Annotated in this window: 46 protein-coding genes, 1 other RNA gene and 1 pseudogene (2 of these 48 running past the window's edge); 29 read left to right on the top strand and 19 right to left on the bottom strand. The window is 47.9% G+C overall.

The genetic code is table 11. The features are described 5' to 3' along the window. Both ACTHTY_RS03190 and ACTHTY_RS03185 read left to right on the top strand, forming a co-directional pair. A protein-coding gene (locus ACTHTY_RS03190; protein WP_070712923.1) for a hypothetical protein crosses the window boundary here: on the top strand, positions 1-256 show its 3' portion. 56 nt of this gene lie to the left of the window's left edge; 256 of the gene's 312 nt are visible here — the last part of the coding sequence; its start codon lies beyond the left edge, outside the window; its stop codon occupies positions 254-256. Between the two features lie 167 nt (positions 257-423). Further along, the gene (locus ACTHTY_RS03185) at positions 424-1641 is read left to right on the top strand and encodes a uracil-xanthine permease family protein (RefSeq protein ID WP_003679234.1); all 1218 of its coding nucleotides are present in this window, start codon (positions 424-426) and stop codon (positions 1639-1641) included. Between the two features lie 117 nt (positions 1642-1758). On the opposite strand, the gene ffs is transcribed toward ACTHTY_RS03185, so the two are convergent. Continuing rightward, positions 1759-1855, bottom strand: an RNA gene (ffs, locus tag ACTHTY_RS03180) — signal recognition particle sRNA small type. A 260-nt stretch (positions 1856-2115) separates the two neighbouring features. On the opposite strand from ffs, the gene ACTHTY_RS03175 reads away from it, so the two are divergent. Continuing rightward, positions 2116-5949, top strand: coding sequence for a DUF3683 domain-containing protein (locus tag ACTHTY_RS03175; RefSeq protein ID WP_440366441.1), 3834 nt, complete (start codon positions 2116-2118; stop codon positions 5947-5949). A gap of 187 nt (positions 5950-6136) precedes the next feature. Here the strand turns inward: ACTHTY_RS03175 and ACTHTY_RS03170 are convergent, their stop codons facing one another. The 3 genes from ACTHTY_RS03170 to ACTHTY_RS03160 are packed head-to-tail and all read right to left on the bottom strand — an operon-like array spanning position 6137 to position 9065. Next, entirely contained in the window at positions 6137-7591 is a 1455-nt protein-coding gene (locus tag ACTHTY_RS03170) for a LutB/LldF family L-lactate oxidation iron-sulfur protein (RefSeq protein ID WP_049344815.1), read from the bottom strand. Next, complete coding sequence (locus ACTHTY_RS03165) at positions 7588-8289, bottom strand: LutC/YkgG family protein (protein WP_101755456.1); 702 nt, start codon at positions 8287-8289, stop codon at positions 7588-7590. The genes ACTHTY_RS03170 and ACTHTY_RS03165 overlap by 4 nt, the downstream gene beginning before the upstream one ends. Next, a complete protein-coding gene (locus ACTHTY_RS03160) occupies positions 8286-9065 on the bottom strand; it encodes a (Fe-S)-binding protein (protein WP_049323225.1) in 780 nt (259 codons plus the stop codon). The genes ACTHTY_RS03165 and ACTHTY_RS03160 overlap by 4 nt, the downstream gene beginning before the upstream one ends. A 667-nt stretch (positions 9066-9732) precedes the next feature. Here ACTHTY_RS03160 and ACTHTY_RS03155 point away from each other — a divergent pair. The 10 genes and pseudogenes from ACTHTY_RS03155 (at position 9733) to clpP (ending at position 22029) form a co-directional block, all read left to right on the top strand. Continuing rightward, complete coding sequence (locus ACTHTY_RS03155) at positions 9733-11643, top strand: alpha-amylase family protein (RefSeq protein ID WP_440366440.1); 1911 nt, start codon at positions 9733-9735, stop codon at positions 11641-11643. A 154-nt stretch (positions 11644-11797) separates the two neighbouring features. Further along, positions 11798-12622: an amino acid ABC transporter substrate-binding protein gene (locus tag ACTHTY_RS03150; RefSeq protein WP_070625304.1), complete on the top strand. Its 825-nt coding sequence runs from the start codon at positions 11798-11800 to the stop codon at positions 12620-12622. Continuing rightward, on the top strand, positions 12612-13328 hold the full coding sequence (locus ACTHTY_RS03145) for an amino acid ABC transporter permease (protein WP_083307460.1): 717 nt from the start codon (positions 12612-12614) through the stop codon (positions 13326-13328). Before ACTHTY_RS03150 ends, ACTHTY_RS03145 begins: the two co-directional genes overlap by 11 nt. 9 nt (positions 13329-13337) lie before the next feature. Then, positions 13338-14105 (top strand): amino acid ABC transporter ATP-binding protein, encoded by a 768-nt coding sequence (locus tag ACTHTY_RS03140; RefSeq protein ID WP_440366439.1) that lies wholly within the window; start codon positions 13338-13340, stop codon positions 14103-14105. 171 nt (positions 14106-14276) lie between these two features. Beyond that, on the top strand, positions 14277-16196 hold the full coding sequence (locus tag ACTHTY_RS03135; protein ID WP_440366438.1) for an ATP-binding cassette domain-containing protein: 1920 nt from the start codon (positions 14277-14279) through the stop codon (positions 16194-16196). 47 nt (positions 16197-16243) lie between these two features. Beyond that, entirely contained in the window at positions 16244-16597 is a 354-nt protein-coding gene (locus tag ACTHTY_RS03130; RefSeq protein ID WP_440366437.1) for a nucleolar protein, read from the top strand. 36 nt (positions 16598-16633) lie between these two features. Beyond that, a complete protein-coding gene (locus ACTHTY_RS03125) occupies positions 16634-17182 on the top strand; it encodes a hypothetical protein (RefSeq protein WP_440366436.1) in 549 nt (182 codons plus the stop codon). Between the two features lie 293 nt (positions 17183-17475). After that, positions 17476-19815, top strand: a pseudogene (locus ACTHTY_RS03120) (DNA translocase FtsK); the annotation flags it as partial. Between the two features lie 192 nt (positions 19816-20007). Next, on the top strand, positions 20008-21318 hold the full coding sequence (gene tig, locus ACTHTY_RS03115; protein WP_440366435.1) for a trigger factor: 1311 nt from the start codon (positions 20008-20010) through the stop codon (positions 21316-21318). 90 nt (positions 21319-21408) lie between these two features. Beyond that, the gene (gene clpP / locus ACTHTY_RS03110; RefSeq protein ID WP_003683589.1) at positions 21409-22029 is read left to right on the top strand and encodes an ATP-dependent Clp endopeptidase proteolytic subunit ClpP; all 621 of its coding nucleotides are present in this window, start codon (positions 21409-21411) and stop codon (positions 22027-22029) included. A 65-nt stretch (positions 22030-22094) separates the two neighbouring features. Here the strand turns inward: clpP and ACTHTY_RS03105 are convergent, their stop codons facing one another. Together ACTHTY_RS03105 and clpB are read right to left on the bottom strand one after the other, a co-directional pair. Continuing rightward, a complete protein-coding gene (locus ACTHTY_RS03105; protein WP_440366434.1) occupies positions 22095-24083 on the bottom strand; it encodes a site-specific recombinase in 1989 nt (662 codons plus the stop codon). A 227-nt stretch (positions 24084-24310) separates the two neighbouring features. Further along, the gene (gene clpB, locus ACTHTY_RS03100) at positions 24311-26884 is read right to left on the bottom strand and encodes an ATP-dependent chaperone ClpB (RefSeq protein WP_440366433.1); all 2574 of its coding nucleotides are present in this window, start codon (positions 26882-26884) and stop codon (positions 24311-24313) included. 258 nt (positions 26885-27142) lie between these two features. Here clpB and trpS point away from each other — a divergent pair, with 258 nt between their 5' ends. The 3 genes from trpS (at position 27143) to tpx (ending at position 29314) form a co-directional block, all read left to right on the top strand. Beyond that, positions 27143-28153, top strand: a complete 1011-nt coding sequence (trpS, locus tag ACTHTY_RS03095; RefSeq protein ID WP_004520609.1) for a tryptophan--tRNA ligase — start codon at positions 27143-27145, stop codon at positions 28151-28153. 84 nt (positions 28154-28237) lie between these two features. Further along, positions 28238-28777, top strand: coding sequence for a hypothetical protein (locus ACTHTY_RS03090; RefSeq protein ID WP_150537377.1), 540 nt, complete (start codon positions 28238-28240; stop codon positions 28775-28777). Between the two features lie 42 nt (positions 28778-28819). After that, positions 28820-29314, top strand: coding sequence for a thiol peroxidase (gene tpx / locus ACTHTY_RS03085; protein ID WP_296185892.1), 495 nt, complete (start codon positions 28820-28822; stop codon positions 29312-29314). A 102-nt stretch (positions 29315-29416) separates the two neighbouring features. Here tpx and ftsH read toward each other — a convergent pair whose 3' ends face one another. Both ftsH and rlmE read right to left on the bottom strand, forming a co-directional pair. Then, positions 29417-31378, bottom strand: a complete 1962-nt coding sequence (ftsH, locus tag ACTHTY_RS03080) for an ATP-dependent zinc metalloprotease FtsH (RefSeq protein WP_440366432.1) — start codon at positions 31376-31378, stop codon at positions 29417-29419. A gap of 70 nt (positions 31379-31448) precedes the next feature. After that, positions 31449-32069, bottom strand: coding sequence for a 23S rRNA (uridine(2552)-2'-O)-methyltransferase RlmE (gene rlmE, locus ACTHTY_RS03075; protein ID WP_150537380.1), 621 nt, complete (start codon positions 32067-32069; stop codon positions 31449-31451). Between the two features lie 111 nt (positions 32070-32180). Here rlmE and yhbY point away from each other — a divergent pair, with 111 nt between their 5' ends. The 8 genes from yhbY to ACTHTY_RS03035 all read left to right on the top strand — a co-directional run bounded on the left by yhbY (position 32181) and on the right by ACTHTY_RS03035 (position 44117). After that, entirely contained in the window at positions 32181-32468 is a 288-nt protein-coding gene (gene yhbY, locus ACTHTY_RS03070) for a ribosome assembly RNA-binding protein YhbY (protein WP_150537381.1), read from the top strand. Positions 32469-32692: 224 nt separating this feature from the next. Then, positions 32693-34120 carry a tetratricopeptide repeat protein gene (locus ACTHTY_RS03065; protein WP_150537382.1) on the top strand — a complete coding sequence of 476 codons (1428 nt, stop codon included), beginning with the start codon at positions 32693-32695 and terminating at the stop codon, positions 34118-34120. A gap of 617 nt (positions 34121-34737) precedes the next feature. Next, a complete protein-coding gene (aceE, locus tag ACTHTY_RS03060; RefSeq protein WP_440366431.1) occupies positions 34738-37401 on the top strand; it encodes a pyruvate dehydrogenase (acetyl-transferring), homodimeric type in 2664 nt (887 codons plus the stop codon). A 148-nt stretch (positions 37402-37549) separates the two neighbouring features. Further along, the gene (gene aceF, locus ACTHTY_RS03055; protein WP_440366430.1) at positions 37550-39160 is read left to right on the top strand and encodes a dihydrolipoyllysine-residue acetyltransferase; all 1611 of its coding nucleotides are present in this window, start codon (positions 37550-37552) and stop codon (positions 39158-39160) included. Positions 39161-39238: 78 nt separating this feature from the next. Beyond that, positions 39239-41023, top strand: coding sequence for a dihydrolipoyl dehydrogenase (lpdA, locus tag ACTHTY_RS03050; RefSeq protein ID WP_440366429.1), 1785 nt, complete (start codon positions 39239-39241; stop codon positions 41021-41023). A gap of 89 nt (positions 41024-41112) precedes the next feature. After that, positions 41113-41451, top strand: coding sequence for a P-II family nitrogen regulator (locus tag ACTHTY_RS03045; protein ID WP_003683576.1), 339 nt, complete (start codon positions 41113-41115; stop codon positions 41449-41451). Between the two features lie 411 nt (positions 41452-41862). Further along, a complete protein-coding gene (mpl, locus tag ACTHTY_RS03040; RefSeq protein ID WP_440366428.1) occupies positions 41863-43239 on the top strand; it encodes a UDP-N-acetylmuramate:L-alanyl-gamma-D-glutamyl-meso-diaminopimelate ligase in 1377 nt (458 codons plus the stop codon). Between the two features lie 224 nt (positions 43240-43463). After that, on the top strand, positions 43464-44117 hold the full coding sequence (locus ACTHTY_RS03035) for a DUF1287 domain-containing protein (protein WP_440366427.1): 654 nt from the start codon (positions 43464-43466) through the stop codon (positions 44115-44117). A 113-nt stretch (positions 44118-44230) separates the two neighbouring features. On the opposite strand, the gene ACTHTY_RS03030 is transcribed toward ACTHTY_RS03035, so the two are convergent. The 5 genes from ACTHTY_RS03030 to lon form a co-directional block, all read right to left on the bottom strand. Further along, positions 44231-44359, bottom strand: coding sequence for a FeoB-associated Cys-rich membrane protein (locus tag ACTHTY_RS03030; RefSeq protein ID WP_003683546.1), 129 nt, complete (start codon positions 44357-44359; stop codon positions 44231-44233). Then, positions 44356-46224 carry a ferrous iron transporter B gene (feoB, locus tag ACTHTY_RS03025; protein WP_049333813.1) on the bottom strand — a complete coding sequence of 623 codons (1869 nt, stop codon included), beginning with the start codon at positions 46222-46224 and terminating at the stop codon, positions 44356-44358. The genes ACTHTY_RS03030 and feoB overlap by 4 nt, the downstream gene beginning before the upstream one ends. A gap of 27 nt (positions 46225-46251) precedes the next feature. Then, on the bottom strand, positions 46252-46521 hold the full coding sequence (locus ACTHTY_RS03020; protein ID WP_003683509.1) for a FeoA family protein: 270 nt from the start codon (positions 46519-46521) through the stop codon (positions 46252-46254). A gap of 290 nt (positions 46522-46811) precedes the next feature. Then, positions 46812-47081 carry an HU family DNA-binding protein gene (locus tag ACTHTY_RS03015; protein WP_003683413.1) on the bottom strand — a complete coding sequence of 90 codons (270 nt, stop codon included), beginning with the start codon at positions 47079-47081 and terminating at the stop codon, positions 46812-46814. A gap of 185 nt (positions 47082-47266) precedes the next feature. After that, entirely contained in the window at positions 47267-49726 is a 2460-nt protein-coding gene (lon, locus tag ACTHTY_RS03010; protein WP_440366426.1) for an endopeptidase La, read from the bottom strand. A gap of 213 nt (positions 49727-49939) precedes the next feature. Between lon and ACTHTY_RS03005 the strand changes: the two genes are divergently transcribed. From ACTHTY_RS03005 to lipA, 3 genes are all read left to right on the top strand, one after another. Then, positions 49940-50215 carry an HP0495 family protein gene (locus ACTHTY_RS03005; protein WP_070460750.1) on the top strand — a complete coding sequence of 92 codons (276 nt, stop codon included), beginning with the start codon at positions 49940-49942 and terminating at the stop codon, positions 50213-50215. Continuing rightward, on the top strand, positions 50215-50817 hold the full coding sequence (gene lipB, locus ACTHTY_RS03000) for a lipoyl(octanoyl) transferase LipB (RefSeq protein ID WP_440366425.1): 603 nt from the start codon (positions 50215-50217) through the stop codon (positions 50815-50817). The genes ACTHTY_RS03005 and lipB overlap by 1 nt, the downstream gene beginning before the upstream one ends. A gap of 128 nt (positions 50818-50945) precedes the next feature. After that, positions 50946-51929: a lipoyl synthase gene (gene lipA / locus ACTHTY_RS02995; RefSeq protein ID WP_440366424.1), complete on the top strand. Its 984-nt coding sequence runs from the start codon at positions 50946-50948 to the stop codon at positions 51927-51929. 194 nt (positions 51930-52123) lie between these two features. Here the strand turns inward: lipA and hemB are convergent, their stop codons facing one another. From hemB to ybaK, 5 genes are all read right to left on the bottom strand, one after another. After that, positions 52124-53125 (bottom strand): porphobilinogen synthase, encoded by a 1002-nt coding sequence (gene hemB / locus ACTHTY_RS02990; protein ID WP_039863499.1) that lies wholly within the window; start codon positions 53123-53125, stop codon positions 52124-52126. A gap of 32 nt (positions 53126-53157) precedes the next feature. Then, the gene (locus ACTHTY_RS02985; RefSeq protein WP_128582673.1) at positions 53158-53868 is read right to left on the bottom strand and encodes a DUF6973 domain-containing protein; all 711 of its coding nucleotides are present in this window, start codon (positions 53866-53868) and stop codon (positions 53158-53160) included. Between the two features lie 160 nt (positions 53869-54028). Beyond that, positions 54029-54901 (bottom strand): EamA/RhaT family transporter, encoded by an 873-nt coding sequence (locus tag ACTHTY_RS02980; protein ID WP_440366423.1) that lies wholly within the window; start codon positions 54899-54901, stop codon positions 54029-54031. A gap of 3 nt (positions 54902-54904) precedes the next feature. Further along, a complete protein-coding gene (locus ACTHTY_RS02975) occupies positions 54905-55537 on the bottom strand; it encodes a DnaJ domain-containing protein (protein WP_440366422.1) in 633 nt (210 codons plus the stop codon). Positions 55538-55552: 15 nt separating this feature from the next. Continuing rightward, positions 55553-56038, bottom strand: coding sequence for a Cys-tRNA(Pro) deacylase (gene ybaK, locus ACTHTY_RS02970; RefSeq protein WP_440366421.1), 486 nt, complete (start codon positions 56036-56038; stop codon positions 55553-55555). A gap of 98 nt (positions 56039-56136) precedes the next feature. On the opposite strand from ybaK, the gene ACTHTY_RS02965 reads away from it, so the two are divergent. Beyond that, positions 56137-56490 (top strand): RidA family protein, encoded by a 354-nt coding sequence (locus ACTHTY_RS02965; RefSeq protein ID WP_440366420.1) that lies wholly within the window; start codon positions 56137-56139, stop codon positions 56488-56490. 128 nt (positions 56491-56618) lie between these two features. Next, positions 56619-57578, top strand: a complete 960-nt coding sequence (gene ttcA, locus ACTHTY_RS02960; protein WP_004519719.1) for a tRNA 2-thiocytidine(32) synthetase TtcA — start codon at positions 56619-56621, stop codon at positions 57576-57578. A gap of 90 nt (positions 57579-57668) precedes the next feature. On the opposite strand, the gene ACTHTY_RS02955 is transcribed toward ttcA, so the two are convergent. Beyond that, positions 57669-57671 carry the 3' end of a TetR/AcrR family transcriptional regulator gene (locus ACTHTY_RS02955; RefSeq protein WP_440366419.1) on the bottom strand. The gene runs 618 nt beyond the window's last position, so the window shows 3 of its 621 coding nt (coding positions 619-621); the start codon falls outside the window, past its right edge — the gene reads right to left on this strand; it ends in the stop codon at positions 57669-57671.

The raw sequence follows: 57671 nt of genomic DNA, 5'->3' as shown, positions 1-57671 counted from the left end.
CCTCATTGTCAAACACAGCGAATCTTTCAGCGACGGCGAAATCTGCCTATTGAATGAGATTTTGGAAAAATTTGAATTTGATGTCGTACAGGAACAAGCTTTAGCACAAGCTGTGATGCAGCAGGTGCGCTTCGATCCAAACGACTACCATATCGACAGCGACGATGAAGACACAACCGGTATCTGCCCGCACTGTATCAATCCGCCCATGCCGCCCCTGCGCGATTATTTGGTTTGGCGCGAAACACGCGGCTGAAAATTTTCCTAATCGATTTTGATAAGTTACTAACCACTCGCTATCGAACAAGGCCGTCTGAACAGGTGTCATCGTTACATTTGTTCAGACGGCCTTTTGTAAATAAATGTTCATGACTAGGATAAATCAGTATAATCTGCGCCGTTTGAATTTTCTTCGGAGCTTTTATGAACCAGCTTAAAACAGCGGTAGCCGGTGCGCAGATTTTGTTTGTCGCATTCGGTGCCATGGTGCTTGTGCCGCTTCTGACGGGACTGAACCCGGCTTTGGCATTATTGGGCGCAGGCTTGGGCACTTTGTTGTTCCAATTGGTTACCAAACGTAAAGTGCCGATTTTCCTCGGCTCTTCTTTTGCCTTTATTGCACCGATTATCTATTCCATCGGCGAATGGGGCCTGCCTTCTACCATGTTCGGCCTGTTTGCGGCAGGTTTCATGTACTTTGTCTTTGCCGCGCTGATTAGATGGCGTGGTCTGGATGCGGTACACAAACTGTTGCCGCCCGTGGTTATCGGTCCGGTGATTATGGTAATTGGTTTGTCCGTGGCCGCTGCAGCCAGCAGCATGGCCATGGGTCAGGCAGATGGAAAACAGGTCATCGACTATATCGACTCGCTGATTCTCTCCGGCTTTACCTTTGCGGTAACCGTCATTGTTTCTGTCTTCGGCAGCAAAATGATGAAGCTGATTCCGATTTTGATCGGCGTGGCTTCCGGTTATGTATTGGCTCTAATCATGGGCTTGGTCGATACCAGTGCCATCATCAACGCTCCTTGGTTTGCCGTCCCTCATTTTGAAACGCCTCAAGTCAACTGGCAGGCTGCCTTGTTTATGTTGCCCGTTGCCATCGCCCCGGCCATCGAACACATCGGCGGCATTATGGCCATCGGTAATGTAACCGGAAAAAACTACACTAAAGACCCGGGCTTGGACAAAACCCTCGCCGGCGACGGCTTGGGTGTGTGCGTGGCCGGTTTGATCGGCGGCCCTCCTGTGACCACTTACGGCGAGGTAACCGGCGCGGTGATGATTACCAAAAATAGCAACCCCGTCATCATGACTTGGGCGGCAATTTTTGCGATTTTCATGGCGTTTTTCGGTAAATTCAACGCGTTTTTGGCTTCGATTCCTATGCCGGTTATGGGCGGTATTATGTTGCTGCTGTTCGGCACAATCGCCTCTTTGGGCATCAAAACATTGATTGATGCGAAAGTCGATTTGATGCAGCCGAAAAATCTGGTTATCGTCAGCTCCGTATTGACAACCGGTATCGGCGGCATGATTATCAAAGTAGGTACTTTGAGCTTCGCCGGTGTAGGTTTATGCGCCGTATTGGCCATTATCCTGAACTGCGTTTTGCCCAATACAAAATCAGAAGAAGCATAAATAGCTGGTTCATAAACTCAAAGGCCGTCTGAAAATGAGATTTCAGACGGCCTTTTTATTACGCTTTATACAATGAAAAATGCCGGAGACTTTATCATCTCCGGCATTTTTGAATAAGGTGGCGAGCCGAACCCCCGGCACTGGCTCATCAGAGTGGGCTGCTGGCTTCCGCCCCTGACCCGGTGTTCCGAATTACCATGCGGGGAGACCCGCCATAGAAGAAAGGCATTATAGCGGTTTTACAGAAAAACTCAAGCGATAAAATCTGTCAGGCCGTCTGAAAACTATTTACACGACAAGATTGTAAACAATATTGCCTAGTTGCAAATCATTCCCATTGAAATGTTTATTGTCTTTTCCGTTGAAAAATATCGAAAATTACACTACATTAACACTTTACGCCATCAAGAAGAAATTGCATTTTTCAGACGGCCTTTAATATAAAAACATTACATCCATCAACGGAACACGACCATGACCACGACTACTGCCCCTCAGCGTATTCGAGAAATTCCCTATAACTATACTTCTTATACCGACCGCGAAATCGTCATCCGACTGTTGGGCAACGAAGCGTGGCAAATCCTGCAAGACCTGCGCGGTCAACGCAAAACAGGACGTTCGGCACGAATGCTGTTTGAAGTATTGGGCGATATTTGGGTGGTCGTGCGCAATCCGTATCTGGTTGATGACTTGTTGGAGCACCCGAAACGCCGCGCCGCGCTGGTGCGGGAAATGCGCCACCGCTTAAATGAAATTCGCAAACGCCGCGACGATAATCGGCAAGTGGATGTCTTGGTTGCCGCAGCAGAAAAAGCAGTCGAGCGTTTTGATAGCAGTTTTGATGAAACCAGCCAAAAACGCCATCAAATTTTGGAACGCTTAAGCAAAATCACCAAGCCGCACAACATCATGTTTGACGGCTTGGCTCGCGTAACGCACGTTACCGATGCAACCGACTGGCGCGTGGAATATCCGTTTGTCGTCGTCAATCCTGATACCGAGGCAGAAATCGCGCCTTTGGTGCGCGCCTTAATCGAGCTGGACTTGGTCATTATCCCACGCGGAGGCGGTACGGGTTATACCGGCGGCGCAGTACCTTTGGACGCAAACAGCGCAGTCATCAATACCGAAAAACTCGACAAGCATCGCGGCGTTGAATACGTTGAGCTGGCAGGCTTGGATGGCAGACATCCGATTATCCATTGCGGCGCAGGCGTGGTAACCCGCCGAGTGGAAGAAACCGCGCATCACGCAGGTTTAGTGTTCGCCGTTGATCCGACTTCCGCCGATGCGTCTTGCGTGGGCGGTAATGTGGCGATGAACGCAGGCGGTAAAAAAGCCGTGCTGTGGGGTACTGCCTTGGACAACCTCGCCTACTGGAACATGGTTAACCCTCAAGGCGAATGGTTGCGTATCGAACGTGTGCGTCACAACTTTGGCAAAATCCACGATGAAGAAACCGCCATATTTGACGTACATACGCTGGATTCAGACGGCCGCAATATCGTCCATACCAAACGTTTGGAAATCCCCGGTCACAAATTCCGCAAAGTCGGTTTGGGCAAAGACGTTACCGACAAATTCTTGAGCGGCCTGCCCGGCGTGCAAAAAGAAGGTACGGACGGCATCATCACCAGCGTTGCCTTCGTGTTGCACACCATGCCGAAATACACGCGCACCGTGTGTATGGAGTTTTTTGGCACGGTCGCCACTGCCACGCCGTCCATTGTTGAAATCCGCGACTTCTTGCTTGCACATGAAAGTGTACGCCTTGCCGGTTTGGAACATTTAGACTGGCGCTACGTCCGCGCCGTTGGTTATGCCACCAAAGCAGCAGGCAAAGGCCGACCTAAAATGGTCTTGCTGGCAGACGTGGTTTCCGACGACGAAGCCGCCGTACAGGCAGCCGCCGAACACATCTGCGAACTCGCCCGCGCCCGCGACGGCGAAGGCTTTATCGCCATATCTCCCGAAGCCCGTAAAACCTTCTGGCTTGACCGCAGCCGCACCGCCGCCATCGCCAAACACACCAACGCCTTTAAAATCAATGAAGACGTGGTAATCCCACTCGAAAGGCTCGGTGAGTATTCAGACGGCATCGAACGCATCAACATTGAGCTTTCCATCCAAAACAAACTCAAACTCTGCGCCGCATTGGAGCAATATCTGTCGGGTAAACTCCCCATCGACAAAATGGGAACAGACCTGCCAACCGCCGAACTATTGGGCGAACGCGGCAAACACGCCCTAGCCCACGTTTCCGCTGTCAAAGCGCGTTGGGAATGGCTGCTTGCTAACTTAGACGCGCCGCTTGCCGACTATAAGACTCGCTATGGCGCATCCGTCCACGCTGCGCCCGAAGCCAAAGACAATGAAAGCTGCTTTATTGCCTTCCGCGATTTCCGCCTGCGCGTGTCTGTCAAAGCGGACGTAATGAAGCCGCTTTCTGAAATCTTCAGCGGCAAAACTGATACCAAAATTATCCAAGGCTTGGGCAAAATCCACGCCAAAACCGTACGCAGCCGCGTCTTCGTCGCCCTGCACATGCACGCCGGCGACGGCAACGTCCACACCAACATCCCCGTCAATTCAGACGACGCCCAAATGCTTCAGACCGCCTACCGTTCGGTCGAACGCATTATGAAAATCGCCCGCTCGCTCGGCGGCGTGATTTCGGGCGAACACGGCATCGGCATCACCAAGCTCGAATTTCTGACCGATGAAGATTTGCAGCCGTTTTGGGACTATAAAAACCAAGTCGATCCCAAACACACCTTCAACCGTCACAAACTGATGAAAGGCTCGGACTTACGCAACGCCTACACGCCGTCGTTCGAGCTTTTGGGCGCGGAATCGCTGATTATGGAAAAATCAGACCTCGGCACCATTGCCGATTCCGTCAAAGACTGCCTGCGCTGCGGCAAATGCAAACCTGTTTGCTCTACTCACGTTCCGCGTGCCAACCTGCTGTACAGCCCGCGCAACAAAATTCTCGGCGTGGGGCTGTTGACCGAAGCCTTCTTATACGAAGAACAAACCCGTCGCGGCGTTTCCGTCAAACATTTTGAAGAACTGATGGACATCGGCGACCACTGCACCGTGTGCCACCGCTGCGTTAAGCCTTGCCCTGTCAACATCGACTTCGGCGACGTTACCGTAGCCGTCCGCAACTACCTTGCCGATTCCGGCCACAAACGCTTTGCGCCTGCGGCTTCAATGGGCATGGCATTTTTGAACGCCACAGGCCCCAAAACCATCAAAGCCCTTCGCGCCGCCATGATACAAACCGGCTTCCCTGCGCAAAACTTTGCCTACAAAATCGGCAAGCTTCTTCCGATCGGCACTAAAAAGCAAAAAGCCGAACCGAAAGCCACTGTCGGTACCGCCTCAATCAAAGAACAGGTTGTCCACTTCATCAACCGTCCTTTGCCGAAAAGCGTGCCTGCCAAAACTCCGCGCTCCATGCTGGGCATAGAAGACGACAAGAGTATTCCTATCATCCGCAATCCGGCTTCTCCGGAAGATGCCGAGGCCGTGTTCTATTTCCCAGGTTGCGGCTCTGAGCGCTTGTTCAGCCAAATCGGGCTTGCCGTTCAAGCCATGCTTTGGCATGTCGGCGTACAAACCGTCCTGCCACCCGGCTATATGTGTTGCGGCTATCCACAAGACGCAGGCGGCAATAAGGCTAAAGCCGAAGAAATGAGCACCAACAACCGCGTGGCTTTCCACCGTATGGCAAACACCCTCAACTACCTCGACATTAAGACCGTCGTTGTCAGTTGCGGCACCTGCTACGACCAGCTCGAAAAATACCGTTTTGAGGAAATCTTCCCAGGCTGCCGTATCATCGACATCCACGAATACCTGCTTGAAAAAGGGGTGCAGCTAAACGGCGTGCAAGGTCAGCAATACCTCTACCACGACCCTTGCCATACCCCGATTAAAACCATGAACGCCACCCAAATGGCCAGCAGCCTGATGGGACAGAAAGTCGTCTTAAGCGACCGCTGCTGCGGCGAGTCCGGTATGTTTGCCGTTAAACGGCCAGACATTGCCACTCAGGTCAAGTTCCGCAAACAAGAGGAAATTGAGAAAAACCTCAAAGAGCTGCCGCAGGGCGAACCTGTCAAAATGCTTACCTCCTGCCCAGCCTGCCTGCAAGGCTTGAGCCGCTACGCCGACGACAACAATATGCCTGCAGACTACATCGTCATCGAAATGGCAAAACACATCCTCGGCGAAAACTGGCTGGATGAGTTTGTGAAAAAAGCCAATAACGGCGGTGTAGAAAAAGTATTGCTCTAAGGACTTAGATAAAAACTTTTGGCTGTAATAAAGGCCGTCTGAAAATCTTTCAGACGGCCTTTTTATTCAAAAGAATCAAAATACAATAATCAAATCAAATGCCTTTACAAATAGCGATGCTACACCAGCAGTATTTAATAAAAAATAAAACCTGAGGCTTTTATCCCCCAGGTTTTATTTTCAAGTCTTATGCTTTTTCTTGCTGACGTTTTCTTTCTGCCATCATCTCATGCAATGTTTGCTTGGCAGGTTTCATCGGAACATGGTTATTGGTCCAGCTTAACTGCTTGCTTGGCGTCAATGCACGGAATTTGGTAGCAGCCCAGCCGAATGCTCGATAAGCTTTACTACCGCTGAAAATACCGTTAAACGTACGCCATGCCATTTGTTCGCCGAAAGTATGCGATGCACCTTGACCACGGATAGGATGAGGAACGGTTTCGGTTGGCGAACGTTGCGCTTCAACACGCAGACGTTGCATTTGTTCGGTAATCGGAATACGTACCGGACAAACCTCAACACAGGCGCCACACATGGTACACGCAGTCGGCAGATCGCGTGTTGCATCCAAGCCTAACAAATGTGGAGAGATAATCTCGCCAATCGGACCAGGATAAGTCGTACCGTAAGCCGCGCCACCGATACGGGTATAAACCGGACAGTGGTTCATACACGCACCGCAACGGATACATTGCAAGGTACGGCGCATTTGATCTTCTGCATAAGCTTGGCTACGGCCGTTATCAAGCAGTACCAAGTGCATTTCTTGAGGACCGTCCAGCTCTTCGCTACGGCGAGGGCCGGTAATCATATTGAAATAAGTGGTAATGTTCTGACCGATGGCGGAGCGTGGCAACAGGCTGTATAAAGGCGGAACATCCGACAGCTTCGCAACCACTTTTTCAATACCGGTAATGGCGATGTGCACAGGCGGTACAGTGGTACTCAAGCGGCCGTTGCCTTCGTTTTCGACCAGGCACAAAGTACCTGTTTCCGCTACGGCAAAGTTCACACCGCTCAAACCGACATCGGCAGTGCTGTAAATATCGCGCAATGCTTTACGCGCAAATCCGGTCAGTTGGTCTACATCATCTGTTAATGGAGTACCGAGGTTTTGATGGAAAAGCTCGCTAACCTGCTCTTTGGTTTTATGAATGGCAGGCATCACGATATGGGTTGGTTTCTCACCGGCCATTTGAACGATAAACTCGCCCAAGTCGCTCTCAATCGCTTTGATGCCTTGATCTTGCAGATAATGGTTCAGCTCAATCTCTTCGCTGACCATAGATTTGCCTTTCACCATCAGCTTGCCGTTTTTATCGGTAATGATGTTGTGAATGATTTGGCAGGCTTCGGCAGGTGTTTCCGCCCAGTGGACTTTAACGCCTAACTTGGTCAGGTTTTCTTCCAATTGCTCCAACAATGCAGGCAATTTGGACAACGAACGTTGACGGACATGCTCACACAAGTCACGCAGGCTTTGCAGCTCTTCTTCATCTGTCAAAACGGCTTTGCGCTTGGTCATCAGCATATCCATCGCTGTGCGCAAGCTTTTACGCAGAGGCTTGTCTTGCAAAGAAATTGCGGCGTTTTGCTTGAACGTTTCCGGCTTCATATGGAATTTAATGGTTTGGGAACTCATGCTTTTTCCTCCAAATCGGCAGGGGAAATGTGATCAGGCAGAACGGCCAAAACCACCAAATCGCGCGGGCCGTGTGCACCATAGGCCAAAGTCAATTGAATATCGGCAGTCTTAGACGGGCCGGAAATCAAAATAACGTTGGTAGGCATGCCTTTTTCTACCAGTTTTTCGCCTTCAACAGCATTATGGAATTCGTTGTACATTTTGCTGGTGTCAAACAGGCAGAAATGCACAGGCGGAACCAAACTCAGGCTGCGCGGCTCGACAGGGCTGGACTCCAGCATAATCGTACCGGTACGGGCAATACCGCATTTAGAGCCGCTAAATCCAGCCTCAATATCGGCAAAAAATTCATTTTTCCAGTCGTCGATTTTTCGCTCAAAACCGCGCGGTTCAATATTGGTATCGGCCAAAGCTGCACGAGCCAGCTGACCATGTTCCGTTTCCAATGGAAGCAGAATGTTTTTCAAGCCTTTGCCTTCGGCTGCTTGGCAAAATACTTGCGGCCAGTTGGTTTTAGTAACCCAATAGATTTCAGTTTTGACGGCACGCATGGCAGCCGCCCAATGTTTCAAGCGTTCGACATCGTTTGCCCAAGAAACACCCATTTCACGGTAATAATCGAAAACCGGCGGCTCTTCCATCGGCAAGGCATCGGCTTTTTTCAATTTCGCTAAAATATTTTCGCGCGCGCTCATGCTTTACCTCCGGTACGTTCCAACAGGAAAGATGCAATATGTTTCGGACGTGGCATATTGGGTTCGTCTTTGGCAATTTTGCCGCCGATATTCATCATGCAGCCACAGTCCGCGCTAATGATTTCAGTTGCGCCTGTTTCTTTCAGTGCTGCAACTTTGTCGGTTACCATCGCGCCGGAAATATCGGCTTGTTTTACAGAGAATGTACCGCCAAAACCGCAGCATTCACTTTCATGGTCGTGAACGATACGTTCAACATTTTCCATGCCGTCAATCAGCTGCCAGCCTGACAAATGGACATTCATCTCGCGACGTGCCGCGCAGGAAGTATGAACGGCCACTTTAACCGGCTCGCCTTTATCTTCAGGTTTGTAACCAATCGCCAGCAGGAAGTGGGTAAATTCAATGATACGATTGGCGCAATCAATGGCTTTTTGTTCGTACTCGGTGCCTTTGAACAAAGTCGGCCAGTGGTGTTTCATCATGCCGCCGCAAGAACCAGAAGGCACGACAATCGGCCAATTTTCAGGGAATAAATCCAGTTGCGCTTTGGCAACATCAAAGGCTTCTTTAGGATGACCTGACGAATAGGCCGGTTGACCACAGCAGCTTTGCTCCATCGGATAATGGATACGGATGCCCTGTTGTTCGATTAAAGTGATGGCATCCATGCCTGCTTCGGGCATGAAAAGGTCAAGAACGCAAGTACCGAAGAAATAAGCATCGGTTGGCTTGCTGTCGAATACGGTGATTTGTGGTGGTTTGATTGCGCTCATTTTTTTGGAACGGGACAACCCGTTTTCTTGTGTAAAAATAAGATGGGTACTTTAAGTAATTGCTTGTAATGGGTCAAGTCTAATTTTAAAAAATAATATTAAAAAAGCATGACAAACCAGACAAACACCTTTTCCTTATTAACTTGATAATCTACATAATAACCACTATCAATAAGAAAACTGATGGATTCATTTTTTAATAAATGAAACTCGTACATTCCTTCCCTCTTCAAAACACAATCACTGCCTCTTTATAGAATTTTGATTTACATCAGAAGTCATGAACTTAATCTCTATGACACGTTTTTAGATGAAACAAGCAATCCGCTATGCTGTAAATATGTTTCAGACGGCCATATTGGAATAAAAAGATATCTAAGACAATAAAAATAAAAGTTTTTCTCACAAGACTCAGGCCGTCTGAAAGATAAGTTCGTCAAAAGGCCTCTTTCCATCTGCTTAATCCTACTTTTAATCAAAATCAAACACTTGAAAAATCATCGTTCCTAACCTTGAAAACCCTTTGCACACTCAAGCACTTCCAGTATCATTGAGACAGTTTCTTGACGCAAAATTACAGTCTTAGCCGCCCACAATCGGCATGGATTTGCAAAAGAAGTGAAACCAAGCTTCAAAACAATTTCACCTTAATTTCGGAGTAGGCATTATGTTGACCCAGACTCAACAGATTGATTTGACCTTGCATCACCTTAAAGAACGCACCCTATCGATATATACTCCCGAACAGCGTGCAAGCATCGAGGCATCTGAAGACTGGAAACAGTTTGACAGACGGCTTGAAGAACACTTTCCAAAACTGATGCACGAGCTGGACAACGTTTACAACAACAACGAAGCCGTCCTCCCCATGTTGGAGCAACTGATTGCCCAAGCATGGCAAAGCTATTCCCAACGCAACTCATCCTTAAAAGAAATCGATATCGCGCGCGAAAACGATCCTGATTGGATTTTGTCCAACAAACAGGTTGGCGGCGCGTGCTACGTCGATTTGTTCGCAGGCGATCTGCAAGGCTTGAAAGCCAAAATTCCTTATTTCCAAGAGTTGGGCCTGACCTATCTGCACCTGATGCCCCTGTTTAAATGCCCTGAAGGCAAAAGCGACGGCGGATATGCGGTCAGCAGCTACCGCGATGTCAATCCGGCACTGGGCACAATAGACGACTTGCGCGATGTCATTGCCGCCTTGCACGAAGCAGGTATTTCCGCCGTTGTCGATTTCATCTTCAACCACACTTCCAACGAACACGAATGGGCAAAACGCTGCGCCGCCGGCGATCCGCTCTACGACAATTTCTACTACATTTTCCCTGACCGTTGGATGCCCAACCAATACGACCGCACCCTGCGTGAAATCTTCCCCGACCAACACCCGGGCGGCTTCTCCCAACTGGAAGACGGACGCTGGGTATGGACAACGTTCAATTCTTTCCAATGGGACTTGAATTACAGCAACCCATGGGTATTCCGTGCCATGGCAGGCGAAATGATGTTCCTTGCCAACTTGGGCGTTGATATTCTGCGCATGGACGCCGTTGCCTTTATTTGGAAGCAAATGGGCACAAGCTGCGAAAACCTGCCTCAGGCACACGCTCTGATTCGCGCGTTTAACTCTGTAATGCGTATCGCAGCGCCAGCCGTATTCTTCAAATCGGAAGCCATCGTCCACCCTGACCAAGTTGTCCAATACATCAGCCAAGACGAATGTCAAATCGGCTACAACCCTCTGCAAATGGCATTGTTGTGGAACACCCTCGCCACACGCGAAGTCAACTTGCTCCATCAAGCACTGACCTACCGCCACAACCTGCCCGACCACACAGCATGGGTCAACTACGTCCGCAGCCATGACGACATCGGCTGGACATTTGCCGATGAGGATGCATGGCAGTTTGGCATCCACGGCTACGACCACCGACAATTCCTCAACCGCTTCTTCGTCAACCATTTCGACGGCAGCTTCGCGCGCGGCGTACCGTTCCAATACAACCCAAGCACAGGAGACTGCCGTGTCAGCGGTACAGCAGCAGCATTGGTCGGCTTAGCGCAAAACGATCCGCATGCTGTTGACCGCATCAAACTCTTGTACAGCATTGCTTTGAGTACTGGCGGCCTGCCGCTGATTTACCTAGGCGACGAAGTGGGTACGCTCAATGACGACGACTGGTCTCAAGACAGCAATAAGAGCGACGACAGCCGCTGGGCACACCGTCCTCGTTACAATGAGGAGTTGTACAACCAACGCCACGACAGCTCGACCACTGCCGGTCAAATCTTCCAAGGTTTACGCCATATGATTTCCATCCGCCAAAGCAATCCGCGCTTTGACGGCGGCAGGTTGGTTACCTTCAATACCAACAACAAACATATCATCGGCTATATGCGCAACAACGCGCTTTTGGCATTCGGCAACTTCAGCGAACATGCGCAAACCATTAGTGCGCACACCCTGCAGGCCATGCCGTTTAAAGCGCACGATTTGATCAGCGGTCAAACCGTTTCTCTGAATCAGGATTTGGTCCTGCAACCCTATCAAGTCATGTGGCTTGAAATTGCATAAGCTGAATTTTTTATACATCATTCAAGGCCGTCTGAACAAATCAGCGTTCAGACGGCCTTTTAAGGCATAAGATGTATTTTGTATTTTGGGTAGTTTCGCTTAGAATGCATGCTTTAATACCAGATGACACACTAAAAATCAGGAGTAAAAATCTATGTTGAAAAAATTCGTACTCGGCACCATCGCTGCAGTAGTTTTGGTTGCTTGCGGCGGTGAAGGCAGCAACTCAGCTTCTTCTGCACCAGCCCAATCCGGCGCGGCCTCCGGTTCTCTGATTGAGCGTATCAACAACAAAGGTACCATCACAGTCGGTACGGAAGGCACTTACGCACCCTTCACCTACCACGACAAAGACGGCAAATTGACCGGCTACGATGTCGAAGTAACCCGCGCAGTCGCCGACAAACTGGGCATCAAAGTTGAATTTAAAGAAACACAATGGGACTCTATGATGGCAGGTTTGAAAGCCGGCCGTTTTGACGTGGTTGCCAACCAAGTCGGCCTGACCAGCCCTGAGCGTCAAGCGACTTTTGACAAATCCGAGCCTTATAGCTGGAGCGGTGCCGTATTGGTTGCCCGTAAAGACAGCAACATCAAATCCATTGACGACATCAAAGGTGTGAAAACTGCACAATCCCTGACCAGTAACTATGGTGAAAAAGCCAAAGCTGCAGGCGCAGAACTCGTACCGGTAGACGGCTTGGCGCAATCCCTGACCCTGATTGAACAAAAACGTGCCGATGCAACCCTGAACGACGAATTGGCGGTATTGGACTATCTGAAGAAAAATCCGAATGCCGGCGTACAAATCGTTTGGTCTGCCCCGGCTGACGAAAAAGTCGGCTCCGGCTTGATTGTCAATAAAGGCAATGATGAGGCATTGGCCAAATTCAGCACAGCCATAACTGAGCTGAAAGCAGACGGCACGCTGAAAAAACTGGGCGAACAATTCTTCGGAAAAGACATCAGTGTTAAATAATTTCCTTGCCTCTCTGCCGTTTATGACGGAAACACGCGCTGATATGCTCATTAGCGCGTTTTGGCCTATGGTTAAAGCCGGCTTCGCAGTGTCTTTGCCTTTAGCGATCGCTTCTTTCGTTATCGGCATGATTATTGCCGTAGCCGTTGCTTTGGTAAGAATCATGCCCTCCGGCGGTATTTTCCAAAAATGCTTGCTGAAGCTGGTGGAATTTTATATTTCCGTCATTCGCGGTACACCGCTTTTGGTGCAGTTGGTCATCGTATTCTATGGTTTGCCTTCCGTCGGCATCTATATCGATCCGATTCCTGCCGCCATCATCGGCTTTTCGCTCAATGTCGGCGCATACGCTTCCGAAACCATACGCGCGGCAATTTTGTCCGTACCTAAAGGCCAATGGGAAGCCGGTTTCTCCATCGGCATGACCTATATGCAGACTTTCCGCCGCATTGTCGCACCACAAGCATTCCGCGTTGCCGTACCGCCTTTGAGCAACGAGTTTATCGGCTTGTTCAAAAACACCTCGCTTGCCGCAGTGGTAACGGTAACGGAGCTTTTCCGTGTTGCCCAAGAGACAGCAAACCGTACTTATGACTTTTTACCCGTTTATATCGAAGCCGCATTGATTTATTGGTGTTTCTGCAAAGTGCTGTTTTTGATTCAGGCGCGTTTGGAAAAACGTTTTGACCGTTATGTCGCCAAATAAGGAGTTGTCATGATTAAAATCCGCAATATCCATAAGACCTTTGGCGAAAATACCATTTTGCGCGGCATCGATTTGGATGTTGGCAAAGGACAAGTGGTCGTTATCCTAGGCCCTTCCGGCTCAGGCAAAACCACGTTTTTACGCTGTTTAAACGCTTTGGAAATGCCAGAACAAGGTCAAATCGAGTTTGACAATGCGCAGCCGTTAAGCATCGATTTTTCCAAAAAACCAAGCAAACACGATATTTTGGCACTGCGCCGCAAGTCCGGCATGGTATTCCAACAATACAACCTCTTTCCGCACAAAACTGCGTTGGAAAACGTCATGGAAGGGCCGGTTGCCGTACAAGGCAAGCCTGTCGCCAAAGCGCGTGAAGATGCTGTCAAATTGCTTAAAAAAGTCGGTTTGGGCGATAAGATTGACCTCTACCCCTACCAGCTTTCCGGTGGTCAACAGCAGCGCGTCGGCATTGCCCGAGCATTGGCGATTCAGCCTGAATTGATGCTGTTTGACGAACCGACTTCCGCGCTTGACCCTGAATTGGTGCAAGATGTTTTGGATACCATGAAGGAATTGGCACAAGAAGGCTGGACCATGGTTGTCGTTACGCATGAAATCAAATTTGCCTTGGAAGTGGCAACCACCGTCGTCGTGATGGACGGCGGCGTTATTGTCGAACAAGGCAGCCCGCAAGATTTGTTCAATCATCCCAAACATGAGCGGACACAAAAATTCCTGCGCCAAATCCGTGCGGACAATGGCGATCTTCAAATTTAATTGAAACGACAGACAATTTGAAAGCATTTCCTACTGTCATTTCATAAAGGCCGTCTGAATAAGTGAAATAGAAATCGTTGATTTCGTTTTCATACTTGTTCAGACGGCCTTTTATATGTCTTTTCAGGTAAAATAACGCCTTTCGTTTTACTTACCCCCTTGCCTGCCATCATGATAGAAATCAAAAAACTCACCCTGCAACGCGGTTTGAAAGTCCTGCTCGATAAAGCCGATGCCGTAATCAACCCTGGCCAACGCGTTGGTTTAATCGGTAAAAACGGTACGGGCAAATCCAGCCTGTTTGCGCTAATAAAAGGTGAAATCACTCAAGATGGCGGCGAAATCCTTATTCCCAAAACATGGCGCCTTGCTTCCGTCTCTCAAGAAACACCTGATTTAGATATTTCCGCTTTAGACTACGTTTTACAAGGCGATGCCGAATTGCAGGCTTTTCAGACGGCCTTGGCTCAAGCAGAAGCGCAAAACGACGGCATGAAGCAAGCCGAATATCACGCCAAACTTGAAGAAATCGATGCCTACACTGCTCCGGCACGTGCCGCCAAACTGCTTAACGGCTTAGGTTTTGCACAAGAAGAACATACGCGCCCCGTCAAATCCTTCTCCGGCGGCTGGCGTATGCGCCTCAACCTTGCCCAAGCGCTGATTTGTCGTGCCGATTTGTTGCTTTTGGACGAACCGACCAACCACTTGGATTTAGAAACCGTGTTATGGCTGGAAAACCATCTCGCTTCCCTGCCCTGTACGCAAATCATCATCTCCCATGACCGTGACTTCTTGAATGCCACCACAACGCACACCATCGAGCTGTCGCAACAAAAACTGACCCAATACGGCGGCAATTACGATTTCTATCAAGCCGAACGCGCCCAACGTCTGGCGCAACAACAAGCCGCCTACGTCAAACAGCAGGCGCAAATCAAACATCTGCAATCCTTTATCGACCGTTTCAAAGCCAAAGCCACAAAGGCCGTACAAGCCCAAAGCCGCATGAAGGCATTAGCCAAACTTGAGCGCATCGCTCCTGCGCATTTGGATAGCGAGTTTTCCTTTGAGTTTGCCAATCCGACCCATCTGCCTAATCCATTATTGAAACTCGACCATGCCGACTTAGGTTATGGCGACAATACCGTTTTACACGATATCACCTTGTCTTTGGAAAGCGGCGCACGTTACGGCCTATTGGGCGTTAACGGCAGCGGTAAATCTACATTTATCAAAGCATTGGCAGGAAAAATCGATTTACTTTCCGGCAGCATCGTACGCTCCGAGAAGCTCAATATCGGCTATTTTGCCCAACACCAACTAGACACATTGCGCGCCGATCAAAGTCCGGTTTGGCATATCCAGCAGCTTTCGCCCGAAGTCCGCGAACAGGAAATCCGTAACTTTTTAGGCGGTTTCAACTTCGTCGGCGATATGGCGGTTCAAAAGACCGAGCCGTTCTCCGGCGGGGAAAAAGCGCGGCTCGCCCTTGCCATGATTATTTGGCAAAAACCTAATCTGCTGCTGCTTGACGAACCGACCAACCACCTAGACTTGGATATGCGCCACGCCCTGACACTTGCCCTGCAAAGTTTCCAAGGCGCATTGATTGTCGTTTCGCACGACCGCAGCCTGCTTGAAGCGACTACCGACAGCTTCCTATTGATTAACAAAGGCCGTCTGAACAACTTCGACGGAGATTTGAACGACTACCGTCAATGGCGGTTGGCACAAGAAAACGCCGCAGCAACCCCCGCCGCATCTGCACAAAGCCAAAGTCGCAAAGACACCAAGCGCATAGAAGCACAAATCCGTCAGGAAAAAGCCAAACGCAGCAAACCGATTCAGCAGAAAATTGACAAAGCCGAAAAAGAAATCGCACGATTGACTGATATTCAGACGGCCTGTGAAGCATTTTTGGCACAAGAATCTGCTTATTCAGAAGAAAATAAACCCAAATTGCAAGAGATACTCGCACAATTAACAGAAACTAAAGTAAAATTAACGCAACTGGAAGAAAACTGGCTGCAATGGCAGGAAGAGCTTGAGCAAATCCAAGTGGATGTCGAAGCCGAGTTTTCCCAATAAAAATAGAGCCATCAGGCCATCTGAAATAAAACACAATACGGAAAAACATGACTTCAACCATCAAACAAGCCGGATACTTCCTCGTATCCTCTTTCGTCTTGGGCATTTCTCTTCACGCAGCCGCCGCAGTTTATTCCTGCGGCAACGGCAGCTATACTTCCGAACCCAACTCCTCCTGCGCACAGGCCGAATTGCCTAAAATCAGCGGCCATCAAGGCAGCGGTTACCATCTCAACATCCGCAGCCTCAATGCCTCTGATGAACGCGCAAGTGCAAAACCTAAGAAAAAGGCACGCGCGGGAAAATCCGATAAACAAGAGAAAAAAGCCGACAAACCGAGCAAAAACAAAAACGGTACAAAAGCTAAAAAACAGCAGCCCATGCCGTCTGAACAAGAATAAAATGCTCAACTGCAACGAATCGGCACTACCTGAATCATGAAAAAATATCTGCTTACCCTATCCCTGCTGCTTGCCGTTTTGAACAGCCAAGCCCACGCCGCAAAAATCTACACCTGTGAAGTCAACGGCTCGATTGTCTATACCTCACGCCCAAGCGGCAACTGCCAAGCCGTCAACGATTTGCCGATTGTCGGCAAATACAGCAGCAGCCGCTACGACGCCCCGGTTAGTGATGCACCTACACTCAACGCACCGACATCACAGCCTGCTCCGGCAAAAAGCAAAAATACGGCTGCAAAATCCAACCACAAAGCAACGCCCAAACCTGCCCCTGTCCGCACCGCTTCTGAAACAGCTTCTCCTCCGGTTCCCAAATCCTCCGGCGTCAACAGCCGCCGCTCTATTTTGGAAACTGAGTTATCCAATGAACGCGCAGCTTTGGCCGATGCCAAAAAGCAACTGAGCCAAGCACGGACAGCCAAAGGCGGCAGCGTCAATCAACAGGCCATCAGCACATTGCAAGGTGCGGTTTTGGATAGGGAAAAAAACATTCAAGCCCTCCAGCGCGAACTGGGCAGAATGTAAGTCCAAATCAATCAAAACATCAGGCCGTCTGAACAGGTGGAAACGAAATCCAAAATTTTCGTCATGCCAAATAGACGGCCTGAATCCCATAATGATTACGCCCGTTTCAATTTCTTGTGCCTAGTAAATACGGTATAATTTGCCCTTTACGCACATTACCTCCGGTCTTTTCAGACGGCCTTTATCTCATGACTGCAAAATCTTCTAAAACCCAAACAAAAAAACGCGTCTCAACCAAACCGGCAGCCAAACCGACCACACGCAAATCCACCAAAGCACAAACTCAAGCCGACAATAAAGTCTCCCAACGCCTCAAGGCCGCCAAAGAGCTGCAAAGAAACGAAGAAAAAAAAGCACGTCCAGAGCATGTCGTCAACTTGATTAATGATGCTTTATGGCTGTTTGGCTTGGTTATCACCATTTATCTGGCCATTTCCCTGGCCAGCTTCAGCATGGACGACCCTGCATGGTCGCGCAGCGTTCCCAAAAGCCATGATGTCGCCAACCTCGGCGGCCTCTTTGGCTCCTATCTTTCTGATGTCGGATATTATCTGTTCGGCTTATCATTTTGGTGGTGGATAGCTGCCTCTTGCGTTTTCCTCTACAAAAACTTCCGCCCCATGAAAAAGCAGGAAAACCACAAGCCCTACAATCACGGCGTAGCCGCTTTGGCATTGTTCCTCCTGCTGGTGTGCAGCCCGATTATCGAACATTTCCTGTTTGACAACGCATTAAGCGAATCCCTTCCCGTCGGCGCCGGCGGCTTGGTCGGCTTATTGGCCGGCTCAGGCTTGGCTTGGCTGTTGGGCAAATCAGGCAGCCTGTTGATTATGCTGGTGATGTTGCTGTTGTCCATTTCCCTGTTGGCTCAGGTGTCATGGTTGGAAGTCATGGCCAAATCCGGCAGCCATGTGGGCGGCCTGTTTAGCAGCCTGATGAAAAAACTGTCTCAATTCCAAAATAAAAAAGAAGATGTCCGTTCCGAAGCTTTGGAAACCCAAAATACGCGCCGCATGGTTAAAGAGGCCAAAACTATTACCGCTACTCCGGTTGCTCCGTTGGCAGGCAGCAGCAGCAACCGTAAAACCGTTGCCGTATCTGTTGCGCCGCCGCCTAAAATCCAAACTTCCCTGTTTGACGATACTGAACCTAAAAACAACAGCGAATACCACAAACCCAACATGAACCTGTTGCGTATGCCGTCTGAAGAACCGGTTGCCGTCAATCCGGATGAATTGCAACAGACCGCAGAATTAATCGAAGCCAAGCTGGCTGAATTTGGCATCGGCGTACAAGTTGTTTCCGCCACTTCCGGTCCCGTGATTACCCGCTACGAAATCGAACCGGCACAAGGTGTCAAAGGCAGCCAAATTGTCGCGCTATCCAAAGATTTGGCGCGCTCGATGTCTCTGCAAGCGGTACGTATCGTAGAAACCATTGCCGGTAAAAACACCATGGGTATTGAATTGCCCAATGAGAAACGCCAAGACGTCATGTTGAGCGAAATCCTCTCTTCATCCGTGTTTACCGATGCCAAGTCCAAACTGACCGTTGCTTTGGGTAAAGATATTGCAGGTACGCCCGTTGTCGGTGACTTGGCAAAAATGCCGCATCTTTTGGTCGCAGGTATGACCGGCTCGGGTAAATCTGTCGGTGTGAATGGCATGATTATGTCCATGCTCTTCAAAGCCACGCCCGACGAAGTCCGTTTCATCATGATTGACCCGAAAATGCTGGAATTGAGCATTTACGACGGCATTCCGCACCTGCTCTGCCCGGTTGTGACCGATATGCGCGAGGCTGGGCAAGCGTTGAACTGGTGTGTTGCCGAAATGGAAAAACGCTATCGCCTACTTTCCCATGCCGGCGTGCGCAATCTGGACGGTTTCAACCAAAAAGTCGAACAAGCCAAAGCAGCAGGCAAACCATTGCTCAACCCGTTCAGCTTAAATCCTGATGATCCTGAGCCTCTGGAAAAACTGCCGTTGATTGTGGTCGTTATCGACGAGTTGGCAGACTTGATGATGACCGAACGCAAATCCGTTGAGCAGCAAATCGCACGCCTTGCCCAAAAAGCGCGTGCGGCAGGCATTCACATGATTGTCGCCACCCAACGCCCAAGCGTTGATGTGGTTACCGGCCTGATTAAAGCCAACATTCCGACACGTATGGCCTTTACCGTACAAAGCAAAATCGACAGCCGCACTATTCTTGACCAAATGGGTGCAGACGAATTGCTCAAATACGGCGACTCATTATTCCTACAACCGGGCAGCGCAGAACCGATACGCCTGCAAGGTGCATTTGTTTCCGATGATGAAGTACATCAAGTCGTCAATTTCGTCAAAGAACAGGCTCCGACCAATTATGTGGAAGGCCTGCTCAGTGGCGAAGCAGCCATCGAAACCGCCAATCTTGTCAATCCGAATGCAAACAGCGATGAGCTATTCGATCAAGCCGTTGCCTTCGTATTGGAAAGCCGGAAAACTTCCATTTCCGCACTGCAACGCCAATTACGCATCGGCTACAACCGTGCCGCCAATTTAGTAGATGCGCTTGAAAATGCCGGTGTTCTCTCTCCTGCAGACATCAACGGCAGCCGACGGATTCTGGCGCAAAAAGACCAGCTGTAAAAAACAACAATATCGAAACACAAAGGCCGTCTGAAAAGAATTTCCTACTTTTCAGACGGCCTTTTTATGTTATTCGTGAAACATTGTGTTATACTAAGCAGCTAAATTTTGACCTTATGCACGCTTCCGAAATTCTTCGGAATACTGAGCAGAAGGATAACCGTTTAAACACAACAAATTTAAGGGCTTACGATGAGCGTAACTGTTGAAACTTTAGAAAATCTGGAACGCAAAGTAGTATTGTCTCTGCCTTGGTCCAAAATCAACGCAGAAACTGAGAAAAAACTGAAACAAACCCAACGCCGTGCAAAAGTTGACGGCTTCCGTCCGGGTAAAGCACCGTTCAAAATGATTGCCCAAATGTACGGCGCAAGCGCACAAAACGACGTTATCAACGAATTGGTACAACGCGAATTCTACGAAGTTGCCGTTGCCCAAGAATTGAAAGTTGCCGGTTACCCACGCTTTGAAGGCGTTGAAGAACAAGACGATCAAGAGTCTTTCAAAGTTGCCGCTATTTTTGAAGTTTTCCCTGAAGTAACTATTGGCGACCTATCTGCCCAAGAAGTAGAAAAAGTTACTGCGACTGTTGGCGATGCCGAAGTTGACCAAACTGTAGAAATCCTGCGTAAACAACGCACCCGCTTCAACCATGTTGACCGCGAAGCTCAAAACGGCGACCGCGTCATCATCGACTTTGAAGGCAAAATCGACGGCGAACCTTTCGCTGGCGGCGCGTCTAAAAACTACGCTTTCGTATTGGGTGCAGGTCAAATGCTGCCTGAATTCGAAGCCGGTGTTGTCAGCATGAAAGCCGGTGAAAGCAAAGATGTTACCGTAAACTTCCCTGAAGACTACCACGGTAAAGATGTTGCCGGTAAATCTGCCGTATTCACCATCACTCTGAACAACGTTTCTGAAGCTACTTTGCCTGAAGTTGATGCAGACTTTGCTAAAGCTCTGGGCATTGAAGACGGCGACGTTGCCAAAATGCGTGAAGAAGTGAAGAAAAACGTTGGCCGCGAAGTTGAGCGCCGCATCGGTGAACAAACCAAAGAATCTGTAATGAACGCCCTGCTCAAAGCAGCCGATTTGCAAGTTCCTGTTACTTTGGTCAACGAAGAAGCCGCCCGCTTGGCAAACGAAATGAAACAAAATTTCGTTAACCAAGGTATGGCTGACGCTGCCAACTTGGATCTGCCTTTGGATATGTTCAAAGAACAAGCAGAACGCCGCGTTTCTTTGGGTCTGATTTTGGCTAAATTGGTTGAAGAAAACAAACTTGAGCCAACTGAAGACCAAATCAAAGCTGTTGTTGCCAACTTCGCAGAAAGCTACGAAGATCCTCAAGAAGTTATCGACTGGTACTACGCAGAGCCTTCCCGCCTGCAAGGCCCAACTTCTTTGGCAGTAGAAAGCAACGTTGTTGATTTCGTTCTGAGCAAAGCTAAAGTAACTGAAAAAGCGCTGTCTTTTGACGAAGTAATGGGCGCACAAGCTTAATTGCTCTAAGGCCGTCTGAAACAGACAATCAAAAGCACCGAAGCGCTTTAAATGGCTTTGGTGCTTTTCCATCATTAACAGGAGACAAAAATGTCCTTCGATTTCAATAATTACCTTGTCCCTACCGTTATCGAACAAAGCGGTCGTGGCGAGCGCGCATTCGACATCTACTCACGCCTTTTGAAGGAGCGCATCGTTTTCTTGATCGGCCCGGTGACAGACGAATCTGCCAACTTGGTTGTTGCGCAATTGCTGTTCTTGGAAAGTGAAAACCCTGATAAAGATATCTTCTTCTATATCAACTCTCCGGGCGGTTCGGTTACTGCCGGTATGTCGATTTACGACACCATGAACTTCATCAAGCCGCATGTTTCTACTTTATGCTTGGGTCAAGCAGCAAGCATGGGCGCATTCCTGTTGTCCGCAGGCGAAAAAGGCAAACGCTTTGCCCTGCCAAACAGCCGCATCATGATTCACCAACCGCTCATCAGCGGCGGCTTGGCCGGTCAGGCTTCCGATATTGAAATTCACGCTAAAGAGCTGCTGAAAATCAAAGAGAAACTGAACCGTTTACTTGCCAAACATTGTGATCGCGATTTGGCCGACTTGGAACGTGATACCGACCGCGACAATTATATGTCTGCCGATGAAGCTAAAGAATACGGTTTGATTGACCAAGTTCTGGAAAACCGCGCCTCTCTGCAAGCCTAACCTTTATTGGTTTTAAATTAAAAGGCCGTCTGAAAAGTATATATTCAGACGGCCTTTCTTCAATCTTACTTCGTGTTATCTTTGTTATTCACTTGAACTGGATACAGCAAAATCAAAGGATTGGCTTTCACTTGACTCCAGAAGCTCTTCAGCAGATTACGCATACTGCCCAAACGCGTACCGCGAGAACGAAGCGCAACAGCCAAAGCTAAAGAAAAGCTGACCACCAGATTCACCATGCCGATTGCCAATACACTTGCCAAGCCAAGCATAAAAGTGAATATATCTGCATGACCGCTAATCGCGGCATAACCCAAATTTGCCGAAGAGAACGCCACATGGCGAATATCCAGCGGCAAGCCGAAAAGATGACCAAAATAGCCGGTCATACCCAAAAGCATACCGAAAATAAAATTACCCATAAGCGAGCCGTAATGCTTATGAATATAAGCGGCCAAATGGCGGCGCGGCTGCGGACGCATGATTTTTCGTAAAAACGGATTAAAAGGCAGGCGCTGACGCAGGTTCAGATAATCAGAACGGTTGTCGAAAAAACCCGCAATAATCCCCGAACAAAACAACCATACACCGGCAATAGCGGCATACCATAAGGTAGGTTGGGTAAAAATCTCAATAGATTTAAGCTGGTAGGCTGTAACCGCCTCATTCAATAAAGGCTGGCCATGCGTGTAGGCATAACCCCAAGCAATCCCCGCCGCCAACAATACAGCAATCGATACATTGCCAAATACAGCAACACTTTGCGATCGGCACACGTCAATCAGCAATTTTGCCAATTTATTGTCCACCGCTTTGCTGCCTTCATTTGAGTCCACCTGCTCGGCAAAACTCGCCGCCGTCATAGCAGGCTGCTTAGTCGCAACGGTACAGTGCAGCATATGAATCAGCATAAAACCTAAGCCGTAGTTAAGTCCGGCAAGGAATGAAGTAGTAAACTCGCCGAATCCCAAAGACGCAATATGGATTTTATTCAGTGCCATCAAAGCAATAATTACGCCGCCTCCTGCTGCGGAATAAAACATTTTGAAATATTCGCTACGGTTGCGCGTAATGTAATGCTCACCATGATGGCTTTTGTTTTCCGTAATACTGCGCGCCAGCATTCGGATACTGCTTTTACGCAAGTGGCTGGTACTGTATTGCTCTACCGCCGCGTAAATCATCGCATTCATCAGATTGATGGTTAAGCGGGTACGGCTGCCGGTTTCAATTTGAATATTGGTCAATAGTTTCAGACGGCTGATAGTTTGTTGCAAACGCTCCAACAAGTGCGCCACTTTCACTGACGAACCAGACCCTGCTCCTGTACCACGACGACGCAGATACTCAATTTGCTTGTCGCACTGGTCAAACATGACCTCCAAGTGCGCCGTATCGTAAGTTTCTTCGCTATGGCGATAGTGTTCAACCAATTTTGCAATTTCGCGCTGTAAAGCAACAAATGCCGAATCTGCCTCCAACAAACGGGGGGCAATTCGTATTAAATCCGGCTCAATCGCTTCGGAAGCAATCCAAATAGACAGCATTTCCACTGCACGCAAACGGGCATCTGCCAACTGTCGGTCGGCCGTCTGAAGCAAAGCAGGATCTGCTTTACCCTGCAACAATTCATACATGCTCAACCATTGGCGCAAACTCAGGGTTTGCAACCATTTATCATCGTTTTTTGAATGAAAAAGATATAAAAATACTTCGCGCAGATTGGAAAAATCTTTATAAGACGGGCTAAAACGTTCGTAAATCCGTATGCCCATCTCCCGAGTAAAACTATGGCGCGAGAAAATACCCAGCTTAATCAGCGCAGGATAGATGTGAACTTTGGACAACCATGCATAGAAGCGCAGGCTGAATTGACGGCATAAAGCATCGTCTTGTTTTAAAGTAGATAAAATCAAATCAAAACGTTCGGAAGCCTTCTTTTTGCCTCCTCGGCGCAAAAATTTGATTAAGGCGTTGAGGATAAGAACAAAGTCGGTATCGTTTAAGCGTTCCGACAAAATAATGTGAAGATTTTGATTAGTCAGTTTTTGCATTGTAGTATTATTACATTAAATTAGGTATTTAGCAAGAACCTTGGTAAACAAGTCGGATTATAGCGCATTCTTTATCAAACTAAGGCATAAGATTTTGATCAATTTCCCTAAAATTCAAAGAATAATCAAATCACATAAAAATTATATAATATGAATCAATAATCAAGAAAGGCCGTCTGAATTCTTTCAGACGGCCTGTTACAACAAAATACTACATTAATTTAATCCTATGCAAACAAGAGCTTGCCACCCTCTTCTTTAACATGGATTGTGCTATCGGGCGCATATTTGCCTTCAAGCAAGGCTTTTGCCAGCGGGTTTTCGATTTCCGACTGGATGGCGCGTTTGAGCGGACGGGCACCATACACAGGGTCGAAACCGGCTTTGGCAATCAGATCCAAGGCAGCATCATCGACTTTCAGATGCAGATGTTGCGCTTCCAAACGTTTTTCCAAACCTTTAAGCTGGATTTTCGCAATGCTGCGGATATTGGCCTGATCCAAACCGTGGAACACGACGACTTCGTCAATACGGTTGATCATTTCAGGACGGAAATGTTCTTTCACATCCTCCATCACGACTTCTTTTACTGCTTCGTAGTCTTGAGTACCCATTTGTTGGATATGTTGGCTACCGATATTGGAAGTCATGACGATAACAGTATTTTTAAAGTCCACAGTTCGGCCTTGTCCATCGGTCAAACGGCCGTCATCCAAAACTTGCAGCAAGATATTGAACACGTCTGGATGGGCTTTTTCCACTTCGTCCAAAAGAATCACGCTGTATGGTTTGCGGCGGACTTGTTCGGTCAGGTAGCCGCCTTCTTCGTAGCCGACATAGCCCGGAGGCGCACCGATTAAGCGGGCAACAGCATGTTTTTCCATGTATTCAGACATATCGATACGAATCAGATGATCTTCGCTGTCAAACAGGAAGCCTGCCAATGCCTTACACAATTCGGTCTTACCCACACCGGTCGGGCCTAAGAACAAGAAGCTGCCATAAGGTTTATTCGGATCAGCCAAACCGGAACGGCTACGGCGGATAGCGTCAGACACAGCACGCACGGCTTCGTCTTGACCAACCACGCGGCGGTGCAATACTTCTTCCATCTTCAGCAACTTATCGCGTTCACCTTCCATCATTTTTGACACAGGAATGCCGGTCATGCGGGAAACGATTTCGGCTACTTCATCCGCGCCGACTTCGGTACGGAAAAGTTTGTTTTGTTTTTTGCCGTCAGGATTGCTTTCTGCCGCTTGCAACTGTGCGCTCAATTTAGGCAACTCACCGTATTCAAGCTCCGATGCACGGGCAAAATCGCCTTGGCGTTTGGCCTGTTCGATTTTGACTTTGATGTCGTCCATCTGTTTCTTGATGTCGGCAGTGCTGGATGATGCCGCTTTTTCGGCTTTCCAGATTTCGTCCAAATCGGCGTATTCTTTTTGAAGGCCGTCGATTTCCTCGTCTATCAGTTCCAAACGTTTTTTGCTGGCGTCATCGCTTTCTTTGGCAACGTGCATTTTTTCCATTTTGAGCTGGATAATGCGACGGTCGAGTTTATCCATCTGCTCGGGTTTGCTGTCCAGCTCCATTTTGATACGGCTGGCAGCTTCGTCGATCAAATCAATCGCTTTATCAGGCAGGAAGCGGTCGGTAATATAACGGTCGCTCAACTCCGCTGCGGCAACGATAGCAGGGTCGGTAATATCGATACCGTGGTGGATTTCATAACGCTCTTGCAAACCGCGCAAAATAGCGATGGTATCTTCCACACTTGGCTCGCCAACCAATACTTTTTGGAAGCGGCGTTCGAGTGCCGCATCTTTCTCGATGTATTGACGGTATTCATCCAAAGTAGTCGCACCGATACAGTGCAATTCGCCGCGCGCCAAAGCCGGTTTCAACATATTGCCGGCGTCCATCGCGCCGTCGGTTTTACCTGCACCAACCAAAGTATGAATTTCATCAATGAAAATCAGAGTGTTGCCATCGTCTTTAGCCAAGTCGTTCAACACGCCTTTCAAGCGTTCTTCAAATTCGCCGCGGTATTTTGCACCGGCAATCAAAGCCGCCAAGTCCAAAACCAAAAGGCGTTTGTTACGCAGGGATTCAGGTACTTCGCCGTTAACAATACGTTGCGCCAAGCCTTCGACAATAGCGGTTTTACCCACACCCGGCTCACCAATCAGTACAGGGTTGTTTTTGGTACGGCGTTGCAATACTTGAATCGCACGACGGATTTCATCATCACGACCGATAACAGGGTCGAGCTTGCCGTCACGGGCGCGTTGAGTCAGGTCAAGTGTGTATTTTTTCAAAGCATCGCGTTGATCTTCGGCATTGGCATCGTTCACGTTTTGTCCTCCTCGTACCGCATCGATCGCGGCATTGATATTTTGTTCGGTCGCACCGGCTTCTTTCAAGATTTTGCCGGTCGCATCATTCTGCTGGACCAAAGCCAGCAGGAAAAGTTCGCTGGCGATATAGGCATCGCCACGTTTGGTTGCAGCCTTGTCCATCAAGTTCAATACAGCTTGCAGCTCACGGCTAGGCATAATATCGCCACCTTGTCCGGATACTTTTGGCAAGCTGCTCAAATGTTGCTGCAAACGTTGTTTTACTTGAGGTACATTCACACCTGCATGAGCCAGTAACGCAGCAGCACCACTGTTTTGATCGTCAAGCAACGCTTTTAAGATAAATCCGGCTTCAAGGTAGCTGCTGTCCGCAGCCAAAGCCAAACTTTGACCTTCTTGCAGAGCTTGCTGGAATTTAGCAGTCAATTTATCAAATCTCATTTTACGTTCCTCTTCAAATATATTCTGTTAGAGCCTATATAAGCGCAAATGTGGATAACTCAATAGCTATTTCCTCAATTAATCAAAAATTTTTACTATATTATTGTTTTATATATTTTTATTTTTATAATTTTATGTGTATAACTTTTGTTGTCCAGTTACCCTTTGCTCAAAAGGCTGTCTGAAAAATCAAGAATAATCAGGTATAATCGGCACCATATTTATTTTCAGACGGCCTTTGTGCCGAAGGATACTTTCATGAGCAAAAAACGAGTTTTAACAGGCGTTACCACAACAGGTATTCCACACTTGGGCAACTATGTCGGTGCCATCCGCCCGGCTATCCGCGCAGCGCAAGATTCCAATACCGAATCATTCCTCTTTTTGGCCGACTATCACGGCATCATCAAATGTCATGAGCCGGAAATGATTCATCAATCTACTCAAGCTGTTGCCGCTACATGGCTCGCCTGCGGACTCAATCCGGAACAGACTACTTTCTACCGTCAAAGCGACATTCCCGAAGTGATGGAGTTGAACTGGATTCTAACCTGTATCACCGCAAAAGGCCTGATGAACCGCGCCCACGCTTATAAAGCCGCAGTACAGGCAAATACCGAAAACGGTCAGGAAGATCCGGATCACGGCGTGGAAATGGGCTTGTACAGCTACCCTATCCTCATGACTGCCGACATCCTTATGTTCAATGCCCATGAAGTTCCAGTCGGTCGCGACCAAATCCAACACGTTGAAATGGCACGCGATATTGCCGGCCGCTTCAATCACCGCTTCCAAGAACTCTTCACCCTGCCAGAAGTGAAAATCGACGAAAATGTCGAACTCTTGGTCGGCTTGGACGGACGCAAAATGTCCAAATCCTACGGCAACACCATTCCGCTTTGGGAAAACGACAAGAAGACCCAAAAATCGGTTAACAAAATCATCACCAATATGAAAGAGCCCGGCGAACCGAAACAGCCTGATGAAAGTCCTCTGTTTGAAATCTACAAAGCCTTCTCCACGCCGTCTGAAACTGCCGAGTTCACGCAAATGCTGGCCGAAGGCCTTGCTTGGGGTGAAGCCAAGAAACTCTTGGGTGCAAAGATCAATGCCGAGCTCGCAGAACCGCGCGAGCGTTACAATGAATTGACAGCCAAACCCTCTCAAATTGAAGACATTTTGCAGGCCGGCGCACAAAAAGCGCGTAAAGAAGCACGCGAATTATTGGATAAAGTACGCGATGCGGTAGGTATTCGTCCGTTGAAATAATAATGGTAAGGCCGTCTGAATATTTCAGATGGCCATAATATCGTTTATTATTTGAAATATAATCGTTTTTCTAGGGTTTCTCATATGAAAAAAACCTTCCCCCTTATCTTGCTCAGCCTTTCATTGGCTGCTTGCGGCGGTAAATCTGAAGATACTGCCGCCAATGATGCTGCTTCAGGCAAAGCGCCTAAACCTACCTTTAAAGTCAAATACATCGATGAACAAGCCATAGCCGGTTTGGATTTGGGTACAGCTCAAGAAGGCGAAACGAAAGAAGGTAAAAAACAACGCACCTATCCGATTAACGGCATAGAGGGCGGCATCATCAATCTGATTGGCAAGCACCCTACCGACTTAGAAGTCATCAGCGGCCAATGCATGGAAAAAAATGAAAAAGGCGTTTCAGCCGGCTGGTCAGCCAACGGTGTCTGCCACACTGTCTTTGCAAAAATGGTGGACAATATTGCCCAAGACGGCAGCAAATTGACCGACTACCTGATTTCACACGCTGCTTTGCAGCCTTATACCGAAGGCAAAAGCGGCTATGCCGCCGTACAAAATGGCCGCTATATTTTAGAAATTGACAGCGAAGGCATGTTCTATTTCCGCCGCCGTCATTACTAAAACCCAGACTATCCTATTTTCCCCAGACACAAGGACTGAATCATGGCTCAAGTTACTTTCCAAGGCTCTCCTATTTCTACAAACGGCAATTTGCCCGCTACCGGCCAAGTTGCACCTGATTTCACATTGGTAGCGGCAGACCTATCTGAGAAATCATTGGCTGACTTTGTAGGCAAACGCAAAGTACTGAATATTTTCCCCAGCATTGACACCGGCGTATGCGCCCAATCCGTCCGCACTTTCAACAAACGTGCCTCATCTTTGGACAATACCGTCGTCTTGTGCATTTCTGCCGATTTACCGTTTGCACAAGCCCGTTTCTGCGGCGCAGAAGGTTTAGAAAATGTAGTGACACTTTCTACATTCCGCAGCAGCTTTTCTAACGATTACGGAGTAACACTGACAGAAAGCCCATTACGCGGCCTGACTGCCCGTGCAGTGGTGGTTTTGAATGAGCAAAACCAAGTTCTCCACGCTGAGCTGGTATCTGAAATTGCGAACGAGCCTGACTACGAAGCTGCTTTGACTGTTTTGTAATTAACCAAATAAAATCAGGCCGTCTGAAGCTTTTCAGACGGCCTTTAGCTTATCTTCAAAATAAAAACGGTAGCTTAAAGCTACCGTTTTCTGTTTCAAACCTTATACAGATTTATCTGTTTTGTCTGCTTCTACTGACTCAGTATTCTGAACCTCATTTTGCTCAACAGGTTCAGCAGCTTCAGCAATAGGCGCTTCAGGCTCTTCTATTTTGTCATCACGGACATTGTGGCTGTAATCCTTAGGCGGACTAGGCTGTTTACCAGCCATAATTTCCAAAACTTGGTCTCGATCGATGGTTTCCCAATCCATCAGTGCCTTGCACATGGTTTCCATCTTATCGCGACTTTCATCCAAGATTTTGTAAGCCACTTGGTATTGCTCATCTAAAATACGGCGGATTTCTGCATCGATATCTTGTTGGGTTTTCTCGGAAATATTTTGAGAACGGGTTACGCTACGACCCAAGAATACTTCACCTTCGTTCTCAGCATAAACCATCACACCCATTTTGTCGCTCATACCATAACGCGTTACCATCTCGCGTGCCATTTGAGTTGCACGCTCGAAGTCGTTAGATGCACCGGTAGAAATACGGCCAATAAAAATATCTTCAGCAATACGGCCACCAAACAAGATTGAGAGCTGGCTCAGCATTTGGTCTTTGTACATACTGATGCGGTCACGCTCAGGCAGTTGCCAAGTCAAACCCAATGCACGGCCACGAGGCATAATCGTTACTTTGTGAACCGGATCGGTAAACGGCAGGCTTTCCGCTACGATTGCATGACCGGCCTCATGATAGGCTGTCGCACGTTTTTCATCTTCGTGCATTACCATACTGCGACGCTCCGGACCCATGTAGATTTTGTCTTTAGCATCTTCAAAGTCGCTTTGATCGACTTTAACTTTATTACGACGGCCGGCAAACAAAGCTGCTTCATTGACCAAGTTTGCCAAATCCGCACCTGAAAAACCTGGTGTACCGCGTGCTAAAGAAGTCAAATCTACGGATGCATCCAAAGGTACTTTTTTAGCGTGTACTTTCAAGATTTGCTCACGGCCACGGATATCAGGCAATGGAACAACGACTTGACGGTCAAAACGACCCGGACGCTGCAACGCAGGGTCAAGTACATCAGGACGGTTGGTTGCTGCAATCACAATAACGGTTTGATTACTTTCAAAACCATCCATTTCAACCAATAATTGGTTTAATGTTTGCTCACGCTCATCATTGCCACCGCCTAAACCAGCACCACGCTGACGGCCGACCGCATCAATTTCATCGATAAAGATGATACATGGCGCGTTTTTCTTGGCTTGCTCGAACATATCGCGGACACGGCTCGCACCGACACCGACAAACATTTCTACGAAGTCAGAACCTGAAATACTGAAGAATGGCACCCCTGCCTCACCGGCAATCGCTTTGGCCAGTAATGTTTTACCCGTACCGGGGCTGCCTGCCAACAAAATACCGCGCGGCACACGACCGCCTAAGCTTTGATAACGATTGGGGGCTTTTAAATAATCTACAATTTCTTGTACTTCTTCTTTTGCCTCATCACAACCGGCAACATCGGCAAAAGTCACTTTATTGGAATCTTTATCCAACAAACGCGCACGGCTTTTACCAAAAGAGAAGGCACCGCCTTTACCGCCACCGCCGCTTTGCATGCGCATGAAGTAGAACCATGCACCAATCAACAACAAAACAGGCAGCAGGCTGTAAAACAGACTGGCCAGCATGCTTGGTTTTTCTTCCGGAGTTACTTTGACGCGTACTTTGTTGTCCAACAGTGTTTTAACCAAGTTGTCATCCAAAGGCGCATTGGTATAGAAGGCAGTTTTATCGGTGCGCTCACCTTTAATCAGATAGCCGCTGACAACAGATCCTTCGATATTGACATTGGATACTTCGCCACTATTAACTTGCTGAATAAACTGAGAATATTCGATTTGCTGTTTATCTTCCTGCTTATCGCTGAGTGCATTGAATGCTGCTAAAAGCATAGCACCACCCACTACCCAGACTAATATGTTTTTAATGGTATTCCCCACTGAACAGGCTCCATGGTTACAAAATAAATAAAATCAAGGGAAAGAATTTTAAAGCACCCACCCTACATTGTCAGCGTTTATTTTTGCCTAATAGGTAAATCTCACTGGAACGATTGCGGGAAGCATCCGGCTTTCGAGTTTGCACACTGGCAAAAATTTCGCGCATTGCCGCTGTATATTCCTGATAGCCCGCGCCTTGAAACACCTTCACCAAAAAACTGCCTCCGGGTTTCAAATGCTGCGAGGCAAAATCTAAAGCCAGTTCACACAGGTAAAAACTGCGTGCCTGGTCTGTTACGGCATTGCCTGACATATTGGGTGCCATATCACAGATTACAAGGTCTAACGGACGATTATCCAATAAGGCTTCAAACTGCTCCAAAACGGCATCTTCCCTAAAGTCGCCCTGAATAAACGAAACGCCTTCAATCGCATCCATCGGTAAAATATCCAAAGCAAACACTGCCCCTGTTTTACCGACCAGCTTAGCCGCCACCTGCGACCAACTACCCGGCGCACTACCCAAATCCGCCAAAACCGTACCTGGTTTGATTAATTTATCTTTTTGATTGATTTCCAATAATTTATAAGCCGCTCTGGCACGATATCCGTCCTTTTGTGCCATATGGACATAATGATCGTTGACGTGCTCATGCAGCCATGCTTTTGAAGATTTTGAGCGTACAGCCATCTTGATTTGAAATGCTTAAGTTAAAATCAGCATTGTACGTTATTTCCCCCGTAAATGTTCTAAATCGCGTACAATATAGCCATTATTCTTTTGAATTGGATACTTATTAATATGAGCGACAACAAATTAAGCACCAAAGAAATTTTGGCCTTGAAAGCCCAAGCACACCACCTCCACCCTGTCGTTATGGTTGGCCAACAAGGCTTGACCGACTCAGTCATCAAAGAAGCCGATGCCGCATTGACAGCGCACGAATTGATTAAAGTCCGTGTTTTTGGCGATGATCGTGCTGAACGTATTGAAATTTGTGATGCCCTGTGTGAAACACTGGGTGCTCAACTGGTGCAACATATTGGCAAATTACTTGTTTTGTGGCGTAAAAAATCGGACGATAAATAATTTAAAGTGAATAAACAGCAGAAGTATTTTCTCAACCCACTTTATCACATGCCTCTGTTGTATTTATGCAGCATAAAACAAATTATTCCATTATTCTAAGTATAAAAATACAAATACGGTTGCCTGTTTTTGTAAATAACCTCAAAATTACAAAATCATAACGGCCGCACCCTGTCGGCCGATTATTTTATTCTTAATCCTTCACAAAATATAAAAGCAAACCGATGAATGCTCAACAATATGAAGAATCTTTTCTGCTAGCAGAAAAATTAATCACTCAAGACCCACCTGACTTTGCACGAGCCATCCCATTGCTCTGCGAAGCAGCAGAAGCCGGGCATGTTGAGGCTGCATTTCAGCTGGCAGGATGCCTGATCGAACACCACGAAAATGCACAAGATTTAGCAATTGCAGTTGAATATTTAAAGCAAGCTGCAAGAGCTGGTCATCCATACGCCCGCTATAATCTTCTCCAATTACAAGAAAATAATGGAATAGAAGTAGAAAAGCTCATCGCAGCCTATCAAGAGCTTGCTGAAGAAGGATTGGCTCCTGCCCAACTGCGCCTGATGCGTTTATATGCAGACAATGGCAATGACCAAGAAGCAGTCAAATGGGCACTGAAAGCTGCCGAACAACAAAATCCTCAGGCACAATACTTCTTAGCCCAGCATTACCAATATTCCAGCTCTCCTGATTTGGAATATTCCCATAAACTTTATCAGCAATCCGCTGCACAGGGATTTATTGCGGCACACTGGCAACTCGGCCTTCAATACAAATTGGGGCAAGGTGTTGCACAAAACCCTGAAAAAGCAATCGAACATTTGCGTATTGCCGCCGATTACGACATTGTTCCAGCGCAAACTTCTCTTGCAGAACTCTTAGCCGTATCAAATCCTGCTGAAGCATTGGAATGGTTTGAAAAAGCTGCCGAACAAGGTGACAGCAATGCGCATGTAGCACTTGCCGAAATCTATCTTCTGGGTAAAAACACCGAACGAGACCCTCAAAAGGCCTATCAGCATGCTAAATTGGCTGCAGATCAAAATGACCCGGAAGGATTGCGTCTTTTAGGCGATATCCATCGCTACGGATTGGGACGAGCAGTTGATACAGACACCGCGCGTCAATATTATCAACGCTCGGCTGATTTAGGTAATCTTGTCGCTTACCAAAAACTTCTGTCTGACAGCGCATTGAATAACCAGCAAAACTATGAGCTGACGAAAGAAATCGCCCTTCAACGTCAGGAAGCTGAACGTCTTTACAAGCTGGCATTTGCAGCGCACTATGGCTTAAAACGCCAACAAAATTATGCTGAAGCACTGGAGCTATACCTTCAGTCTGCAGAACGAGGACACAGTAAATCACAAACCAATCTTGGCATGATGTATTACAGCGGACAAGGCGTACCTGTCGATTATGCCCAAGCGGCGAAATGGTTTGAGGCGGCAGCCAAACAAAGGGATACAATGGCTCAATATAATCTTGCCTGTCTGTATTACCACGGCCTGGGTGTAGAGAAAGACATCAATAATGCATGTTTTTGGCTGCAAGAAGCCATCCAACATGGACATGAGCAGCAAGATGTTCTCAAAGAGCTTTTAGCTCAATGGAAGCAATTTGCTCAAAAATCCTCTGCAGTTTAAAGGCCGTCTGAAATTCTCAGACTACTAACAAATGACATGCCCAGCTATTTAACTAGCCTGTGCATGTCATTTTTTAATTTTCCCTTCCTCAATCATCGTCCTCTTAAAATTTCACTCTTTCTTAACCTCTTCCAAAATCTTCAGACGGCCCATTCGCTTGTAAAAAATAACACGGTCTGAATTTTCTTTTTCAAACTCAAAGTTTAAATTTAATTTTCGATTTTAGACAAATTTTGAAAATTAATTTTCGTATTCGAATTTTTTCATCCAAACAACAGAGACTTTTACCGTGTCTGTTTAATATTCTAATTTTAAAACCATCATAAGGGCACTTTTAAAAATCATCAATTCAACCTCTACCCTCCTATTAATATCAACAGCGCGATTTGCCAGTTTGCCCAATTACTGATAGCATTTGCAGGTTAGCCAGTTTGCAAAAAATTTTAATTTTTCAGAATTTTCATTGCTTCATATAACGTATTGAAAATATTTAAATAATTAAAATTTTTTCGAATTTGACTCTTGGAATTTTCGTTTATAAGCCGTATTTGTTCACAAACGAAAATATCGGAGTAATACTCCGTCATTGAAAAACACTCAACACAAGGATAGATATTATGTCCACCCAATTACACGATGTTGACCCAATTGAAACCAAAGAATGGTTAGACGCGTTAAGCTCTGTTTTAGAATATGAAGGCAGCGAACGCGCCCAGTATCTCCTGGAAAGTTTGGTCAAATACAGCCGTGACAAAGGCATCCGTATGCCTCACGGTACCACTACTCCATACTTGAACACCGTTTCCGTTGAAGACGAAAAAGGCATCCCCGGCGACCAAAACATCGAACACCGTATCCGTGCATTCGTTCGTTGGAACGCTGCCGCTATCGTTTTGCGCGCAGGTAAAAAAGATTTGGAATTGGGTGGACACATTGCATCTTTCCAATCAGCCGCCACTATGTACGAAGTCGGCTTCAACCACTTCTGGAAAGCTAAAGGTGAAGGCGAAGAAGGCGATTTGGTATTCTTCCAAGGCCACGTTGCCCCTGGTATCTACGCACGCGCTTTCGTTGAAGGCCGTCTGACTGAAGACCAATTGAACAACTTCCGTCAAGAAGTTGCCGGTCATGGTCTGCCTTCCTATCCTCACCCTCACCTGTTGCCTGACTTCTGGCAATTCCCAACCGTATCTATGGGTCTTGGCCCATTGATGGCGATTTACCAAGCCCGTTTCCTGAAATACTTGGAATCTCGCGGCCTGGCTAAAACCAAAGGCCGTAAAGTATGGGTATTCTGTGGCGACGGCGAAATGGACGAACCTGAAAGCCAAGGTGCTATTGCTCTGGCTTCACGCGAAGGCTTGGACAACTTGGTATTCGTCATCAACTGTAACCTGCAACGTTTGGACGGCCCAGTACGCGGTAACGGCAAAATCATTCAAGAGCTGGAAGGCAACTTTGCCGGCGCAGGCTGGAATGTTGTGAAAGTCATCTGGGGTCGTCGTTGGGACCGCCTCTTGGCAAAAGACAAAGATGGTATCCTGCGTAAACGTATGGAAGAGTGCTTGGACGGTGACTACCAAACTTACAAATCCAAAGACGGTGCATACGTTCGCGAACACTTCTTCAATACGCCTGAACTGAAAGCATTGGTCGCCGATATGACTGATGAGCAAATTTGGGCATTGAACCGTGGTGGCCATGACCCTCAAAAAGTGTACAACGCTTACGACCGCGCAGTGAACCACGCCGACGGCAAACCTACTGTAATCTTGGCGAAAACCATTAAAGGTTACGGTATGGGTGCATCCGGCGAAGGTCAAAACGTTGCCCACCAAGCCAAAAAAATGGACAAAGCTTCTCTGAAACAATTCCGTGACCGCTTTGACATTCCTGTTACCGACGAGCAAATCGACAGCGGCGACCTGCCTTACCTGACTTTTGCTCCCGACAGCGAAGAATACAAATACCTGCATGCACGCCGTGAAGCTTTGGGTGGCTACCTGCCTCAACGCAAACCTACCCAAGAAGTTCTGGAAGTGCCTGAACTGTCAGCATTTGAGACTCAACTGAAATCCAGCGGCGACCGTGAATTCTCAACCACCATGGCTTTCGTCCGCATCCTGTCTACTTTGCTGAAAGACAAAAAAATCGGCAAACGCGTGGTGCCTATCGTTCCTGATGAAAGCCGTACGTTCGGTATGGAAGGTATGTTCCGCCAATACGGTATTTGGAACCCTAAAGGCCAACAATACACTCCTCAAGATAAAGACCAACTGATGTTTTATAAAGAGTCTGTTGACGGTCAAATCTTGCAAGAAGGTATTAACGAACCGGGTGCCATGGCTGACTGGATTGCTGCTGCGACCAGCTACGCAAACAACGACTTTGCCATGATTCCTTTCTACATCTACTACTCTATGTTCGGTTTCCAACGCGTTGGCGACTTGGCATGGGCAGCAGGCGATATGCATGCACGCGGTTTCCTGCTGGGTGGTACTGCCGGCCGTACAACACTGAATGGCGAAGGTCTGCAACACGAAGACGGCCACAGCCATGTTCAAGCAGATTTGATTCCAAACTGCGTTTCTTACGACCCGACATTCCAATATGAAGTAGCCGTTATCGTACACGATGGCTTGCGCCGCATGTATGTTAACCACGAAGACGTGTTCTACTACATCACCCTGATGAATGAAAACTACACCCATCCGGACATGCCTGAAGGCGTAGAACAAGACATCCTGAAAGGTATGTACTTGCTGAAAGCCGGCGGAAAAGGCGACAAAAAAGTCCAATTGATGGGTTCCGGTACCATCCTGCAAGAAGTCATTGCCGGTGCTGAATTGTTGAAAGCCGACTTCGGCGTAGAAGCAGACATCTGGTCTTGCCCATCTTTCAACCTGTTGCATCGCGACGCTATCGAAGCAGAACGTTTCAACCGCCTGAATCCTTTGGAAACTGCAAAAGTACCGTTTGTTACTTCTCAACTGCAAGGTCATGACGGTCCGGTTATTGCCGCTACCGACTATATCCGCAGCTATGCTGACCGCATCCGTGCCTATATCCCTAACGACTACCATGTCTTGGGTACTGACGGCTTCGGTCGCTCCGACAGCCGTGCCAACCTGCGCAGCTTCTTCGAAGTTGACCGCTACAACGTTGCCGTTGCTGCATTGAGCGCATTGGCCGAGCAAGGCAAAGTCAGCAAAGAAACCGTTCAACAAGCCATTGAAAAATATGGCATTAAAGCTGATTCGGCTCCTAGCTGGAAACGCTAATTGATGTTTCAGACGGCCTGTTTGCTTCATGCCAACATTAGGCCGTCTGAAAACCAAATGCTTGAATGGTTTGAACAGACAAACTGTACCGATGCCGTGTGAAACAGTTTTCAGACGGCATCAAACTGAAAATATTAAAGGAACTCAAATGAGTATCGTAGAAATCAAAGTCCCTGATATCGGCGGTCATGAAAACGTCGACATCATCGCTGTAGAAGTTAAAGCAGGCGACACCATTGCCGTTGACGACACCCTGATTACTTTAGAAACCGACAAAGCCACTATGGACGTACCTGCCGATGCAGCCGGTGTCGTGAAAGAAGTTAAAGTTAAAGTTGGCGATAAAATCTCTGAAGGCGGCGTTATTCTGACCGTTGAAACCGATGCCGCCGCTGCCGATGCAGCCCCGGCTCCTGCAGCTGAAGCTCCTGCAGCTCCCGCTGCCGCTCCTGCCGCAGCCCCTGCAGGCGGGGCAACTGTAAAAGTTGTTGTACCGGATATTGGCGGTCATACAGATGTAGACATTATTGCCGTTGAAATTAAAGTTGGCGACACTGTTGCCGTTGACGACACTCTGATTACTCTGGAAACCGACAAAGCCACTATGGACGTACCATGTACAGAAGCCGGTGTGGTTAAAGCCGTATTTGTAAAAGTTGGCGACAAAGTATCTGAAGGTTCTGCCATTATCGAAGTAGAAACCGCCGGTTCCGCCGCAGCTGCTCCTGTCGCTCAAGCTGCCGCACCTGCACCAGCCGCTGCTCCAGCTCCTGCTGCCGCTCCCGCACCAGCCGCTGCGCCTGCACCTTCTGCACCTGCAGCTGCCAAAATCGACGAAGCTGCATTTGCCAAAGCTCATGCCGGTCCTTCCGCACGCAAACTGGCACGCGAATTGGGCGTAGATCTGGGTCAAGTCAAAGGTACCGGTCTGAAAGGCCGTATCATGGGCGAAGACGTTAAAGCCTTCGTTAAATCCGTTATGCAAAGCGGTGCAGGCAAACCTGCCGCTGCCTCTTTGGGAGGTGGTCTGGACTTGTTGCCATGGCCTAAAGTTGACTTCTCTAAATTCGGCAGCGTCGAAGTTAAAGAGTTGTCTCGCATTAAGAAAATTTCCGGTCAAAACCTGTCTCGCAACTGGGTTGTGATTCCTCACGTTACCGTACACGAAGAAGCGGACATGACCGAATTGGAAGAATTCCGCAAACAACTGAACAAAGAATGGGAACGTGAAGGCGTGAAATTGTCCCCATTGGCGTTCATCATTAAAGCCTCTGTTGCTGCGCTGAAAGCCTTCCCTGAATTCAATGCCTCTTTGGATGGCGACAACTTGGTGCTGAAAAACTACTTCAATATCGGTTTTGCAGCCGACACGCCAAACGGCTTGGTTGTTCCAGTCATCAAAGATGTGGATCAAAAAGGCTTGAAACAAATCAGCCAAGAGCTGACTGAATTGTCTAAAAAAGCCCGCGAAGGCAAGCTCAAACCACAAGAAATGCAAGGCGCATGCTTTACTATTTCCAGCTTGGGCGGTATCGGCGGTACAGGCTTCACGCCAATCGTGAATGCTCCTGAAGTTGCTATCTTGGGCGTGTGCAAATCCCAAATCAAACCGGTTTGGAACGGCAAAGAATTTGCTCCTCGCCTGATGTGCCCATTGAGCCTGTCCTTCGACCACCGCGTCATCGACGGTGCCGCCGGTATGCGTTTCACCGTATTCCTGGCTAACCTGTTGAAAGACTTCCGCCGCATTACTCTGTAATCCGAGCATTTTCAGACGGCCTGTAATAGAAAGGCCGTCTGAAAAAAGAAGTCCGAACATCATTCAGAAAGATTAGACATGAGCTTAGTTGAATTAAAAGTGCCCGACATTGGCGGTCACGAAAACGTAGATATTATTGCGGTTGAAGTAAATGTAGGCGACACCATTGCTGTGGACGATACCCTGATTACTTTGGAAACCGATAAAGCGACTATGGACGTACCTGCCGAAGTTGCGGGTGTAGTCAAAGAAGTTAAAGTTAAAGTGGGTGACAAAATCTCTGAAGGCGGTTTGATTGTTGTCGTTGAGGCTGAAGGTGCAGCTACTACTCCTAAAACCGAAGCGCCTGCCGCTCCTGTACAAGAAGCACCTAAAGCAGCCGCTCCTGCCCCTCAAGCTGCTCAATTTGGCGGCTCTGCCGATGCCGAATACGACGTAGTTGTATTGGGTGGCGGCCCCGGTGGTTATTCCGCTGCATTTGCCGCTGCTGACGAAGGCTTAAAAGTTGCCATCGTTGAACGTTACAAAACTTTGGGCGGCGTTTGCTTGAACGTCGGCTGTATCCCTTCCAAAGCCCTGTTGCACAATGCTGCCGTTATCGATGAAGTACGCCACTTGGCTGCCAACGGTATCAAATACCCTGAGCCTGAACTCGACATCGACATGCTTCGTGCCTACAAAGACGGCGTAGTTTCCCGTCTGACCACCGGTTTGGCAGGTATGGCCAAAGGCCGTAAAGTAGACGTTATCCAAGGCGACGGCCAATTCTTAGATCCGCACCACTTGGAAGTGTCGCTGACTACCGGCGACGTGTACGAACAAGCTACACCTACCGGTGAGAAAAAAATCATTGCCTTCAAAAACTGTATCATTGCAGCAGGCAGCCGCGTAACCAAACTGCCTTTCATCCCTGAAGATCCACGCATCATCGATTCCAGCGGCGCATTGGCTTTGAAAGAAGTACCGGGCAAACTGTTGATCATCGGCGGCGGTATTATCGGTCTCGAAATGGGTACGGTTTACAGCACGCTGGGTTCTCGCCTGGATGTTGTTGAAATGATGGACGGCCTGATGCAAGGCGCAGACCGCGATTTGGTTAAAGTATGGCAAAAACAAAACGAATACCGTTTTGACAACATCATGATCAATACTAAAACTGTTGCTGTCGAGCCTAAAGAAGACGGAGTTTACGTTACCTTTGAAGGTGCAAATGCACCTAAAGAGCCACAACGTTACGATGCCGTACTCGTAGCTGCCGGTCGTGCTCCTAACGGCAAACTGATCAGCGCTGAAAAAGCAGGCGTTGCCGTAACCGACCGTGGCTTTATCGAAGTGGACAAACAAATGCGTACCAATGTGCCGCACATCTACGCTATCGGCGACATCGTCGGTCAACCGATGTTGGCACACAAAGCCGTTCACGAAGGCCACGTTGCCGCTGAAAACTGTGCCGGCCACAAAGCCTACTTCGACGCACGCGTTATTCCGGGCGTTGCCTACACTTCTCCTGAAGTGGCATGGGTTGGCGAAACCGAATTGTCAGCCAAAGCTTCCGGCCGCAAAATCACCAAAGCCAACTTCCCATGGGCTGCTTCCGGCCGTGCGATTGCCAACGGTTGCGACAATGGTTTCACTAAGCTGATTTTTGATGCTGAAACCGGTCGTATCATCGGTGGCGGTATCGTTGGTCCTAACGGCGGCGATATGATCGGCGAAGTCTGCTTGGCGATTGAAATGGGCTGTGATGCAGCCGATATCGGTAAAACCATCCACCCACACCCAACCCTTGGCGAATCCATCGGTATGGCTGCGGAAGTGGCATTGGGCGTATGTACCGACCTGCCTGCTCAGAAAAAGAAATAAGTTCACTCAAATAAAATTTGAACGAACTTGATGGAACAAAGGCCGTCTGAATGTTTCAGACGGCCTTTTCGCAAATTAGGAGACTCAATATGAAAAAAATCGAAGCTATTATCAAACCTTTCAAACTCGACGATGTACGCGAAATCCTGACTGAAATCGGCATTACCGGCATGACCGTCAGCGAAGTCAAAGGTTTCGGCCGCCAAAAAGGCCATACGGAAATTTATCGCGGCGCGGAATACGCAGTCGATTTTCTGCCTAAAGTGAAAATCGAATTGGTATTGGCTGATGATAAAGTCGATCAAGCTGTTGATGCCATCTTGGAAACCGCACATTCCGGCAAAATCGGTGACGGTAAAATCTTTATTTATCCGGTTGAAGAAGCTATCCGTATCCGTACCGGTGAACGCTCGGAAGCAGCGCTTTAATAGAAATCCTAAAATACAGAAGACAAATGCCGTCTGAAAATAAGTCATAGCGTGGTTTGCTCAGGACTTATTTTTCAGACGGCATTATTTTAATAACAACAACCATCCATTTTCTAAAGTCTATCCAAATAAACCGGTTACCGAAAACCTCACGCTATCAAGCATGGAGGAGTTCGAGGCAATGCTTCACCTGACCTTCGTGAACGACTTTACCGTATCAAATAACTCTTTCCAAAGCAGGGCTAACCCCAATCCCATACTTGCAAAACCTCAATGCCCTCCTTTTAAAATCAATTCTTCGCATTTTTTCCTATTCTTGTTGTTGCCTAACTTTTCAGACGACCCCTTTCTTTATCCAAACTCCGTTATAATGATGGCTTTAAAATTAATTTATCCAAAGACAGTCTTATCATGAAACACATCCACATTATCGGTATCGGCGGCACATTTATGGGCGGCGTAGCGGCTATTGCCAAAGAAGCAGGTTTTAAAGTCAGCGGTTGCGACGCCAAGATATATCCGCCGATGAGTACCCAGCTTGAAGCCTTGGGCATAGACGTACATGAAGGTTTTGATGCCGCTCAATTGGACGAATTTAAAGCCGATATTTACGTTATCGGTAATGTTGCCAAACGCGGCATGGATGTGATTGAAGCCATTTTGAATAAAGGCCTGCCTTACATTTCCGGCCCGCAATGGCTTGCTGAAAACGTATTACACCATCACTGGGTACTCGGCGTAGCCGGAACACACGGCAAAACGACTACCGCCTCCATGCTCGCCTGGGTCTTGGAATATGCAGGTCTCGCACCGGGCTTCCTAATTGGCGGCGTACCGGAAAACTTCAGCGTTTCCGCCCGTCTGCCGCAAACTCCGCACCAAGACCCGAACAGCAAATCGCCGTTTTTCGTTATCGAAGCCGATGAATACGATACTGCCTTTTTCGACAAACGCTCCAAATTCGTACACTACCGTCCGCGTACCGCCATTTTGAACAATTTAGAATTCGACCACGCCGACATTTTTGCCGATTTGGGCGCCATTCAAACCCAATTCCATCATTTGGTACGCACCGTGCCGTCTGAAGGCTTAATCGTCTGCAACGGCCAGCAGCAAAGCCTGCAAGATACTCTGGATAAAGGCTGCTGGACGCCCGTAGAAAAATTTGGTACCGAACAAGGCTGGCAGGTTGGTACCGTCCATGCCGACGGCTCGTTCGACGTACGCCATCACGGCGAAACAGTCGGACACGTCGCGTGGGAACTGATGGGCGAACACAACCGTATGAACGCCCTCGCCGTTATCTCCGCTGCACGTCATGCCGGCGTCGATATTCAGACGGCCTGCGAAGCTTTAAGTGCATTTAAAAACGTCAAACGCCGTATGGAAATCAAAGGCACGGTAAACGGCATCACTGTTTACGATGACTTTGCCCACCACCCGACCGCCATCGAAACCACTATCGAAGGTCTGCGCCAGCGCGTCGGTAACGCACGCATCCTCGCCGTCCTCGAGCCGCGTTCCAACACCATGAAACTCGGCACCATGAAAGCCGCTCTACCCGCAAGTTTAAATGATGCAGACCAAGTATTCTGCTACGCCGGCGGCGTGGACTGGGATGTTGCCGAAGCCCTCGCGCCTTTAGGCAGCAAGCTGCACGTCGGCAAAGACTTCGATGCCTTTGTTGCCGAAATCGTGAAAAATGCCGAAGCAGGCGATCATATTTTGGTCATGAGCAACGGCGGTTTCGGCGGAATACACGGAAAGCTGTTAGAAGCATTGAAATAATGCCTTCCCCAATAACTAAGGCCGTCTGAAAAGTTTTCAGACGGCCTTTTATCATGTACCAATTTAAAATCTATATTTACGAAAAATGTTTTGGTAATACCCAAATAACACTCATCTATTATTTACCCGTACATACTTGCTCAAGACCATTTTTCCATTATGCATTGCCAACCCACTCAAAAATCTGATAATAATGCAGACAACATCTAAGCCGTGCATATATCATGAAACACAAAATAGCCTTTAAGCCCATAGTTCTCAGTATTGCGCTTTCTATCCTTCTGATTACAACAGTTGTATTTTTTGCTCGTCATCACAATTCTATCCTAAGTATTAATACCGATTTCCTACAACAAAAAATTACCGAACCCAAAGGACCATCACCGCAAATCGTACAATCTGCGCGCAACCAAATCGGCAAAACCCTTCGTTACGACCCAGCTTACACGAAGCTCACTTATCCGATGGGAGATGTGCCGATATCAAAAGGCGTTTGCACAGACGTCATTATCCGTGCCTTGCGCGACCAAAATATAGATTTGCAAGATCTTGTTCATCAAGACATGAGCCGCAACTTTTCCGTCTATCCGAAACGCTGGGGTTTGAAACAACCTGATACCAATATTGACCACCGCCGCGTACCTAACCTAATGACTTATTTCACGCGTCAAGGCTGGGCAGTTCAAGATACAAACTATCAAGCTGGCGATATTGTAACTTGGGAACTGAAAGGCAACCGTCCCCATATCGGTATCGTCTCCGATCGAAAAATCGGAGACAGGCCCCTGATTATCCATAATATCGGTTCAGGAACCCGTGAAGACGATGTCCTCTACCGCTACACCATTACCGGACATTTCAGACTTCCCGTTCAATAAATCCTGGTGCTAAGCTCTAAATACCTAGTTTTGCATCTGAAAAGCCATAGAGCAATAAAAAAGGCCGTCTGAAACAGTTTCAGATGGCCTTTTACTTACCTAACCCTCTTTATTTAACCGCAACCGCCGCATTTGCCGCAGCCGCTGCTGCAGTCGCGTTTTTTCGGTTTGAACACGAATTTTCGCAAAAGGAAGAATACGCAGGCGAGCATAATCAAGCCGACGATAATATATTGAGTCATGACGATAGTATCCTTGAAGAAATTTGGTAAACCACGAATGCGGCAAAATAAGCCATCAGGAACAAATAGCCTGTAATCATAAGCATATTTTTCGTGGATTTGGTTTCGCGTTTAATTACGGCCAAAGTTGCGGCACACATCGGAGCATACACATACCAAGCCAAGAAGGCAAAGGCAGTCGGCAAGCCCCAGTTGTTGTGTATGATAGGAATCAGTGCGTTTTGTACTGCATCTTCAGACGATGCGCTGACGGCGTAAACAGTACCCAAAGCGGCAACGACCACTTCGCGCGCGGCAATACCCGGAATCATGGCGATACACATTTCCCAAGTAAAGCCTAAAGGTGCAAAAAACGGCTGAATAGCATGACCAAGCGTACCTGCCAAGCTGTAATCGATGGCGGCACCGGTTGCGCCTTCAGGCGGTTGCGGCCAGCTTACCAAGCCCCACAGAACCACGGCCAACGCAAAAATGATGGTACCCGCGCGTTTCAGGAAGGCTTTTACCCTATCCCACAAGCTGGTCATGATGTGTTTGAAGTTAGGCGTACGGAAAGTCGGCAATTCCATCAAAAGTGGGAATTGTTGCACATTGCCTTTCATCCGCGCCAAGCGTTTCATGATATACGCTGCCAATGCGGCCGACAGAATGCCTACGATATAAAGAATAAACAATGTCAGGCCTTGCAGGTTGAAAATCCCACCCACTGTACGGTCAGGAATAACAGCGGCGATAATCAGCGCATACACTGGCAAACGTGCGGAACAAGTCAGCAACGGCGCAACCGCGATGGTAACAAGGCGTTCGCGCGGGTCGTTAATGGTACGCGCCGACATCACGGCAGGAACGGCACAGGCAAAGCTGGACAAAAGGGGAATAAACGAACGGCCGGACAAACCGCTTTTTGCCATGATGTTATCCAGCAGGAAGGCTGCACGCGGCAGATAGCCTGAGTCTTCCAATAGCAGGATAAAGGCAAACAAAATCGTAATCTGAGGCAGGAACACCAACACGCTGCCCAAACCGGCAATGACGCCGTTGACCAGCAAATCGTTGAGGATGCCCGGTTCCATGTTCGCGCCTATCCATTCTCCCAGTGCGGTAAAACCGCCTTCAATGGCGTCCATAATCGGTGCTGCCCAAGTGTATACCGCTTGGAACACCATAAACAGGATCACCAGCAGCATAATCATGCCCCAGACGGGGTGCAGCACGATGTCGTCGAGTTTTTTGTGCCATGCGGGCAGCGTCATCTGGGTGCGTACCACTTGTGCCAAAATCGATTCGACTTCTTGATAAAGTTTGTCGCTATCCAGCGCATCGAGCGTGCGTTCGGCAGAGGTGGGGTTTGCGGGGAAAGAGCGTTTGCGCGGCAGCTTCGCCACGGCTTCGCGTACAGCCTGTACGCCCGACGCGCTCACTGCAACTGTTTCCAAAACAGGTGCATCCAACAACTCGCTCAGTTTGGCCGCGTCGATATTCAAGCCCCTTTTGCGGGCCACGTCGCTCAAATTCAGCGACACCACCATAGGCAGTCCCAGCGTTTTCAGTTCCAAAATCATGCGCAGGGTCATACGCAGGTTGGTCGCGTCGGCAACGGCAATAATGGCATCGGGCGGAATGCCCATCTTGCCTACCATTACATCTTTCGCCACCGCTTCGTCGGGGCTGGTCGTGCGTAGGCTGTATGTGCCCGGCAGGTCGATAATGCGGACGGCCTCGTCGTCGAGGAAGGCGCCCTCGCGCTTATCGACAGTTACGCCCGGATAATTGGCAACCTTGGCATGTGAGCCGGTCAAACCGTTAAACAAAACGGTTTTGCCGCAGTTTGGCGCGCCAATCAAGGCAAAATAGCTTAGTTCCATCATTTTTCCTTATTCTTTCAGACGGCCTTAAACGGCCTCAACGATACGACACATAATCTTCCCGGCCTCTTCCAAACGCAGGGAAAATTGAGATTGGTTACCCAAACGTACCGCAAACGGGCCTCTCCCAAAACCGCCCACGGCAATCACTTGCAACGGCATTCCGCTGGAAAAACCCAAATCCGAAAGACGACGGGTTACCAAGGTATCCAAATCACCAAAAACAGGATTGGGAGCAATGGAATCAATATGTACGACTGCGCCTTTTTTCAGGCGCGACAAAGGAATGGTAGACATAAGCCTCTCTTTTCATTTGTTTTAAAAGTAGATTATTAAAAAACGTGAGAAGAATGACGAATGTGCGGCACATTTGAAAGATTGGTTATGAGTGGCTATTTGCCTCTTCTTTCGATAAGTGCGGTTTGTTTTAAGTATTGTTATTTTCTTTGCTAATGATAAATCTTATTAATGTAAAAATCAAATGTAACAAGATAAACTAAAGGCCGTCTGAAAGGTTTCAGACGGCCTTCAAAATAAAAAACCGAATCAAATCGGTTTTTTATTCCCATTCAGGGAAAGACTCTAAATTACAGAGCGTCTTTCAATGCTTTACCGGCACGGAATTTAGGAGTTTTAGCAGCAGCAATAGTCAAAGGCTCGCCAGTTTTAGGGTTGCGGCCTTGACGTTCGGCGCGTTCGCCGACGTAGAAAGTACCGAAACCGACCAGAGTAACAGTGTCGCCGTTTTTCAACGCGTTGGTTACGGCATTAGTAGTAGCATCCAAAGCTTTTTGCGCAGCAGATTTGGAAATGCCGGCTTCTTGAGCAATTGCTTCGATCAATTCAGACTTGTTCACAATTAGTCCCTTCCTATCGTAAAAAATGATGAAATGCCCGAATACTCGGGGCTTAAGCACTTTTAAAGCACATACGCACTTTATAGCAATTCTGAAATTATCATGTCAAGTAAAAGATGTGGAATTGCCCTATTTTTGTGGCATTCAGGGCAAAACCACATTTTTTGCAACATCAGACGGCCAACTTAATGCTTGGTTGCTTTTGTTCTTGACTTCGCCTTAGAAGTTTGCGGGGTATCGGCAACCGCCAATTCAGCCGCCCATTGCTCAGGCTGAGTTTCCAAGCCCAAAGCCAACACTTCATCAATCCATTTGACCGGATGAATGGTCAGACCGGTTTTGACATTTTCAGGGATTTCTTCCAAATCTTTGACGTTGTCTTTTGGAATCAATACATGCTTGATCCCGCCACGCAAAGCAGCCAGCAGTTTTTCCTTCAAACCGCCGATCGGCAAGACTTCGCCACGCAAAGTGATTTCGCCGGTCATCGCCACGTCCGCACGCACCGGAATTTTGGTGAAGGCAGAAACCATCGCCAAAGTCATGGCGATACCTGCGCTCGGACCGTCTTTGGGCGTCGCACCTTCAGGCACATGGACGTGAATGTCTTTCTTCTCGTAAAAATCAGGAGCCAAACCCACTGATTCAGCACGGGAACGGACAACCGACCATGCGGCCGATACCGATTCTTTCATGACATCGCCCAGTTGGCCGGTACATTGAATCGTACCTTTGCCCGGCAAGGCAACTGCCTCTACGGTCAATAACTCGCCACCGACTTCGGTCCAAGCCAAACCGGTTACCTGACCGATGCGGTTTTCGCTTTCGGCCACACCATAGTCGAAACGGCGCACGCCTAAATAGTCATGCAGATTTTTCTCAGTAACTTTAATCGCTTTAGGCTTGGCCTTGCTTACTGTTTTGGATTTGGACGCTTTTTTCTTGTCCTCATTCAAAGTAACCTGCATCACCACTTTACGGCAGATTTTGGCAATTTCGCGATCCAACGAACGGACACCGGCCTCGCGGGTGTAGTAACGGATAATATCGCGCACCGCACTTTCATCAACCACCAACTCGCCCTCTTTCACACCATTGCGCTTCATTTGTTTCGGCACAAGGTATTGCATGGCGATATTGATTTTTTCATCTTCCGTATAACCGGACAGACGGATAATTTCCATACGGTCAAGCAACGGAGTCGGGATATTCAAGCTGTTTGAAGTGGCAATAAACATCACATCGCTCAAATCATAATCGACTTCGGCATAGTGGTCGGCAAACTTGTTGTTTTGCTCAGGATCCAGCACCTCAAGCAATGCACTGGCCGGATCGCCGCGGAAATCGCTGCCCATCTTGTCGATTTCATCAAGCAGGAACAATGGATTTTTCACACCTGCTTTCGCCATGTTTTGCAGGATTTTGCCCGGCATAGAGCCGATATAGGTACGGCGGTGGCCGCGGATTTCGCTTTCATCACGCACGCCGCCCAACGCCATACGCACATATTGGCGACCTGTGGCTTTGGCAATCGACTCACCCAAGGAAGTTTTACCTACCCCCGGAGGACCAACCAAACACAAAATCGGGCCTTTGAGCTTGTCCATACGTTTTTGAACAGCCAAATATTCCAAAATACGTTCTTTGACTTTTTCCAAACCATAGTGGTCGGCATTCAAAATCAAATCAGCTTTGGCAATATCTTTGCTGACACGGGATTTTTTCTTCCACGGCAGCTCAAGCAAAGTATCGATATAGTTGCGTACAACGGTAGATTCCGCAGACATCGGCGGCATCATTTTCAGTTTTTTCAATTCAGACAGACATTTTTCTTCAGCCTCTTTGCTCATGCCTGCTTCTTTGATTTTTGCTTCCAATGCGTCCAGCTCGCCGCGTTCGTCTTCTTCGCCCAATTCTTTCTGAATCGCTTTTACTTGCTCATTCAAGTAATACTCACGTTGGGATTTTTCCATTTGACGTTTCACACGGCCACGAATGCGTTTCTCGACCTGCATGATGTCGAGTTCGGCTTCCAACTGAGCCAGCAGAAATTCCAAACGCTCAACAATGCCGGCAGTCTCCAGCACATATTGACGCTGCTCCAATTTCAGCTGCAAATGCGCGGCAATCGTATCGGCAAGACGGCTGTTGTCATCGATACTACTGATGGTACTGATAACTTCGGCAGGGATTTTTTTGTTCAACTTCGCATATTGCTCAAATTGAGTCAGCAGAGTACGGCGCAAGGCCTCAATTTCAGGATTGTCCTTGTCGCTGTTTTCATCAATCGCCTCAACATGGGATAAAAACAATCCGCCTGTTTCATCAACCGTCAACGCGCGCGCACGACGGATACCTTCTACCAATACTTTAACGGTGCCGTCAGGCAGCTTCAAAACCTGCAAAACTTGGGCAACCGTACCAGTTTGGTGCAAATCTTCGGCTTTAGGGTCTTCTGTATTAGGGTCAAGCTGGGCCAACAGGAAAACCGGATCATCATTGGCCATTGCCGCCTCAAGGGCCGCAATCGATTTAGGACGACCGACGAATAGCGGCAATACCATATGCGGATACACCACGACATCGCGTAAAGGCAAAGTAGCCAGCGCACTGTATTCCTCGAAATATTTGTCTTTTGTCGGCATAGTTAATAATCTCAATCATTGTTAAATCAGAATGTAGCTCAAAATTGGGCTGAAGCGCTCCATTTCAAGACTTGAAAACAGCTTATCCGCACCTATTTTCAAAAACATCATTTTTAATAGCCCGATATGGACGTTTACGATAAAATATATCGGATTTTGGGCCGTCTGAAAACTTTTCAGACGGCCCTGGCTAACCAAACAAGGTAGTAAACCATGACAGACTCAACCGAAAAAAAATCATTAATTGAATTCCCTTGCACCTTCCCTGTAAAAGTCATGGGCGCGGTTCATCCGGAATTTGAATCCGCCATCTTGGAAACCGTGCGCAAACATGCTCCCGATACCGAGCCGCACCACATTACTACGCGCCCAAGCAGCAAAGGCAACTATACCGGCGCAACCGTCAAAGTAAATGTCGACAACCAAGAGCAGCTCGACAATATCTACCGCGACCTGACTTCACACGAATTGGTAAAAGTGGTGCTGTAATGAAAATCGTGCACAAAGGCTTGGTCGATTACCTGCCGACTTTCGAAGCCATGAAGGCATTTAATGCCTCGCGTGACGAAAACACCGAAGACGAATTATGGGTGGTCGAACATCCGCCCGTATTCACCCAGGGCTTGGCCGGAAACCCTGAACACCTCCTCATTCGCGACGATATACCCGTTGTCCAAATTGACAGAGGCGGTCAAATTACCTATCACGGTCCCGGTCAATTGGTCGTCTATACGATGATCAATTTCAAACGCCGTAAAACCAGCGTCCGCCATATCGTTTCCGCACTTGAAAACAGCATCATCGCCACCTTAGCAGAATACGGCATCGAAGCAGCCGCCGACCCAAAACGTCCCGGCGTTTACGTCGGCGAGCGTAAAATCGCTTCCCTAGGCCTGCGTATTAAAGACGGCTCCGTTTACCACGGCTTGGCACTTAACGTGAATATGGATTTAAGTCCGTTTACCCATATTAACCCCTGCGGTTATGCCGGTATGGAAATGACCCAAATTGCCGACTATGTCTCTCCGGCACCTAGTTTGGCAGAAGTTTCTGACAAACTGACCAAGCATTTACAAAAAGAGCTGGCATAAGGCCGTCTGAAAATATTCGACCCAACACCATCTTTTAACTGCCCCTCTGAACCCACAAGCCCTTAGGTCATAAAGACTACAATAAGCTTTTCAGACGGCCTTTATAACGACAGAAAGAACACATCACCATGAGTGAAGAAGTAAAACACGACCCCAAACGCGGCATCAAACTGAAAGGCGCAGACAAAACTGCACGCATTCCGATTAAAGTTGTTCCATTGGAACAAAAATTGAAAAAGCCCGAATGGATCCGCGCCAAATTACCGGGCAAGAAATTCTTTGAAATCAAAAACATTCTTCGCGAACAAAAAATGCATACCGTATGCGAAGAAGCATCTTGTCCGAATATCAGCGAATGCTTTACCAAGGGTACGGCCACATTCATGATTATGGGCGATATTTGTACCCGCCGCTGCCCGTTCTGCGACGTTGGCCATGGTCGTCCAAATATGCTGGATCCCGACGAGCCTAAACACTTGGCCGAATCCGTCAAATCCATGAACCTGCGCTATGTCGTGATCACTTCCGTCGACCGTGACGACCTGCGAGATGGCGGCGCCCAACACTTCGCCGACTGCATCAAAGCCATCCGCGAAACCAGCCCGAATACCAAAATCGAAATCCTTGTTCCTGATTTCCGCGGCCGTCTGGACATCGCACTGGAAATCTTGGCAGAAACACCGCCCGACGTGATGAACCACAACTTGGAAACCCATCCGAGCCTGTATAAAAAAGCCCGTCCGGGTGCCAACTACCAACACTCCCTCGAGCTTCTGCGCCGCTACAAAGAAATGATGCCACATATCCCGACCAAGTCCGGCATCATGGTCGGCTTGGGCGAAACAGACGAGGACGTGCGTGAAATCATGCGCGATATGCGTGCCAACAATATCGAGATGATTACCATCGGCCAATATCTGCAACCTTCAGACGGCCACTTGCCCGTCTTGCGCTATGTAACGCCTGACCAATTCAAAATTTTTGAAAAAGAAGCATACGAATTGGGCTTTACCAATGCCGCCATCGGCGCAATGGTTCGCTCCAGCTACCATGCAGACGAACAAGCAGCCGAAGCATTGCGTGAAACCCACGGCGGTTGCAGCCATCACTAAAGTTTAAATCATATAAGGCCTTCTGAAAAATCAGAAGACTGTTTTTTCAGACGGCCTTTATTTGGTCATAACTTACTATACAAAATTTTTTAGATTTTCAAAAAATAAACCTTAGCTAGGTTCTATTGAGCAATACAAAAAAGCGGCAAAACAGGATAAACACTGTTTGCCGCTTTTTAATTTATTTCTTTATTTTACTTCTTCAACAATTTTGCCGCTTCAATCGCGTAGTAAGTCAAAATACCATCGGCGCCTGCGCGTTTGAATGCCAACAGGCTTTCCAAAATGGTTTTTTCGCCATCCAGCCAACCGTTTTGAATGGCTGCCTGAAGCATGGCATATTCGCCGGAAACTTGGTAAGCATAAGTCGGTACGCCGAACTCGTCTTTAACTCGGCGGACGACATCCAGATACGGCAAACCAGGTTTTACCATTACCATGTCTGCGCCCTCTTGAATATCCAATGCTACTTCGTGCAAGGCTTCATTAGTGTTTGCAGGATCCATTTGGTAGGTTTTCTTGTCTGCCTTACCCAAATTGCCGGAGCTGCCGACAGCATCGCGGAACGGGCCATAGAACGCTGAAGCATATTTTGCCGAATACGCCATAATGCGCGTATGGATATGTCCGGCATCTTCTAAGGCTTCGCGGATGGCAAGAATACGTCCGTCCATCATGTCTGACGGAGCAATGACTTGTGCGCCTGCATCGGCATGACACAAAGCCTGTTTTACCAAAACTTCAATGGTTTCATCGTTCAGGACATAGCCATTTTCATCGGTTAAACCGTCTTGGCCGTGAATGGTGTAGGGATCCAAGGCAACATCGGTCATGATACCCAGCTCTGGGAATTTCTCGCGCAGGGTTCGCACTACTGTCGGTACCAAGCCTTCAGGGTTATAAGCTTCCTCCGCAAACTCAGTTTTGTTTTGCGTTACCACGGGAAACAAAGCCAGCATAGGAATACCGAGATTCAGCGCTTCTTCAGCGGTAAACAACAATTTATCCAAACTTTGGCGTTTGACGCCGGGCATGGATGGGACTGCCTCTTCCTGATTCTGGCCTTCCAATACAAAAACCGGATAGATTAAATCATCTGCCGTCAAAGTATGCTCGCGCATCAAACGGCGTGAAAAATCGTCTTTACGCATACGGCGCATACGGGTATTTGAGACATAACGCGGAGGGAAATTCATAACAATTGCCTTTCAATAATGAAGTCTTAAAATCAGTCTTCGACTTGACGTATGGCTTTGACCGAACGTTTGATTTCGCTGAGCGTACCGGTTTTATAACTATTACGTTCCTGCTCGGTCATACCGTTTTGATCCAATTTGGCGATATTTTTCAATGCCTCGGCATACTGGCCGTCTGAAAGTTTTTCCTGTTTAATGTGCCAACGGTTGTTCACTTCAGAAGCCGTCCACAAGCCTACTTTGTTGTAGTAGAACAAAATGCTTGCCGCCAGCGTTTTCATATCGCTGTCGGGCTTGGCGCTGCCGATACTGCGGCCGATACGGTTGTTACGTTGATCGACTGCCTGGTCGGCAAGGTAACGGCTGAAGTAGTCGTCTTTACCTTCTCGCAACTCCATATCCGTCAAACGCGCATTCCCTGCTTTTTCGGCAATAATGCTGTCGAATTTAGAAGCAATCGCCGCCTGCCATAATGCTTGGCGTACGGCATTGACCTGTGTTCCCCTGCTGTCGCCGTTTGCTTTGTCGTCCAAACCTGTACGCTCGGCAAAGCGTGTGGCATTACTGGTCATATTGATTAAGCCTTCGTCTTCCATGCCGATAACTTGGGCGGCTACGGGATGGTTCAGCGCGAATTGAGCCATTTTACTGCGGCGGCTTTGATCTTCCTGATACGATTGGCAACCGGACAATACCAGCATGCCGAAAACGGCGCATTGAATGTGTTTTTTAATATGTTTCATGATGTAACTATCGATATTATTGTGTGAGTTCAACTTCTTTGTTTAACATAGAAACGCCCGTAAGCGCAAAATAATTCCCATACGGCCAAATCGGCGCATGAATGGCTATTTTATAATAAAAATAAGGCCGTCTGAAAATTTTCAGACGGCATAAGTATTTTTAACCTACCAAGCTGCGAATCTGCGGCCAATAAAACAGACAGGCTATCGAGCAAATAGCAATACTGATACCGGCTGCATTAATGCTGCTGATTTTTTCCTTAAATATTGCCGCACCAATCAGCGTACCCAATACAATCACGCCAATATTCATACCGGCAAATACCAAGGTCGGATTATCCTTCATGATTTGATGTGCCGAAATGTAGGTAACAATATTCAAAAAGTTCAGACAGCCTAAAATCATACCGCCCACTATGCCCTCTTTGGTCCATTTGCTTCCTTTGGCAAACAGGTAGCCAAACATCAAGATACCGGCCAAACAGAATGCCACCAGCAAATTACCGGCAAACGCGGTACCGCTTTTCGCCACTTGCTTGAACAAAATATCAATGACACCATAGCCACACCAAACGCCCAAAAGCAGTATCACTTGCGTGCCGAAGCCGCCGGATTTCTTACCGCCATCGCTTTTCCAAAGTAAGAAAAACAGTGCCGTAAATGCCAATACCAAACCGATCAGACGGCCTTCGGTCAACTGCTCATGGAAAAGCGTGAATGAAGCGACAATCGGCAGAAACAGCGATAAGCGTTGCGCTGCGTCCGACTTTACGATACCTGCCGCATCTACGGACTTGCCCATAATGACAAACACGGTTGGCAGTAAGATACCCAAAGCCGCAAAGAGCCACCAAGTCGGTAAAAATACCTGTGGATTACTCAAATTGGGTTTTAACACCAGCATGGTCAAAGTAACGGCAACGATATAGTTCACTGCCACCGCCTGCTCAATATTGATTTTTTGCTTGCGCGCCACTTTCAGCAATACGGAAACCAACACGCTGCAAACGATACTTGCCAATAAATATGCCATGCTTTAGAACCATCCTTGAGTAGGAACAGGCTTATCTTCATTCAGTTTAATCAGTCCGACAACTACGCGATAAATGAGCCAAATACCGGTTGCCGCCAAAATCAGCCAACCAATTAAGATAAATATAGTTAATCGTCCTAAAAGCAGACCAATCAAAGACACCCAAAATGTCTTAATCAGCCAATCAATATGGCTGGCGTAAATACTACCTTGAGCCTCATCGCGCTTAATAAACGCCAAAAGCACACCGATGAAGGGCGTAAACAAAATCAACAGACCCAAGGCGTATGTCACATAAGCGATAAAAACATAGTTTTTCACTTCGGATTTGGACGTATTGACCACATTGGCCTCCGTATTATTGTTCCCTGTATTATAGTTTTCCGTATGATTGACCACCGTATTATTGAAGCTGTTGTCTTTGACTTCCTGACGCTCGTACTGCATAGCCGCATCATAAGCCAGACGTTTTTCCGGATGAGACAATACTTCAAACGCCTGTCCGATGGCTTTAAACCGCTCCGCATCTTTCTGAATATCCGGATTGACCACCAATTTGCCGTAAGCCTCGCGGATAACGTTAATATCAGCATCCTGAGACACGCCCAAAATTTCGTATAAATTCAATTGTTCCATCTGTATTCCTATCCTTTATGAATCGACTGCAACATGAACATCTTGCGGATTGAGCGTCCTCAGGTTTTCAGGCTTCATGCCTACGATAAACCCTCGTTTACCGCCATTGATAAAAATCTCGTCCAAAGCCCAAATACTTTCTTCCACATAAACCGGCAACGCGGTTTTCATACCGAACGGCGACGTACCGCCGACCAAATAGCCTGTCCATTTCGCCGCCTGATCCGCCGTTGCCGGCTCGATGTGTTTCAAGCCCAGTTCACGCGCCAGATTGCGGGTGGAAATATGTTTGTCGCCATGCATTAAAACAACCAAGCCTTTTTTATGCTCATCCTGCAAGACAATCGTTTTGATGACTTGATGCTCGGGCTTGCCCGTACATTCGGCAAAACGCGCCGTACCGCCGTGTTCTTCATACGCGTAAACATAAGGGATAAAATCGATTTTTTTACTGCGTAAAAAGCGCACCGCCTGCGTAACCGGATATTCTGCTTTACTCATGGTTGCTTTCCGCCATCCTTTTCAGACGGCCCCTCTTAAATGTGGAACGTAAACAGTCGCAATGTTACCATACCTTCTTTTTGAAATCAGGAGACAACATGGACATCCGCTATCTTGGCACAAGCAAACGCTATTCGGAAGCCGTCGTAGCCAACGGCTTGGTTTTCCTCTCCGGCATGGTTCCCGAAAATCCTGAAGCCGATGCCAAAGCGCAGACTGAAAATGTTTTGGCGCAAATCGATTCATGGCTCGCCCAATGCCAATCCGACAAAGCCCACATTTTAGAAGCTACCATCTATCTGCCCGATATGAACAACTACGCCGCTATGAATGAAGCCTGGGACGCATGGACAGCCCCTGAACGCGCTCCGGCCCGCACCTGTATCGAAGCGAAACTGGCTTCGCCCGACTGGAAGGTTGAAATCAAAATCACCGCCCTTCAAATCAAATAAAACACAAATATCAGGCCGTCTGAAAACGCCGCTTCAATCAAACAAGCGCAGTTTTTCAGACGGCCTTTATTCTTTTGAGGTACAATACCGCCCTTAAATTTTTCTATTATTTCAAAGCACAAACAGCCATGTCCAAAAAAACCAAGCAAGAATTAGAAAACAACAAACTCAGCAAACGCCTGCGCCACGCCGTCGGCGATGCCATTAACGATTTCAATATGATCGAGCCGGGCGACAAAATCATGGTCTGCCTCTCAGGCGGCAAAGACAGCTACGCCCTTTTAGATATTCTGCGCCAGCTTCAAGCCAGTGCGCCGATTGATTTTGAACTGGTTGCCGTTAATCTCGACCAAAAACAGCCGGGCTTCCCCGAAGAAGTATTGCCGACCTATCTCGAAAGCATCGGCGTTCCCTACAAAATCGTTGAAGAAGACACCTACTCCACCGTTAAACGCGTATTGGACGAAGGCAAAACGACTTGTTCGCTGTGCAGCCGTTTGCGCCGCGGCATCCTCTACCGCACCGCAAAAGAATTGGGCTGCACCAAAATCGCCTTGGGACACCACCGCGACGACATCCTTGCCACCATGTTCCTGAATATGTTTTACGGCGGCAAACTCAAAGCCATGCCGCCCAAACTGGTCAGCGACAACGGCGAACACATCGTCATCCGTCCTCTGGCGTATGTCAAAGAGAAGGACTTGATCAAATATGCCGAGCTGAAACAATTCCCAATCATCCCATGTAACCTCTGCGGCTCGCAGCCCAACTTGCAACGCCAAGTCATCGGCGACATGCTGCGCGATTGGGACAAACGCTTCCCCGGTCGTATCGAATCTATGTTCTCCGCCCTGCAAAACGTCGTTCCGTCACATTTGGCCGATACCGAACTTTTCGACTTTGTCGGCTTGGAACGCGGTCAAAGCCTGAAACACGGCGGCGACTTGGCATTTGACAGCGAAAAAATGCCGGAACGTTTCTCCGACGGCAGCGAAGAAGACGAAAGCGAAATTAAAATCGAACCGCAAAAAGCCGAACGCAAAGTCATCAATATTTTGGCAAACAAACCCAAAACCTGCGGTTTATAATTCCATTTAATTTTCAGACGGCCTTTCGGTAGCTATTTACCGAAAGGCCGTCTGAATATTCATATTTAAAATTTTTCTATTCTTTTTTATCTA

The sequence above is a fragment of the Neisseria sp. P0019.S002 genome (assembly GCF_051957155.1).
GTDB classification, from domain to species: Bacteria; Pseudomonadota; Gammaproteobacteria; order Burkholderiales; family Neisseriaceae; genus Neisseria; species Neisseria perflava.
The sequence above is the reverse complement of the archived record's forward strand: the minus strand, read 5'-3'. Positions and strand labels throughout refer to the sequence as shown.

Excerpts from the sequence above, each read along its gene's own strand:
- ACTHTY_RS03185 (WP_003679234.1), top strand. The coding sequence starts at position 424 with ATGAACCAGCTTAAAACAGCGGTAGCCGGTGCGCAGATTTTGTTTGTC.
- ACTHTY_RS03175 (WP_440366441.1), top strand. The coding sequence starts at position 2,116 with ATGACCACGACTACTGCCCCTCAGCGTATTCGAGAAATTCCCTATAAC.
- ACTHTY_RS03170 (WP_049344815.1), bottom strand. The coding sequence starts at position 7,591 with ATGAGTTCCCAAACCATTAAATTCCATATGAAGCCGGAAACGTTCAAG.
- ACTHTY_RS03165 (WP_101755456.1), bottom strand. The coding sequence starts at position 8,289 with ATGAGCGCGCGCGAAAATATTTTAGCGAAATTGAAAAAAGCCGATGCC.
- ACTHTY_RS03160 (WP_049323225.1), bottom strand. The coding sequence starts at position 9,065 with ATGAGCGCAATCAAACCACCACAAATCACCGTATTCGACAGCAAGCCA.
- ACTHTY_RS03155 (WP_440366440.1), top strand. The coding sequence starts at position 9,733 with ATGTTGACCCAGACTCAACAGATTGATTTGACCTTGCATCACCTTAAA.
- ACTHTY_RS03150 (WP_070625304.1), top strand. The coding sequence starts at position 11,798 with ATGTTGAAAAAATTCGTACTCGGCACCATCGCTGCAGTAGTTTTGGTT.
- ACTHTY_RS03140 (WP_440366439.1), top strand. The coding sequence starts at position 13,338 with ATGATTAAAATCCGCAATATCCATAAGACCTTTGGCGAAAATACCATT.
- ACTHTY_RS03135 (WP_440366438.1), top strand. The coding sequence starts at position 14,277 with ATGATAGAAATCAAAAAACTCACCCTGCAACGCGGTTTGAAAGTCCTG.
- ACTHTY_RS03130 (WP_440366437.1), top strand. The coding sequence starts at position 16,244 with ATGACTTCAACCATCAAACAAGCCGGATACTTCCTCGTATCCTCTTTC.
- ACTHTY_RS03125 (WP_440366436.1), top strand. The coding sequence starts at position 16,634 with ATGAAAAAATATCTGCTTACCCTATCCCTGCTGCTTGCCGTTTTGAAC.
- tig (WP_440366435.1), top strand. The coding sequence starts at position 20,008 with ATGAGCGTAACTGTTGAAACTTTAGAAAATCTGGAACGCAAAGTAGTA.
- clpP (WP_003683589.1), top strand. The coding sequence starts at position 21,409 with ATGTCCTTCGATTTCAATAATTACCTTGTCCCTACCGTTATCGAACAA.
- ACTHTY_RS03105 (WP_440366434.1), bottom strand. The coding sequence starts at position 24,083 with ATGCAAAAACTGACTAATCAAAATCTTCACATTATTTTGTCGGAACGC.
- clpB (WP_440366433.1), bottom strand. The coding sequence starts at position 26,884 with ATGAGATTTGATAAATTGACTGCTAAATTCCAGCAAGCTCTGCAAGAA.
- trpS (WP_004520609.1), top strand. The coding sequence starts at position 27,143 with ATGAGCAAAAAACGAGTTTTAACAGGCGTTACCACAACAGGTATTCCA.
- ACTHTY_RS03090 (WP_150537377.1), top strand. The coding sequence starts at position 28,238 with ATGAAAAAAACCTTCCCCCTTATCTTGCTCAGCCTTTCATTGGCTGCT.
- tpx (WP_296185892.1), top strand. The coding sequence starts at position 28,820 with ATGGCTCAAGTTACTTTCCAAGGCTCTCCTATTTCTACAAACGGCAAT.
- rlmE (WP_150537380.1), bottom strand. The coding sequence starts at position 32,069 with ATGGCTGTACGCTCAAAATCTTCAAAAGCATGGCTGCATGAGCACGTC.
- yhbY (WP_150537381.1), top strand. The coding sequence starts at position 32,181 with ATGAGCGACAACAAATTAAGCACCAAAGAAATTTTGGCCTTGAAAGCC.
- ACTHTY_RS03065 (WP_150537382.1), top strand. The coding sequence starts at position 32,693 with ATGAATGCTCAACAATATGAAGAATCTTTTCTGCTAGCAGAAAAATTA.
- aceE (WP_440366431.1), top strand. The coding sequence starts at position 34,738 with ATGTCCACCCAATTACACGATGTTGACCCAATTGAAACCAAAGAATGG.
- aceF (WP_440366430.1), top strand. The coding sequence starts at position 37,550 with ATGAGTATCGTAGAAATCAAAGTCCCTGATATCGGCGGTCATGAAAAC.
- lpdA (WP_440366429.1), top strand. The coding sequence starts at position 39,239 with ATGAGCTTAGTTGAATTAAAAGTGCCCGACATTGGCGGTCACGAAAAC.
- ACTHTY_RS03045 (WP_003683576.1), top strand. The coding sequence starts at position 41,113 with ATGAAAAAAATCGAAGCTATTATCAAACCTTTCAAACTCGACGATGTA.
- mpl (WP_440366428.1), top strand. The coding sequence starts at position 41,863 with ATGAAACACATCCACATTATCGGTATCGGCGGCACATTTATGGGCGGC.
- ACTHTY_RS03035 (WP_440366427.1), top strand. The coding sequence starts at position 43,464 with ATGAAACACAAAATAGCCTTTAAGCCCATAGTTCTCAGTATTGCGCTT.
- ACTHTY_RS03030 (WP_003683546.1), bottom strand. The coding sequence starts at position 44,359 with ATGACTCAATATATTATCGTCGGCTTGATTATGCTCGCCTGCGTATTC.
- feoB (WP_049333813.1), bottom strand. The coding sequence starts at position 46,224 with ATGGAACTAAGCTATTTTGCCTTGATTGGCGCGCCAAACTGCGGCAAA.
- ACTHTY_RS03020 (WP_003683509.1), bottom strand. The coding sequence starts at position 46,521 with ATGTCTACCATTCCTTTGTCGCGCCTGAAAAAAGGCGCAGTCGTACAT.
- lon (WP_440366426.1), bottom strand. The coding sequence starts at position 49,726 with ATGCCGACAAAAGACAAATATTTCGAGGAATACAGTGCGCTGGCTACT.
- ACTHTY_RS03005 (WP_070460750.1), top strand. The coding sequence starts at position 49,940 with ATGACAGACTCAACCGAAAAAAAATCATTAATTGAATTCCCTTGCACC.
- lipB (WP_440366425.1), top strand. The coding sequence starts at position 50,215 with ATGAAAATCGTGCACAAAGGCTTGGTCGATTACCTGCCGACTTTCGAA.
- lipA (WP_440366424.1), top strand. The coding sequence starts at position 50,946 with ATGAGTGAAGAAGTAAAACACGACCCCAAACGCGGCATCAAACTGAAA.
- hemB (WP_039863499.1), bottom strand. The coding sequence starts at position 53,125 with ATGAATTTCCCTCCGCGTTATGTCTCAAATACCCGTATGCGCCGTATG.
- ACTHTY_RS02985 (WP_128582673.1), bottom strand. The coding sequence starts at position 53,868 with ATGAAACATATTAAAAAACACATTCAATGCGCCGTTTTCGGCATGCTG.
- ACTHTY_RS02980 (WP_440366423.1), bottom strand. The coding sequence starts at position 54,901 with ATGGCATATTTATTGGCAAGTATCGTTTGCAGCGTGTTGGTTTCCGTA.
- ACTHTY_RS02975 (WP_440366422.1), bottom strand. The coding sequence starts at position 55,537 with ATGGAACAATTGAATTTATACGAAATTTTGGGCGTGTCTCAGGATGCT.
- ybaK (WP_440366421.1), bottom strand. The coding sequence starts at position 56,038 with ATGAGTAAAGCAGAATATCCGGTTACGCAGGCGGTGCGCTTTTTACGC.
- ACTHTY_RS02965 (WP_440366420.1), top strand. The coding sequence starts at position 56,137 with ATGGACATCCGCTATCTTGGCACAAGCAAACGCTATTCGGAAGCCGTC.
- ttcA (WP_004519719.1), top strand. The coding sequence starts at position 56,619 with ATGTCCAAAAAAACCAAGCAAGAATTAGAAAACAACAAACTCAGCAAA.